The 57671-nt window shown below is 62.7% G+C and carries 44 protein-coding genes (2 of these 44 running past the window's edge); 32 read left to right on the forward strand and 12 right to left on the reverse strand.

Annotated elements, in window-relative coordinates; all coding sequences use genetic code 11:
- On the reverse strand, positions 1–568 hold the 5' end (the start) of the coding sequence (locus AC1RRC_RS17895) for a diguanylate cyclase (RefSeq protein WP_493056867.1). 2495 nt of this gene lie to the left of the window's left edge; only the first 568 of its 3063 coding nucleotides appear in the window; the start codon lies at positions 566–568; its stop codon lies off the left edge, out of view.
- 127 nt (positions 569–695) lie between these two features.
- Here AC1RRC_RS17895 and AC1RRC_RS17900 point away from each other — a divergent pair, with 127 nt between their 5' ends.
- The 8 genes from AC1RRC_RS17900 (at position 696) to AC1RRC_RS17935 (ending at position 12240) form a co-directional block, all read left to right on the forward strand.
- Positions 696–4607 carry a response regulator gene (locus AC1RRC_RS17900; RefSeq protein ID WP_493056868.1) on the forward strand — a complete coding sequence of 1304 codons (3912 nt, stop codon included), beginning with the start codon at positions 696–698 and terminating at the stop codon, positions 4605–4607.
- Positions 4607–5743 (forward strand): response regulator, encoded by a 1137-nt coding sequence (locus AC1RRC_RS17905; protein ID WP_493056869.1) that lies wholly within the window; start codon positions 4607–4609, stop codon positions 5741–5743. The genes AC1RRC_RS17900 and AC1RRC_RS17905 overlap by 1 nt, the downstream gene beginning before the upstream one ends.
- 12 nt (positions 5744–5755) lie before the next feature.
- Positions 5756–7279 carry an ATP-binding response regulator gene (locus AC1RRC_RS17910; protein WP_493056870.1) on the forward strand — a complete coding sequence of 508 codons (1524 nt, stop codon included), beginning with the start codon at positions 5756–5758 and terminating at the stop codon, positions 7277–7279.
- Between the two features lie 124 nt (positions 7280–7403).
- Positions 7404–8519, forward strand: coding sequence for a hypothetical protein (locus tag AC1RRC_RS17915; RefSeq protein ID WP_493056871.1), 1116 nt, complete (start codon positions 7404–7406; stop codon positions 8517–8519).
- Positions 8520–8690: 171 nt separating this feature from the next.
- Positions 8691–10091, forward strand: coding sequence for an L-cystine transporter (locus AC1RRC_RS17920; RefSeq protein ID WP_493056872.1), 1401 nt, complete (start codon positions 8691–8693; stop codon positions 10089–10091).
- A 69-nt stretch (positions 10092–10160) separates the two neighbouring features.
- Complete coding sequence (locus tag AC1RRC_RS17925; protein WP_493056873.1) at positions 10161–10925, forward strand: histidine phosphatase family protein; 765 nt, start codon at positions 10161–10163, stop codon at positions 10923–10925.
- A gap of 8 nt (positions 10926–10933) precedes the next feature.
- The gene (locus AC1RRC_RS17930) at positions 10934–11851 is read left to right on the forward strand and encodes an NAD(P)H-hydrate dehydratase (protein ID WP_493056874.1); all 918 of its coding nucleotides are present in this window, start codon (positions 10934–10936) and stop codon (positions 11849–11851) included.
- A gap of 23 nt (positions 11852–11874) precedes the next feature.
- Complete coding sequence (locus AC1RRC_RS17935; protein WP_493056875.1) at positions 11875–12240, forward strand: hypothetical protein; 366 nt, start codon at positions 11875–11877, stop codon at positions 12238–12240.
- A gap of 89 nt (positions 12241–12329) precedes the next feature.
- On the opposite strand, the gene AC1RRC_RS17940 is transcribed toward AC1RRC_RS17935, so the two are convergent.
- The 3 genes from AC1RRC_RS17940 to AC1RRC_RS17950 all read right to left on the reverse strand — a co-directional run bounded on the left by AC1RRC_RS17940 (position 12330) and on the right by AC1RRC_RS17950 (position 17359).
- Positions 12330–15572 (reverse strand): efflux RND transporter permease subunit, encoded by a 3243-nt coding sequence (locus AC1RRC_RS17940; RefSeq protein ID WP_493056876.1) that lies wholly within the window; start codon positions 15570–15572, stop codon positions 12330–12332.
- Between the two features lie 3 nt (positions 15573–15575).
- Positions 15576–16757: an efflux RND transporter periplasmic adaptor subunit gene (locus AC1RRC_RS17945; RefSeq protein ID WP_493056877.1), complete on the reverse strand. Its 1182-nt coding sequence runs from the start codon at positions 16755–16757 to the stop codon at positions 15576–15578.
- A 185-nt stretch (positions 16758–16942) separates the two neighbouring features.
- Positions 16943–17359 carry a divergent PAP2 family protein gene (locus tag AC1RRC_RS17950; protein ID WP_493056878.1) on the reverse strand — a complete coding sequence of 139 codons (417 nt, stop codon included), beginning with the start codon at positions 17357–17359 and terminating at the stop codon, positions 16943–16945.
- Between the two features lie 120 nt (positions 17360–17479).
- Here AC1RRC_RS17950 and AC1RRC_RS17955 point away from each other — a divergent pair, with 120 nt between their 5' ends.
- The gene (locus AC1RRC_RS17955; protein ID WP_493056879.1) at positions 17480–18508 is read left to right on the forward strand and encodes a DUF475 domain-containing protein; all 1029 of its coding nucleotides are present in this window, start codon (positions 17480–17482) and stop codon (positions 18506–18508) included.
- Between the two features lie 34 nt (positions 18509–18542).
- On the forward strand, positions 18543–18905 hold the full coding sequence (locus AC1RRC_RS17960) for a DUF8785 domain-containing protein (protein ID WP_493056880.1): 363 nt from the start codon (positions 18543–18545) through the stop codon (positions 18903–18905).
- Positions 18906–19208: 303 nt separating this feature from the next.
- Here the strand turns inward: AC1RRC_RS17960 and AC1RRC_RS17965 are convergent, their stop codons facing one another.
- The 3 genes from AC1RRC_RS17965 to AC1RRC_RS17975 all read right to left on the reverse strand — a co-directional run bounded on the left by AC1RRC_RS17965 (position 19209) and on the right by AC1RRC_RS17975 (position 22772).
- The gene (locus tag AC1RRC_RS17965) at positions 19209–21068 is read right to left on the reverse strand and encodes a DUF3857 domain-containing transglutaminase family protein (protein ID WP_493056881.1); all 1860 of its coding nucleotides are present in this window, start codon (positions 21066–21068) and stop codon (positions 19209–19211) included.
- Between the two features lie 93 nt (positions 21069–21161).
- On the reverse strand, positions 21162–21335 hold the full coding sequence (locus AC1RRC_RS17970) for a hypothetical protein (protein ID WP_493056882.1): 174 nt from the start codon (positions 21333–21335) through the stop codon (positions 21162–21164).
- Between the two features lie 522 nt (positions 21336–21857).
- Entirely contained in the window at positions 21858–22772 is a 915-nt protein-coding gene (locus AC1RRC_RS17975) for a LysR family transcriptional regulator (protein ID WP_493056883.1), read from the reverse strand.
- Positions 22773–22892: 120 nt separating this feature from the next.
- Between AC1RRC_RS17975 and lysA the strand changes: the two genes are divergently transcribed.
- Positions 22893–24203, forward strand: a complete 1311-nt coding sequence (gene lysA / locus AC1RRC_RS17980) for a diaminopimelate decarboxylase (RefSeq protein WP_493056884.1) — start codon at positions 22893–22895, stop codon at positions 24201–24203.
- Positions 24204–24532: 329 nt separating this feature from the next.
- On the opposite strand, the gene AC1RRC_RS17985 is transcribed toward lysA, so the two are convergent.
- Positions 24533–26872 (reverse strand): coiled-coil domain-containing protein, encoded by a 2340-nt coding sequence (locus tag AC1RRC_RS17985; RefSeq protein ID WP_493056885.1) that lies wholly within the window; start codon positions 26870–26872, stop codon positions 24533–24535.
- Positions 26873–27185: 313 nt separating this feature from the next.
- Positions 27186–28172 (reverse strand): serine/threonine protein kinase, encoded by a 987-nt coding sequence (locus AC1RRC_RS17990; RefSeq protein ID WP_493056886.1) that lies wholly within the window; start codon positions 28170–28172, stop codon positions 27186–27188.
- Between the two features lie 94 nt (positions 28173–28266).
- On the opposite strand from AC1RRC_RS17990, the gene AC1RRC_RS17995 reads away from it, so the two are divergent.
- The 3 genes from AC1RRC_RS17995 (at position 28267) to AC1RRC_RS18005 (ending at position 32364) form a co-directional block, all read left to right on the forward strand.
- Positions 28267–28956: a UPF0149 family protein gene (locus AC1RRC_RS17995; RefSeq protein WP_493056887.1), complete on the forward strand. Its 690-nt coding sequence runs from the start codon at positions 28267–28269 to the stop codon at positions 28954–28956.
- Between the two features lie 164 nt (positions 28957–29120).
- On the forward strand, positions 29121–30989 hold the full coding sequence (locus AC1RRC_RS18000; RefSeq protein WP_493056888.1) for a DUF1800 domain-containing protein: 1869 nt from the start codon (positions 29121–29123) through the stop codon (positions 30987–30989).
- A gap of 10 nt (positions 30990–30999) precedes the next feature.
- Positions 31000–32364, forward strand: a complete 1365-nt coding sequence (locus AC1RRC_RS18005) for a DUF1501 domain-containing protein (RefSeq protein ID WP_493056889.1) — start codon at positions 31000–31002, stop codon at positions 32362–32364.
- A 66-nt stretch (positions 32365–32430) separates the two neighbouring features.
- Here the strand turns inward: AC1RRC_RS18005 and AC1RRC_RS18010 are convergent, their stop codons facing one another.
- Both AC1RRC_RS18010 and orn read right to left on the reverse strand, forming a co-directional pair.
- Positions 32431–34758, reverse strand: coding sequence for a hypothetical protein (locus tag AC1RRC_RS18010; RefSeq protein WP_493056890.1), 2328 nt, complete (start codon positions 34756–34758; stop codon positions 32431–32433).
- 210 nt (positions 34759–34968) lie between these two features.
- Complete coding sequence (gene orn / locus AC1RRC_RS18015) at positions 34969–35556, reverse strand: oligoribonuclease (protein WP_493056891.1); 588 nt, start codon at positions 35554–35556, stop codon at positions 34969–34971.
- 47 nt (positions 35557–35603) lie between these two features.
- Between orn and AC1RRC_RS18020 the strand changes: the two genes are divergently transcribed.
- The 16 genes from AC1RRC_RS18020 to AC1RRC_RS18095 all read left to right on the forward strand — a co-directional run bounded on the left by AC1RRC_RS18020 (position 35604) and on the right by AC1RRC_RS18095 (position 55578).
- On the forward strand, positions 35604–36869 hold the full coding sequence (locus AC1RRC_RS18020; RefSeq protein WP_493056892.1) for a M48 family metallopeptidase: 1266 nt from the start codon (positions 35604–35606) through the stop codon (positions 36867–36869).
- Positions 36870–36871: 2 nt separating this feature from the next.
- The gene (locus AC1RRC_RS18025) at positions 36872–37225 is read left to right on the forward strand and encodes a 4a-hydroxytetrahydrobiopterin dehydratase (protein WP_493056893.1); all 354 of its coding nucleotides are present in this window, start codon (positions 36872–36874) and stop codon (positions 37223–37225) included.
- Positions 37222–38151 (forward strand): ribosome small subunit-dependent GTPase A, encoded by a 930-nt coding sequence (gene rsgA / locus AC1RRC_RS18030; protein WP_493056894.1) that lies wholly within the window; start codon positions 37222–37224, stop codon positions 38149–38151. The genes AC1RRC_RS18025 and rsgA overlap by 4 nt, the downstream gene beginning before the upstream one ends.
- A gap of 144 nt (positions 38152–38295) precedes the next feature.
- Positions 38296–41148 (forward strand): ATP-binding protein, encoded by a 2853-nt coding sequence (locus tag AC1RRC_RS18035; protein WP_493056895.1) that lies wholly within the window; start codon positions 38296–38298, stop codon positions 41146–41148.
- A 133-nt stretch (positions 41149–41281) separates the two neighbouring features.
- On the forward strand, positions 41282–42205 hold the full coding sequence (gene argF / locus AC1RRC_RS18040) for an ornithine carbamoyltransferase (protein ID WP_493056896.1): 924 nt from the start codon (positions 41282–41284) through the stop codon (positions 42203–42205).
- A gap of 19 nt (positions 42206–42224) precedes the next feature.
- On the forward strand, positions 42225–43457 hold the full coding sequence (locus tag AC1RRC_RS18045) for an argininosuccinate synthase (RefSeq protein ID WP_493056897.1): 1233 nt from the start codon (positions 42225–42227) through the stop codon (positions 43455–43457).
- A gap of 195 nt (positions 43458–43652) precedes the next feature.
- Entirely contained in the window at positions 43653–44120 is a 468-nt protein-coding gene (locus AC1RRC_RS18050) for a hypothetical protein (RefSeq protein ID WP_493056898.1), read from the forward strand.
- 87 nt (positions 44121–44207) lie between these two features.
- Positions 44208–44693 carry a nuclear transport factor 2 family protein gene (locus AC1RRC_RS18055; RefSeq protein ID WP_493056899.1) on the forward strand — a complete coding sequence of 162 codons (486 nt, stop codon included), beginning with the start codon at positions 44208–44210 and terminating at the stop codon, positions 44691–44693.
- Positions 44694–44810: 117 nt separating this feature from the next.
- Positions 44811–46622, forward strand: a complete 1812-nt coding sequence (locus AC1RRC_RS18060; protein ID WP_493056900.1) for a methyl-accepting chemotaxis protein — start codon at positions 44811–44813, stop codon at positions 46620–46622.
- Positions 46623–46654: 32 nt separating this feature from the next.
- On the forward strand, positions 46655–48469 hold the full coding sequence (locus AC1RRC_RS18065) for a methyl-accepting chemotaxis protein (protein WP_493056901.1): 1815 nt from the start codon (positions 46655–46657) through the stop codon (positions 48467–48469).
- The gene (locus AC1RRC_RS18070) at positions 48466–48936 is read left to right on the forward strand and encodes a chemotaxis protein CheW (protein ID WP_493056902.1); all 471 of its coding nucleotides are present in this window, start codon (positions 48466–48468) and stop codon (positions 48934–48936) included. Before AC1RRC_RS18065 ends, AC1RRC_RS18070 begins: the two co-directional genes overlap by 4 nt.
- Positions 48933–50378 carry a CheR family methyltransferase gene (locus AC1RRC_RS18075; RefSeq protein WP_493056903.1) on the forward strand — a complete coding sequence of 482 codons (1446 nt, stop codon included), beginning with the start codon at positions 48933–48935 and terminating at the stop codon, positions 50376–50378. The genes AC1RRC_RS18070 and AC1RRC_RS18075 overlap by 4 nt, the downstream gene beginning before the upstream one ends.
- On the forward strand, positions 50375–51043 hold the full coding sequence (locus tag AC1RRC_RS18080) for a chemotaxis protein CheW (RefSeq protein ID WP_493056904.1): 669 nt from the start codon (positions 50375–50377) through the stop codon (positions 51041–51043). Before AC1RRC_RS18075 ends, AC1RRC_RS18080 begins: the two co-directional genes overlap by 4 nt.
- Positions 51040–53469 carry a hybrid sensor histidine kinase/response regulator gene (locus AC1RRC_RS18085; RefSeq protein WP_493056905.1) on the forward strand — a complete coding sequence of 810 codons (2430 nt, stop codon included), beginning with the start codon at positions 51040–51042 and terminating at the stop codon, positions 53467–53469. The genes AC1RRC_RS18080 and AC1RRC_RS18085 overlap by 4 nt, the downstream gene beginning before the upstream one ends.
- Positions 53466–54491 (forward strand): chemotaxis-specific protein-glutamate methyltransferase CheB, encoded by a 1026-nt coding sequence (gene cheB / locus AC1RRC_RS18090; RefSeq protein WP_493056906.1) that lies wholly within the window; start codon positions 53466–53468, stop codon positions 54489–54491. Before AC1RRC_RS18085 ends, cheB begins: the two co-directional genes overlap by 4 nt.
- A gap of 49 nt (positions 54492–54540) precedes the next feature.
- Positions 54541–55578, forward strand: a complete 1038-nt coding sequence (locus AC1RRC_RS18095) for a diguanylate cyclase (RefSeq protein WP_493056907.1) — start codon at positions 54541–54543, stop codon at positions 55576–55578.
- An 87-nt stretch (positions 55579–55665) separates the two neighbouring features.
- Here the strand turns inward: AC1RRC_RS18095 and murB are convergent, their stop codons facing one another.
- Entirely contained in the window at positions 55666–56694 is a 1029-nt protein-coding gene (murB, locus tag AC1RRC_RS18100; RefSeq protein ID WP_493056908.1) for a UDP-N-acetylmuramate dehydrogenase, read from the reverse strand.
- A gap of 133 nt (positions 56695–56827) precedes the next feature.
- Between murB and AC1RRC_RS18105 the strand changes: the two genes are divergently transcribed.
- Positions 56828–57313, forward strand: a complete 486-nt coding sequence (locus AC1RRC_RS18105; protein WP_493056909.1) for a YajQ family cyclic di-GMP-binding protein — start codon at positions 56828–56830, stop codon at positions 57311–57313.
- A gap of 86 nt (positions 57314–57399) precedes the next feature.
- A protein-coding gene (locus AC1RRC_RS18110) for a nitronate monooxygenase (protein WP_493056910.1) crosses the window boundary here: on the forward strand, positions 57400–57671 show its beginning. The gene runs 988 nt beyond the window's last position; 272 of the gene's 1260 nt are visible here — the first part of the coding sequence; its start codon is at positions 57400–57402; the stop codon falls past the right edge of the window.

Consider the following 57671-nt stretch of genomic DNA (forward strand, 5'->3'; position numbering starts at 1 on the left):
CATCGAGCGCCACCGCGCCGATGTCGTTGTGTTTCAGGCTGTCCGGTTTGTCCGCGTCATGCTGGTAGACGGTGAACTTGCCGCTCTTCGGTTCGAAGTGCTGCAAGCCGCCCCACGTGCCCAGCCACATGCCGCCTTTGCCGTCGGCCACGATGCGCCGCACGATGCGGTGGTTGCGGGGGCCCGATTCCGGCACATGGCGGGTGAAACTGTTGGATTCCGGTTCATAGCGCGCCAGCCCCTCATCGGTGCCGGCCCAGATGCGGCCCTGTTCGTCATTGAACAGCGAGGCGACGCGCCCGCCCGGCACGCTGCGGGGATTGCCGGGGTCGTTCTGGTAGCGCACCGCGCGCCGCCCGTCAAAGCGGAACAAGCCGCCTTCGATGGTGCCGATCCAGATAAATCCCTGGCGGTCTTGCAACAGGGAAATGATGGACTGGCTGTCCGATCCCAGCGTCTCGATGGCCTTGAACGACAGCGCCTGCTGGCCGGCCAGCGCCGGCAAGGCCAGGCAGCCCGCCAGCGCCAGCAGGGCGCACAGGTGGCGCGGCAACAACGTCAAGCGCATCAACATCTCCCGGGAAGACGACAGGGAATCAGTATACGCATGTCTCTTGCAAGGCAGCAACAGCAAGTCAGCCTGCGCTGACAGTTTGTCGTTATAATTTCCTTAGAAGAATCTACGTCAAGGCGCCATGGACGATCTCGCCCCGCATCAGCCCTCCACAGCCGCGCCAATCCCCCCATCGGCCCTTCCCCGCCGGCGCGACCGCTTGCGCCTGCAGTTGCGCACCCTGTTGCGCGGCCCCCTGCGAGCCCGGGGGCCGATTGTGCGCTGGGGCGTGCTGGCGCTGGCGGTCGCGCTGGCGGCCGTGCTGGCGCAGCGCCAGGTGGTGCACCAGCAACAGCGGCGCGACCTGCATGCGGCCACCGTCGATGTCGCCAACCGCGTGCAGGCGGAAAGCAGCGACAATAAAGTCATCGGCGGCGCCATCCTGATGGGGCTGGTGGAAGACAGTATCAAGCACCTGCTGGCCGGAAAAATCGCCGCAGATTCCAATGAAGTCCATGCCGACTTTGCCGCCATCATCGACCAGTACGGCGCCGACAATGTGTTTGTGCTGGCCGGCGACGGCACCACGCTCGCTTACCTGAACAAGGAAGGCAAGGCCACCGGCATCGGCCGCAACCTGGCCTTCCGGCCCTATTGCCGCCGCGCGCTGGCGGGTGAAGCCAATGTCTATCCGGCGATCGGCGGCACGTCGCGCGAACGGGGCCTGTATTTCGCCGCCCCGGTCCATGGCGGCAACAGCCGCGATACCCCGATCACCGGCGCCTACGCCATCAAAATGCCGGTGGCCGACATCGACCGGCAATTGCAAAAGATCAGCGACCCGGTGCTGCTGCTGTCGCCGGACGGCGTGGTATTTGCGTCCAACCACGCCGACTGGCTGTTAAAGCTGGCGGCGCCGGTCAGCGTCGACCGGCGTGAGGAACTGGCGCGCAGCAAGCAGTTCGGCGCCATGTTCGATGACGATGGCCCGGAACACCTGCCCTTCACGCTGGACGGCGACAAAGCCAGCGGCGACAACATCTGGTACGACGGCGGTTTTTATGCCGTGTCGTCCGTGCCGCTGAACTGGCCTGACGACAGCAACCGCCGCTGGCGCGTGGTGCGCCTGCAAGACCGCGCCGTCTGGCTGCCGCTGTGGCGCGAACTGGCGGTGGCGGCCGGCTGCCTGCTGGCGGTCTGGCTGCTGGCGCTGGTGGTCACGGGCCGCCAGCGCACGGCCGAAGCGACCCGCCGCCTGCGCCTGAACAATGAACGGCGCATGCGGGAAATCACCAACAACCTGCCGGTGGCGGTGTACCAGTTCCGCCTCGATGCAGAGGGCAAACCATCGTTCCAGTTCATGAGCCCGGCCATTACCGCGATTACCGGTTTGCAGGCCAGCGATGTGCTGTCGGCCGGCGGCGTCCTGTTTGAATTGCTGGACCCGGATCATGACGCCGGCTTGCTGGGCCGGCTGGCGCAGGCGGCGCGCCTGGGCCGTCCGTTCCATGAACGGATGGAATTCGGCCGTGGCGCCACCTCGGAGACGCGCTGGGTCGAGCTGCATTGCGCGGCGGCGCGCCAGCAGGATGGCACGGAAGCGTGGAATGGCTATCTGGCCGACGTCACGGCGGAGCATACGGCGGCGCAGGCGCTGTCCACCGCCAAGCTGGCGGCGGAAGACGCCACCCGCAGCAAGTCGATGTTCCTGGCCAATATGAGCCATGAAATCCGCACCCCGATGAACGCCATCATCGGCATGAGCCACCTGGCGCTGAAAACGGGACTGACGCCGCGCCAGCACGATTACATCCAGAAGATCCAGCGCGCCGGTCAGCATTTGCTGGGCATCATCAACGACATCCTGGACTTTTCCAAGATCGAAGCCGACAAGCTGCGGGTGGAAGAGACCGCGTTCGACCTGGCGCAAGTGCTGGACAATGTCGCCACGGTGATTGCCGACAAGGTGCAGGCCAAGGGGCTGGAACTGGTGTTTGATGTGGCCAGCGACGTTCCGGACAGCCTGGTCGGCGACCCGCTGCGGCTGGGCCAGATCCTCATCAATTACGCCAACAACGCCGTGAAATTCACGGAAAAAGGTGAAGTGGCGATGCGGGTCCGCGTCAAAAGCAGCGGCGAAGGCCGGGTGCTGCTGCATTTCGCCGTGCACGACACGGGCATCGGACTGACCGAGGAACAGATCGGCAAACTGTTCCAGAGTTTCCAGCAAGCCGACGCCTCGACCACGCGCAAATATGGCGGCACGGGCCTGGGGCTGGTGATTTCCAGGAAACTGGCGGAACTGATGGGTGGCATGGTCGGCGTGGAAAGCGTGCACGGCGAAGGATCGACCTTCTGGTTCACCGCCAACCTCGGTATCGGCAGCGAAGGCAAGCGCGCCCTGCTGCCTTCTCCCGACCTGCGCGGCCGCAAGGTGCTGGTGGTGGACGACAATGACAGCGCCCGCGCCGTGCTGCTCGACTTGCTGCACACCATGCGCTTCGACGCCAGCGCCGCCGCCACCGGCCAGCAAGCGGTGGAACTGGTGCGCAGCCAGGCTGGCACGCCGCAAGCGTTTGACGTGGTCTTGCTGGACTGGCAAATGCCCGGCATGAACGGCCCGGAAACCGCGATGGCGCTGCGTGCGCTGGGGTTGCAACAGACGCCGCGCATGGCCATGGTGACCGCGTTCGGCCGCGAAGAAGTGCTGGCGCAGGCGCGCGCGGCCGGGATCGACGATGTGCTGATCAAACCGGTCAACCCGTCCGTGCTGCTGAACACGCTGGTACGCCTGCTGGGAGGTGAACTGGACGACAGCGCAATGCCGAGGTATGCGACCACAGCGCCGGTCAATCTGATGGCGGGCATGGCGGCGATTGCCGGCGCGCGGGTGCTGCTGGCCGAAGACAATGCGCTGAACCAGCAGGTGGCGACGGAATTGCTGATCGACGCGGGCTTGCAGGTCGACGTCGCCAACAATGGCGTGGAAGTGCTGGCGCTGCTGGAGGCCCATGCGGCGGGCCACTACGCGATCATCCTGATGGATATGCAAATGCCGGAAATGGATGGCCTGGAAGCCACGCGCCGCGTGCGCGCCCTGCCCGCGCATGACGGCTTGCCGGTGGTGGCGATGACCGCCAACGCGATGCAGGGCGACCGCGACCAGTGCCTGCAGGCGGGCATGCTGGACTTTGTCAGCAAGCCGGTCGAACCAGACGATTTGTGGCGCGCGCTGCTGCGCTGGGTGCCACCGCAGGCGGGCGCCGATGGCGCCGCCGTCACCGGCAATGGCAATGGCAGCGCCCATGACCGCGTCCACGATAGCGTCCTTGGCGGCGGCATTGATGGCACTGACGGCGCCGGCATGCCGGATGGCGCACCCGGCGCCACCGCGGCTGGCCGGCCGGTCACCATACCGGGCGGTATGACCGAAGCGGCAACGCCAGCCTCCAGCACGGCGCCAGCCAACGGCGGCCTGCCCGCCCACATTGCCGGCCTCGATATGGCGGGCGGCCTGCGCCGCGTGCTGCATAAACCCGACCGCTATATCGCCATGCTGCGCGGCTTCGTGGCCGGCCAGGCCCATGCGGACAACGAGATTGCCAGCGCGCTGGCCGATGGCCGGCGCGCCGATGCGGAACGGGCCGCCCATACCTTGAAGGGTTTGTCCGGCAATATCGGCGCCGACGCGCTGCTGGCGGCGGCCGCCACCCTGGAACAGGCCATCAAGGAAGACGCCGCCACCGATGAAGCGCTGGCGCTGGTGGCGTCGCTGCTGGGCACGCAGGTGGCGGCGATTGTCCAGGCGCTGCCATCGGACGCGGCACCGGCGGCGCCGGTGACGGTCGACCCGGCGCAGCGCGACGCCGTGGTGGAACAATTGCGCGCGCTGCTGGCGGACGACGATGCCCAGGCCGAGAAAGTCATGATCGATAACCAGCCGCTGCTGGCGGCAGCTTACCCCAACCATATCCGGCGGCTGCAGCAAGCCATCGGCCAATTCGATTTCGAAACGGCGCTGGCCGTGCTCGATGAAACGCGGAACCCAGTCTGATGAACCCTGCCCGAAAACCCATCGTCCTGGTGGTGGACGATACCCCGGACAACCTGTCGCTGATGAGCGGCCTGCTGTCGAACCGCTACACGGTCAAAGTCGCCCCGAACGGCGACAAGGCGTTGAAAATTGCGCACAGCGACAACCGCCCCGACTTGATCCTGCTCGACATCATGATGCCGGACATGGATGGCCATGAAGTGTGCCGCCGCCTCAAGCAGGATCCCGCCACGGCGGACATCCCCGTGATTTTCCTCACCGCGAAATCCCAGGTGGAAGATGAGCAGACCGGCTTCAGCCTGGGCGCGGTCGATTACATCACCAAGCCGGTCAGCCCGCCGATCCTGATGGCGCGCGTGCGGACGCATTTGCAGCTGAAAGCGTCCGCCGACTTCCTCAAGGACAAGGCTGCCTTCCTGGAGCAGGAAGTGGCGCGCCGCACCGATGAAGTGCGCGCCGTGCAAGACGTGACGATTTTAACCATGGCGTCGCTGGCGGAAACCCGCGACAACGATACCGGCAACCACATCCTGCGCACCCAGTGGTATGTGAAGGCGCTGGCGGAACATTTGCGCGGCCATCCCCGCTTCGCGGCTCGGTTGACGCCGCAGTACATCGAGGTGCTGTTCAAGTCGGCGCCGCTGCACGATATCGGCAAGGTCGGCATACCCGACCGCATCCTGCTGAAGCCTGGCCGCTTCACACCGGAGGAAATGGACATCATGAAAACCCACACGACCCTGGGACGCGACGCCATCGTGCATGCGGAACAGCGCCTGGGCGTCAATGTGCCATTCCTGCACTGCGCCAAGGAAATTGCGTATTCCCACCAGGAAAAATGGGATGGCAGCGGCTATCCCGAAGGCCTGTCGGGCGACGCGATTCCCCTGTCGGCGCGCCTGATGGCGGTGGCCGATGTGTACGATGCGCTGATCTGCAAGCGCGTCTACAAGGCCGCCATGCCGCACGAGCAGGCGGTGGCCATCATGCGTGAAGGGCGCGGCAGCCATTTCGATCCGGATATGCTGGACGCCTTCCTCGCGCTGCAGGAAGAATTCCGCGCGATCGCGGCGCGCTTTGCCGACTCGGACGAAGAAATACATGACCACCAGGCCCGCCTCGACCGCCTGGCCTGAAGGAAGTACGCCATGAACCTTGCCAAGCTGACCTTTTTGGTGGTGGACGACGTGCCCGCCATGTGCCAGATCACCGCCAACCAGTTGCGCGCGCTGGGCGCGGAAAATATCCTCACGGCCGGCAATGGCGCCGACGCCTTGCGCCTGTTGCAGACCCGCCAAGTGGACCTGGTGCTGTCGGACTGGAACATGCCGCTGATGGATGGCCTGGAATTGCTGCGCCAGATCCGCGCCAGTGCGGACCTGGCCGATATCCCGATGGTGATGGTGACGGCGGAAGCGGACCGCGAGCGCATCGCCCAAGCCATCAACAGCGGCGTGTCGGATTTGCTGGTCAAGCCTTACACCCGCCAGCGCCTGGAAGACAAGGTCGCCAATGCCCTGAGCCGCCGCGCCCGGCCGGCCGGCGACGTGCCGTCCGCCCCCGCCATCCCTGCCGCGCCGCTGCCGCGCCCGACCATCCTGGTGGTCGACGACACGCCGGACAACCTGCGCCTGATCGCCGACCTGTTTGACGGCCAATACCGCGTCAAGGTCGCACACAACGGTCCCAAGGCGCTCGCCATGTGCACGTCCGACAGCCCGCCCGACCTGGTGCTGCTGGACGTCATGATGCCGGGCATGGATGGCTTCGAAGTGGCGCAGCGCATGCGCGAACATCCGGCCAGCGCCCACATCCCCATCGTGTTCGTCACCGCCCTGACCGACGACGCGGCGCGCCGCAAAGGATTGACCTTGGGCGCGGTGGATTTCGTCAGCAAACCGCTGGACCCGGACTTGCTGCAATTGCGGGTCCAGAATTTCATGCGCCATATCGCGCTGCACATGCAGCGCCAGGCCGAATACGACGTGCTGCTGGAAAACGCACGGCTGCGCGAAGACGTGGAACGCATGCTGCGGCATGACATCAAAGGCCCGTTGGCAGGCGTGCTGGGCCTGGCGCAACAGTTGACTTCCGCCGCCGGACTGGCGCCGGAACACGCGGCACAGGCCAACCTGATTGCCGCCAGCGCCAGGCAGGCGCTCGATACCGTGCAACTGTCGTCCGACCTGTTCATGATTGAAACCGGCAATTACCGGCTGGAGCCCGTGCCGGTCGATGTGGCGGCCGTGCTGCACCAGGTGGCCGGCAGCGCCCGCGCGGCCTATGGCGCCGCCGGCAATGTGCACATTGCCGTGGATGCCCCGCCAGCCGGGGCAATGGCGGCCGGCGATCCCACCCTGGTGCAGGCGGTCTTGCACAACCTGGTCAAGAATGCGTGCGAGGCGGCCGCGCCGGGCGGCCAGGTCTCGCTGTCGCTGCTCGACAGCCAGCCAATGCTGGTCACCATCGCCAATACCGGGGTGGTGCCGGTGGCCATGCGCGAACGCTTTTTCGACCGCTACGCGTCGTCCGGCAAGCGCCAGGGTACCGGCCTGGGCACCTATTCCGCCCGGCTGCTGACGGAAGCCATGCAGGGCACCGTCACGATGGCGACCGACGATGTGCAAAACCGCACGGTACTGACGTTGACGTTGCCGGGCTGCGGCATATAACGGAAACTGAATACTCCTTAGCCACACTTTTTACACTTTTTTTAACGGTTGGTGACAATTCGCGCATTTTTCAGGCGGCTGGTTGACGTATCCTAAATGCAAGATCGTTAATCGCTTTACAAGAATGCAGAACACCACCGAACTGCGCCTGCGTGGCGCCACCCTCAGCTACCGCGTCATTATCGATGGCGTACAAGATGGCCACACCATGGAACACGTGGCGGCCCGGCTGGCGGAACTGTTCCGGCGCACCGTCGACCAGATGCACGCGCTGCTGGCGGCGCCCCGCGCCATCGTCAAGAAACAGCTCGATTGCAGCCACGCGCTGCGCTTCCAGGCGGCGCTGCAGCGCGCCGGCTGCGTCGCCGTGATCGAGCCGGACCATACCGATTTTTCCACCCTGGTGCTGGCGCATCATGTCAGTCCCGGACCAGGTATTGCCATTAATGCACCGGAAGCGTGGCACGCCAGCATGGATGGCGATACCTTCCAGCTGCTCGACATCGCCAGCGGCGCTTCCTTGCGCGCCGTCGGTATGACGTCGTCCGCGCTGTCGGTGCGCGAATGGGCCGGCCAGCGCTTCCGCTGGGTGGCCGAAGACATGCCTTACCTGCGCCAGGTGCGTGCGCCGTACCAGATGGAAGGCGACGGCTGGGATGAGCGGGTCCAGGGCGTGGCGTCGGAATTCCGTGGCACCTTCCCGGGCACGGGCGTGTACAGCCATTACCTGGTGCTGTGCCTGCGCTCGTCCCGCTCGCTGATTTGCCTGACCGTGCATGCGCCGGCGGCCGTGTTTGACGCCAACGAATCGCTGTACCGCTGGCTGCTGCGGCAGCAGCTCGACGTGTGCGATGCGGCGCCAGCCCCGGTGCCGGCGCCCTTGCCGCTGGCGGCGGCCATCGCGGATTTTCCTGCGGTGATGCCTGCGGCTGCGGCTGCGGCAGCGGTTGATGCTGCTGCTGTTGCTGCTGTTGATACTGCAGTTGAGACAGCGACAGGTGCAGCGGTTGCGACTGCGGCTGTCCCGGCGGCCGCGCCTGGCGCAGCGCAGCCTGAACCGGCGACGGCCACGGCGGAAGTGGCCGCCGCGGAGCCGCCGCCGGTGCCGCAACCGGTGGCGCTGTCGCCGCACGATGAAGCGCTGCAGCGCTGGCTGCGCTACAACGAAGCGCGCCCGTCGCGCCGCCAGCTGGCGCAGAAAAGCAGCAAGCTGCAACGCCTGTCGCTGCGGATTTCGTGATCGCCCGCGTGGCGCGCTGCGGACTTGCCGCCTGATTCCACGACGAATTCCGCAGCGCATTTCCATATACGGAAATATTCCGTCCCGCCCGCTCCGGCCCGGTGTGCGGCGTGCGCCGATTGACTATACAATTGCGCACGTTTCCCGTCACACTCTTTGAAAGGCCGCGCCATGGCGATCACTGTCTTCCTCAACCTGGCCCTTGCCGCCGCGCTGCTGGCATTCATGTACCGCCAGCAAGCTCGCCACGCCACGTTCACCGTGCGCGTGTTCACCGGCCTGGGACTGGGTGTGGCGCTGGGAGCGGGATTGCAGACGGCGTATGGCATTACCGCGCCGGAATTGAAAACCACGGCGGAATACCTCGACATCGTCGGCAGCGGCTATGTCAAGCTGTTGCAAATGATCATCATGCCGCTGATTATGGTGTCCATCGTCGGCGCGATCCTGAAATTGAAAAACGCCACGTCGCTGGGCAAAATCAGCGCGCTGACCATCGGCACCCTGATGGCCACCACCATCGTGGCGGCCGCGATCGGCATCCTGATGGCCAAGGTATACGGTCTCACCGCAGTCGGCATGGCGTCCAATGCGGCCGAGCTGGCGCGCGGCGCTTACCTGCAGGGCAAGCTGGGTGATGCGCAGGCGATTTCCCTGCCCTCGATGCTGCTCAGTTTCCTTCCCGCCAACCCGTTCCTGGACCTGACGGGTGCGCGCAAGACGTCCACCATCGCGGTGGTGATTTTCTCCATCTTTATTGGCATTGCCGCCACCGGCATCCATGACAAGAAGCCGGACCTGTTCGCCTCGTTCGAGCACGCGGTGCAAGTGGCGCACGCCATCGTGATGCGGCTGGTGACGATGGTGCTGCGCCTGACGCCGTATGGCGTGTTCGCCCTGATGGCGCAAATGGTCGCCACCTCCAGCCTGGCCGACATCGTCAACCTGATCAATTTCGTCCTGGCGTCATACAGCGCGCTGGCATTGATGTTCGTGGTGCACCTGGCGCTGGTGGCGGCCATGGGCTTAAATCCGCTGCGCCATGCGCGCAAGATTTTCCCGGTCCTGGCGTTTGCCTTCACGTCGCGCACCAGCGCCGGGTCGATCCCGATGAATGTGCAAACGCAGACGCAACGCCTGGGCATTCCTGAAGGCATCGCCAACTTTGCCGCCTCGTTTGGCGCCACCATCGGCCAGAACGGCTGCGCCGGCATTTATCCGGCCATGCTGGCGGTCATGATCGCACCAACGGTCGGCATCGATCCATTTACCGCCTCGTTCATTGTGCCGCTGCTGGCCATTGTCGCGATCGGTTCGGTCGGCGTGGCCGGGGTCGGCGGCGGCGCCACGTTTGCCGCGCTGATCGTGCTGTCGTCGCTGAACTTGCCGGTCGCGCTGGCGGGTTTGCTGATTTCCATCGAACCGCTGATCGACATGGGCCGCACCGCCCTCAACGTCAGCGGCGCCATCACGGCCGGCGCCGTCACCAGCCGCGTGCTGGGAGAGACTGATATGGCCGTGTTCAATGGCGACGCGGAACTCAGCGAAGAACCGGACAGCAAAGCCGCCTGAAAACGCGGTGCGCCGTCTGTCCGGCGATTCGTCTACCATGGTTTCCATCGTCACCCGGGAGGGACACCGATGGAACAAAAGTGGCCAACGCAACTGTGGATCGTGCGGCATGGACAGAGCGCGGGGAACGTCGCGCGTGACGCCGCCGAGGCTGCCGCCGAACACCTGATCAATATCGCCGAGCGCGACGTCGACGTGCCCCTGTCCGACCTGGGCGCGCGCCAGGCCAATGCGCTGGCGATGTGGTTTGCGGAGTTGCCGCCAGGCCAGCGCCCGACCGCCATCCTGCACTCCCCTTATTTGCGCGCCAAAGGCACCGCCATGGTGGTCATTGAACACCTGGGCCGCGAGTCGCTGATGGCGGTGGTGGCCGACGAACGTTTGCGGGAAAAGGAGTTCGGCATCCTCGACCGCCTGACGCCGCTCGGCATCGCCGACCGCTATCCCGATCTGTACGAACAGCGCAAACACGTCGGCAAGTTTTATTTCCGCCCACCGGGCGGGGAAAGCTGGTGCGACGTGATCTTGCGGCTGCGCAGCGTGATCGACACCATCACCCGCGATTACCGGGGGGAGCGGGTCCTGATCGTGGCGCACCAGGTCATCGTCAATTGCTTCCGCTACCTGCTGGAACGCCTCGACGAGGACGCCATCCTTGCCATCGACAAGGCCGCCGATGTGCCGAACTGCGGCGTCACGTCGTATGCCTTCGATGCCGCCATCGGCAAAAATGGCAAGCTGGTGCTGCAAATGGCGAACTTTGTCGCGCCGCTGGTCAATACCGGCACGCCGGTCACCGCCAAAGCCGACGTGCCGGCCGCGCCGAAATCGTGAGGCCGGCGATGGACATCACCGACATCAACCTGCAAACCCTGCGCAACTGGCCCTTGCCGATGCCGCGTTTCGACGACGACAAGGAAGTGCGGGGCCATGCGGTGGTGGTGGCCGGGTCGCGCGAAATGCCCGGGGCGGCGCTGCTGGCGGCCAACGCGGTATTGCGCGCTGGCGCCGGCAAGGTGACGATCGCCACCGCCGCCCATACGGCGGCGCACATTGCCACGGCGCTGCCGGAAGCCCGCGTCATCGCGCTGGCGGAAACGCATGGCGGCGGTTTCGCGGCGGACAGCGTGCACCGCCTGGGCGAACTGGCCGACAAGGCCGATGCACTGCTGATCGGCCCCGGCATGCAGGACGAACAAGCCACGGCGGAGCTGGTGCGCGCCCTGCTGCCGCGCTACGCGGGCCGTAAAGTCATCCTCGATGCGGCGGCGCTGGCGCTGCTGCATCCGCCGGAAGACACCTCGCTGCTGGCCGATCCGGTGGATTGGGAACACTGGCGCTTTACGGAACCGGTGCTGCTGACGCCGCACGCGGGCGAAATGGCCCATGCCACCGGCATGAGCAGAAAAGACATCGAAGCCGGTCCGCAGGGTGCGGCACAGCGCGCCGCCAGGCGCTGGAATGCGGTGGTGGCGCTGAAAGGCGCGCTGACCGTGATTGCCGCGCCGGACGGGATGCTGTGGCAACAACATGGCGGCAATGTCGGCCTGGCCATTTCCGGTTCCGGCGATGCGCTGGCCGGCATCATCGCGGGACTGGCGGCGCGCGGGGCGCCGCTGGAACAAGCCGCGATCTGGGGCGTTGCCCTGCATGCGGCGGCCGGCGACCAGTTGGCCATGCGCTTCGGCACCCTGGGCTACCTGGCTCGGGAAATTCCTGCGGAAATACCGGCACTGCTGCGGACGCTGGCGCAAGCCTGAATCTTGAATCTGAAAGGAATCAAATGAAACCCACCTCTTCATCGCTCTTGCTGGCGGCCTTGCTGGCCGCCGCTACACTAAGCGGGTGCAAAGACCGCACCGCCGACACCACGACCACCACCACTCCGACCAGCGAAACCGCGCCGGTCCCGGTTCCTGCGCCGGAGCCGGCGCCCGCCACGCCATCGGCCATGCCACCGGATAATGGCACCACCACCGCCCCACCCGTCTCGCCGGCGCCGGCCACCACGCCACCGTCCAGCGGGACTTCCGGCACCAGCGGCACAACGGGCAGCGGTACCGACGCCTATGGCAACCCCGTCACGCCGGGCACGCGCAACGACAACCCGGACCATATGCCGCGACGGGATGCCCCGCCGCAGCGTTAGCGCCGCAATCCGGCCCGCATCGCCACGCCTGCGGGCCATCAATGACAAAGGGGCCATCCGGCCCCTTTGTCATGACTGCTTCAGCGTGATCACACCACTTTCGGCGCCACCGGTTCCAGCTTGCGGCCGCCGGCCCCGTCGCTGCCCCCCTTGCCGGTGGCTTTCCGCACCAGCCACATGATGCTGCGGAAGATCAGGCGGATGAACGTCAGCGCCAGCAACGCTTCGATGAACGTCAGCGTGAACGCCACCAGTCCATTCCAGCGTTCGGCACGGCGGTTGAACTTGGCCACCATGCTGTCGCGGGTGATTTCAATGCTGTCGTAGAAGGTCGGCACCACCAGCAAGGTCAGCAGGGTCGACGTGATGGTGCCACCGATGATGGCGACTGCCATCGGGCGATAGAATTCCGCGCCTTCGCCGATGCCGATCGCCACCGGCATCATGCCGGCGATCAGGGCAAAGGTCGTCATCAGGATCGGGCGCAAACGCATGCGGCCGGCATACATCAGCGCTTCTTCGCGGCCATAACCCTCCTCCTCGCGCTTGCGTGCCGCGTCGAGCAGCAGGATGGCGTTTTTCGCCACCAGGCCCATCAGCATGATGACGCCGATAAAGCTCATCAGGTTCAAGGTATCCCTGGTCAGCAGCAAGCCCAGCACCACCCCGATCAGCGACAGCGGCAGCGACAGCATCACCGCCCCTGGCGCCGTGAACGAGCCGAACTGCATCACCAGCACCAGGTACATCAGGCCGATGCCCGCCACCAGCGAAATGCCCATTTGCGTGAACACGTCCTTCTGGTCCTTGCCGGCGCCGCCCACGTCCAGCCCGAAACCGGGCGGGTAATCCATGGCCTTGGCGATCTTCATGGCGTCGGCAGTGACTTCACCAGGGGAACGGCCTTCCACGTTGGCCGACACGGAAATCGTGCGCTTGCCATCCTTGTGGCGGATGGTGGACGGGCCCTTGCCCATCGTGATGCGGGCGATCTGGTCCAGCGGCACCATCTGGTTGGTGCCGGTGACGGCGATCGGCAAGCGTTCGATGTTTTCCGGGCTGACACGGTCTTCCGGATGCAGGCGCACCGCCACGTCGCGGGTTTCACCGGTCGGGTCGACCCAGTCGCCCACTTCGATACCGGCAAACGCCACGCGCAGCGCTTGCGCCGTATCGCCGGCGGAAATACCCATCGAGTTGGCCAAACCGCGGTTCAGCTCGATCTGCATTTCGTCTTTCGGATCCTGTTCCGACAGGCCGACGTCCACGGCGCCCGGCACACGGCGCAGCTTATCCATGAACTCGTTCGTGAGTTCCATCAGCTTGCGCGAATCGGGGCCGACGAAGTCGATCTGCACCGGTTTGCGGGCATTGTTGGATAAGTCGTCCAGCACCACGAATTCGCCGCCCGGCAGGCTGGCCAGTTTCTGGCGCAACTCGATGCCGATTTCCGTGGCATTGCGCTTGCGCTTGGTGCGGTCGCCAATGTCCACCCAGATCCGGCCGCCGGAAAGGTTGACATACGTGCTGGTGGCCTTTACTTCGGAAATCGAGTGGGCGATTTGCGCGGCCTTGTCCATCTTCAGCTTGGTGTAATCCAGGCTGGACGACGACGGCGTGCGCACTTCGATGGCCAGCGTGCCGAAGTCGGATTTCGGCAGGAAGCTGGAACCGCCGAACGTCGCCTGCAGCGCGATGGCGCCGGCGAACGAAACGAACGCGATCACGGCCATCCAGCGGCGGTGGTGCAGCGCCCAGGCAATGACTTTGCCATAGCCGTCGGCCTGATGGTCGAACCAGTGGTTGAACTTGTCAAGTACCTTGCTGATCCCTTTCTTCGGCGCCGTGTGGTGATCCGCCGGATCGCCCCAGTAGGCCGACAGCATCGGGTCCAGGGTGAACGAAATGAACAGCGATACCGCCACGGAACAGGTCACGGTCAGTGCGAACGGACGGAACCATTCGCCCGGCATGCCCGGCATGAAGGCGACCGGAATGAACACCGCCATGATGGAGAACGTGGTGGCGGCCACCGCCAAGCCGATTTCCGCCGTGCCATCCAGCGCGGCCTTGCGGCGGTCGGAACCGGCTTGCATGTGGCGCACGATGTTTTCCCGCACCACGATGGCATCGTCGATCAGCACACCGATCGCCAGCGACAGGCCCAGCAGGGTCATGAAGTTCAGGGTAAATCCGCACAGCCACACCGCAATGAAGGCGGCAATCACGGACGTCGGCAGCGACAGCGCGGTGATCAGGGTCGAGCGCCACGAATTGAGGAAGGCATACACCACAAAGATGGTCAGGCCGGCGCCGAACACCAGCGATTCAATCACGTTGTTCAGGCTGTTCTGGGCGTCTTCGCCGCCATCTTGCGTGACTTCCAGGGCGGTACCTTCCGGAAATTCCTTGTTGATTTCCTCGACCATTGCGCGGATCGCCTTGGCGACGCTGACGGTGGACGCGTCGCGGGCGCGGATGATGGCCAGGCCGACGTTGGGTTTGCCGCTGCGCAGGCTGACGTTGTTGATTTCCGCAAAGCCGTCTTCCACCGTGGCCAACTGGCCCAGGCGTATCAGTTCGTCACCGCGGCGCTTCACCACCACGTCCTGGAACTCTTCCGGACGTTCGATGCGGCCGACCAGGCGGATGCTCTTTTCGTCCAGCGTGCTACGCACCTTGCCGACCGGGGCATTGGTGTTTTGCATGCGCAGCGCATTGGCCACTTCGGAGACCGACACATTGTATTCACGCAGTTTTTCCGAACGCAGCAGCACCGACAGTTCACGCCGCAGCGCGCCGTTGACGTTCACCACGGCCACGCCGTCGATGCCGCGGAAGCGGTCGGCCAGCTTGTCTTCCGCCAGGCGCGAAATGCCCGCGTGCGACAGGGTCTTGGACGACAGCGACAACTGCATGATCGGTTCGGCAGCGGTATCGATGCGGCGGATGACCGGTTCGCGCATTTCGGTCGGCAGCTTGTAGCGTACCGAACCGATCGCATTGCGCACCTCGTCGGACGCTTCGATCAGGTTCTTGCCAAAGGCAAAACGCATTTGCAGGGTGGCGCTGCCTTCACTGGAGGTACTGAACGTATCGGTCACGCCGGAAATGCTTTGCAGCGATTTTTCCAGGCGGTTGACAATTTCCCGTTCCACCGTTTCCGGCGAGGCGCCCGGATACGGAATGTTCACGATCAGCATGGGCACATCGACGTCCGGGTTCTGGTTGACCCGCAACTTGCTTAACGCTAGCAATCCCATGCACATCATCGCCACGATCAGCACGATCATGGCGACGGGGCGCTTGATACTGAAATCGGATAAGAACATGGTTTAATTTCCTTTGCTGGCGTCTGCGCCCGGGGTGGATGCCGACGCCACGGTTTTTTGTGCGGCCATCTGCACTTGCTGGCCATCGCGGAAGCCGGACGATGGCGCGCGCATCACCTTGTCGCCTTCGGACAGGCCGGCCAGCACTTGCCACTGGCCGGTGCGCGCATCGCGCGCGCCCAGGTTCACGGTGGTTTTCGCCAGCGCCTTGTTATCCTTGACCTTCCAGGCATACGTGCTGTCGCCCTGGCGCACCAGGGCCATGTCCGGCACCATCAGCGCCGACGTGGTTTCCGCTTCGATGCGGCCTTCCGCGAACAGGCCCGCCACACGCGGCACCTTGTCCGTGAAATCGACCAGCACTTCCACCTGGCGCGTGACCGGGTTGGCGGCCGGGTCGACACGGCGCACCTTGCCGCCAAAGCTTTGGCCCGGGTAGCCATTGATCGCGAATTGCACCGGTTGGCCAACCTTGATCACGCCCACCTTGTCGGCTGAGATGCTGCCTTCGAAGCGCATGCTGGTCGGATCGATCACCTTGATCAACTCCTTGCCGATTTGCGCGGTGTCGCCGTTGGACGCCTTCCGCTCGGACACAATGCCGTCGAACGGGGCGCGCACCTCGGTGCGGTGCAATTGCTGGCGGGCGCCGACGGCGCGCGCCTTGGCCGCGGCCAAATCGCTTTGCGCATTGTTGCGGCGGATTTCCGCATCTTCCATCGCTTGCGCCGACGTCATGCCGGACGCGCGCAGGGTTTTTTGGCGTTCCAGCATGCGGGCCGCCTGTTCCAGCGACTGGGTCGATGCACGCACGGCTTCTTCGGCGGAATTGACGCTGTCGCGCAGCGAGGTGTCATCAAGGCGCACCAGCAAGTCGCCCTTCTTCACCGCTTCGCCATTTTCCTTTAATACTTGCAGAACGATAGCGCTCACTTCGGCGCGCAAATCCGCCTTGCGTTCCGGCTGGATTGAGCCGGTGACAACAGGGCCGGACGCCAGCGCATTGCTGGACACGGTCACCAAATCTTCCGGCGCGACGGACAGGGCCGGCGCTTTCTTGTCATCGGCTTTGGCGGCGGGCGTGCTGGCCGCTTTATCCGCCTTGTCCGTCCCTTTGGCAGGCTCCTTGCCGCAGGCGGCCAGGGCGGAAGCGATGGCGAAGGCTAGAAGGGTTTTGCGCAACATAGATATCTCCGAGATAGGGGAATAGTGCTGGTTTTACACATGCTATAAGCGCTTGAGTATCCGGCAGCGGCTTGATGTGTGTCAATGCGGTCAAGACGGACTGCGCAAATGCACGACCGAAATGCGGATTACGGGGATGAACGGCAAAAAAAATGGGGCAACGCCCCATTTCTTAGTTTATTGGATCAACCAAAAATGGCATGCACCAGGTGGCCGATGCCGATGCCGGTGGCCAGGCCGCCGGCGATTTCCACCAGTGTGTGCCCCATGCGTTCGCGCAGCCACGTGTGCTGGTTGTCGCCATCGGCCAGGCGGTTAATCGCGGCGGCCTGGCGGCCGACGTGCTGGCGCAGGCTGTTGGCGTCGATGATGACGATAAAACACAGGGTGACCGCCACGCCAAAGGCCGGATGCCCGATGCCTTCGCGCAGCGCGATCAGGGTCGCCATGCTCGACACCACCGCACTGTGATTGCTGGGGAAGCCGCCGTTACCGACCAGGTTGAACGCCCAGCGGCGCGCTTTCGCGCTATTAATCAGGAATTTGATCGGGCCGACCGCGGTCCAGGTAATGAGAGGCGTAACAAGGTATGCAAGGTCCATCTGTCTTCCTTCTGAATTGATTACTTCTGTGCAATCGGCCATTATCGCATTCTGTATTGGGGACGGCGAGGGCAAGTGGGCTAAAATCGGCGTGACTGACATAAAAAGGACAACAATCTCATGAAACATTTCCGCATTTCTTTCCTGGTGACCGCCATCTTGCTGTGCGTGGCGGGCTGGTGGGGCTTTGACCGCGGCGGCATGAGCGGTTTGCTGACGGCGCTGTGGATCACCGCCGTGCTGGGCGTGATGGAGGTGTCGCTGTCGTTCGACAACGCCGTGGTGAATGCCGCCGTGCTGAAGAACTGGAACGATTTCTGGCAAAAGCTGTTCCTGACTGTCGGTATCCTGGTGGCGGTGTTCGGCATGCGCCTGCTGTTCCCGCTGCTGATCGTCTCGTTCGCCACCGGCCTGGGGCTGATCGATGTCTGGAACATGGCCTTGACCACGCCCGATGAATATTCACGCTACCTGACCGGCGTTCACGCGGAAGTGGCGGCGTTTGGCGGCGCCTTCCTGCTGCTGGTGTTCCTGAACTTCCTGTTCGATGAAGAAAAAGAATTGCACTGGCTGGGCCTGATCGAGGAAAAGCTGGGCAGTTGGGGCAGCGAAGGCTTGTCGACCCTGCTGGCCTTGCTGGCCGTGCTGGCGTGCGTGGGCCTGGTGCCGGAATTTAAAAAGCTCAGCGTGCTGATGTCGGGCGTGATCGGTATCGCCGTGTATGTGGCGGTGGACTGGATCAGCGGCCTGCTGGAAGATGAAGAACACGACCCGGACACGGGCGTGGCGCTGGCCAAGGGCGGCATTGGCGGCTTCATGTACTTGGAAGTGCTCGATGCCTCGTTCAGTTTTGACGGCGTGATCGGCGCCTTTGCCATCACCACCGATGTCGTCATCATCATGCTGGGCCTGGCGATCGGCGCCATGTTCGTGCGGTCGCTGACGGTGTTCCTGGTCCACAAGGGCACGCTGGACGAGTTCGTGTTCCTGGAACACGGCGCGCACTATGCCATCGGCATCCTGGCGCTGATCATGCTGGCCAGCGTGAAGTACCACATCCCGGAATGGTTCACCGGTTTGTCGGGGGTGGCGTTCATTCTTGTGTCGCTGTGGTCGTCGGTAAGGCACCGCAATGCCACCGCGCAGTGATACGATGGCAACTTTGTCACTCTAAACAAACCCTATGTCCCGACTGAAGCTGATTATTCCCGGCGTTTTGCTGGGCGCCGCCCTGATTTTTGCCGCCTACGCGTGGATTGCCTTGTCCGTTTCCTATTCGGAAGGCGAGCGCGCGGGCTACCTGCAAAAGTTTTCAAAGCGGGGCTGGATTTGCAAGACGTGGGAGGGTGAATTGCTGCTGACGTCGATGCCGGGCGCGATTCCCGAGAAATTCGAGTTCAGCGTGCGCGACCCGCAAGTGGCCGAGCAAATGATGGCAGCCACCGGCAAGCGCGTGCGGATCACCTACGAGCAGCATAAAGGGGTCCCGACCTCGTGCTTTGGCGAAACCGAGTACTACGCGGCCAGGGTGCAAGTCCAGCCTTAAACCGCCCCTCCCGACAGCCGGGCCGCCATGGCCCGGCACGTTTCCCGCGACACGTCCGCACAGCAAACACGAACACGAACACTGGCCGTAGCCCTTTTTACGGCAGTCTCCTGTCATTCAGACAAGAAGTGATCAATGCTGCCAACGACATGGCGAAAACCTTCAACTTGACGGGGCACCTGCAAAGCGTCGCCGATCGCAACGGCCGTAGCACCACCTATACCTACAGCGACGCCGCAACCCTGACTACTGCATTGGCCCGCCTCGGTGGATGACTTACCGAGGCGGTATTTCAGCAGCCTGCTAGCGTGCCGTGCTTTGCAAAATGACCTGACTCCTCAAGTCACGGATAATCCGCGTCAGGATGCCAAACATAGAATGGTATTCGCTGGCTGTGCACACGGCGCCAGGATGCTTGAACCCGAGAATACGCTTTACGACAATCTTGCCCGATTCCATCGAATATTCGGACCGATACTCAAAATGATCGTCTTGCAGAGAGACGGATTTCGGTAAAGCCAGCGCGCTCAGAGTCGCAGGCAACGTATAACTTGCGCGCTCTTCCACCGCCAGGTTCAGGCAAATGAAATCCTGGCTCCTGTTCCCTGCTATCGTCAACGGCGTCAAGCTATTGCGCAAATCATTGGTCAGACTGCTATCCAAGGTAATAGCAACCGGCCCAGGCAAGTCCACAAACTCGTTTTCATGCCCGCTGAGTTCGACCGTCACGCTATCCCGGGCGGCGCTGGCCTCAACTTTTTTTATACTTCCCGCGCCGTCCTTTCCCTTGGATGAGACCAATTTCTTTACCACATAGTCCAGGTCCGACTGCATGGCATTATCGACAAAATAAATCACTTCGCCCGCCGCCTTGCCCCGGGTGGTCTGGCGCTGCACGAAATTTGCCGTACCATTGCCCAGCACCTTGATTTCTGATTCATTTTTAATCAGATGTAACTGTTGCCGAGGTGTATGTGCGATGGTACCTGTATGCGTAAGTAATACCGCTTTGTCGATGTCGCCGTCGGGCAAATAATTTTCACTCGTGGCAGCGGAAGTGGAGTCCAGGTATAAGTCCAGGCTCGGCACGTAGGTAATGACGTGATTGAATGTGATCGGGACCGAAGACAGTTTGTAGGAAGGGCCCTGGTTGATCAGCGCCGGTGTGCTCTCGATGCCTGCTGCCTGGAGCAGGGCTTCCATAAGGGTAACGTGATCTTTGCAATCGCCATAGCGATTGTCGAGGATCGTGAGCGATGAATGGGGGACCACGCCTCCCGGCCCCACATAAACCGCAACGTAGCGAATATTTTGCCGTACCCAATTATAAATTGCCCTGGCCTTTGCACCTGGATCGGCCAGATTGCCGACTATCTGTTTAGCAAGCGCAGTTATCCTGGCATCGACAATGACCTTGCTGCTGGCCCGCAGGTCATAGGCTCGCGCCAGGGCAGCGTAATCTGCAAATGTAGAAACAAACAATCTGCGGCCATAATCGGTGTAGGCCACCGCACCGGCCTCCATAGCCTGGTTCTCACCCGGCACGTAATCCCAGCGATAGATTTTCCGGCCCGCTCCGGCTACCGGCTGCGCAGCCCGGAAGCCCATGCTATCCGCATACAAGGGCAATTCTTCAGGCATGTCATAAGTCATGCTCATCCGACCGACCGCATTAAATTCACCCAAGGTGACGTCTTCGAACTGGCCGGGATATAAAGGCTGGGTACATATCACCCTATAGGTGTAGACCAGCCGGTCTCCTACGGCCACCTCCGGAAATATCAGCACCTTCACTCGGCTGTCCTGGAACATCGGTGCTTCGGTCGAGATGCGTTCCTGCTGATCCTTTATCTGGTCTGGCTTGACCAAGACGCGGCGCCCGTCCGGTTTTTGCGTATAGGCTTGCACTACCTCGATTTTTTGCAGGGAGCTGTTATAAGTGATCGGCTGCTGCGCCAACGCCTTGACCGCCCGCTCTTCCTTAATAAACAAGACATGCTCCGTGGTTTGCACATAGCTGCCATCCTTATTTACTACATAATGCGCAACAAAGCGCTCATGGGTGAAAGATGTATCTGTGCCATCATCGCCAGCGTAGGCAATGTTGATGCAACCGAGCAAACCAATTGAGATAGCCGTTAATATATGTTTAAAAAACATCATTACCTTACTTTCCAACCCAGCAGAAATTGATCGTGCAAGAAATGCCTGTTCCGAAATTTTTTACCAGAGCACCACATGCCGAAAGCAGTCCCATCAGCCCAGATGGGCGCTAGTATTTTTTACGGGTGGATCGGATATTTTCCCCCACAAGTTCCTGAAGAATATTTTCAACAACAGCGCGACCAGCACAGAATAAATTTCAACAATTCCGCCGACAAGAGCTCCCTTGAGCAACCACGCTGCAATTAAGCAGCCTGTCGTTTGCATAAGGCACCCTCCGCACACGCTGCGAATTATATATTTAAAAAAAATATCAATGCAATAATAAAATAAGAATTAATACAAGGAATTTAAAACAAATATTTTTAGCCGTTTGTATAGTCGAAAAGTCGTTTCTGGACGACGAAATCCGCATAGAAAGGCAGAACAGGGCACCGCTGACCTGTGCGCTTAACCCTGGCGCATTTCACTGCGCGTCATCCGCGAAATGGCCAATGGCGCGCTGGAAAAGATGGATGGCCTGTTCGCCGGCAAGGAGGTGAACTTTTTTTCTATGCACAATGGAAAAGCTGATTTTCCTCGTGACATATGTTAGGCGCATACTGGAGAACTTAAGATTGCGTGGTCAATCTGCAGGCAAAGCGGGGCGAAGTTGTGAGCACCTGTATGGTGTGTAGATGGGCATGTATTCTCAATAGAATATAAGACTCCCTTCACAGTTTTTTGAGCAAGAGGCGCAAGGTGAATGGAACGTAAATTGTCATATTGAAAACCAGCCTGCGTGAATATTTACATGCACGACAGCCGGGCCGCCATGGCCCGGCAAGTCTCCCGCAACACTTCCGCACAGCGCAGCACCCCGGCCGACGCCGGCCGGTGGCTGGGCGTCACCAAACTCACCGTATAGGGAATCGAAAACGCCAGCGGGCGCAGTTGCACGCCGCGCGCCGCGTATTCCAGCGCCGTCAGCGGATTGACAATGGCAATGCCGGCGCCCAGCGCCACCGTGGCGCACACCGCGCCGGCGCTGTGGGTTTCCACCGCCATGCGGCGCGTGACGCCGGCGTCGCGCAGCAAATTGTCGGCCTTCAGCCGGTACGGATCTTCCGGCGCCAGGCAGATAAAATCCACGCCCTGGAAATCCGCCGGCGCCAGCACGGTGCGGCGGCACAGTGCATGCCCTTCAGGCAGCACGCCCACCAGGTCCGCCTGCAGCAAGGTTTCCGCCGCCGTACCGGGCGGAGCTTCGCTGTCTTCCGTCAGGCCCAGGTGATAGCGCTGGGCCGACAGCGCATCCTGCAGCCCCGGCGCTTCCAGCGGCGTGATGCTGACCTGGATCCCGGGATGGCGCAACTGCAGCTGGCGGCACGCCTGCGGCAACACGTTATGCGAAAACGCGGGCAGGCAGGCCACTGACAATTGCCACTGGCGGTGATGGCGGATCGCATCGGCCGTGCTGGCAATGCGCTGCAGGCCGACGTAGCTGCGCTGCACTTCGTCATACAGCATCAGGGCCTGCTCGGTCGGCGCCAGCTTGCCGCCGCTGCGTTCAAACAAGGCCAGTCCCGTCAATTTTTCAAAGCGGCTCAGTTCACGGCTGATGGTCGGCTGCGACGTATGCAGCAGCGCGGCGGCAGCCGTGGCGCTGCCGGTCGACATCACGGCGCTGAAGATTTCCACATGGCGGAAGTTGAAATTCATCATTCACTGGTGTATGGATTTATAACCAGCATATCAGTAATGCATAGAGCATGAACAAATGGATATTTTTTTAATTTCCTGCCGCGCCGCATAATTTTCTCCATCGTATTGATGGGGAAAGAGATGGAGCACTTCAGTTATATCGACGGCAACCTGCAGGTGGAAGGCATCCCCGCGCAAGACCTCGTGGACAGCTTTGGCAGCCCGGTGTATGTGTATTCAGCTAACGCCTTGCGCGATCATGTGACCGCCTTGCGGCACGCGTTTGCGCCGGTGGCGCCGCTGATGTGCTATTCAGTGAAAAGCTGCAGCAACCTCAGCGTGCTGCAATTGCTGGTGCGGCAAGGCTGTGGCATGGATGTTGTCAGCGGCGGTGAATTACAGCGCGCGCTGGCGGCGGGCGCGCTACCGGCCACCATCGTGTTTGCCGGGGTCGGCAAGTCGGCCGATGAAATCCGCCTGGCGCTGGAGACCGGCATTTTCATGTTCAACGCGGAATCCGAAGCGGAACTGGAACGCATCGATGCCATAGCCGGCGAACTGGACAAGCGCGCCAGGGTGGCGCTGCGCATCAATCCCGATGTCGCCGATGCCGCCACGCCGGACAAGACCGCCACTGGCGGCCGCCACACCAAGTTCGGCATCCCGCTGACGCGCGCGCTGCCGCTGTACCGCCCGGGCCGCTACCGCCACGCCGACGTGTGCGGCGTGCATATCCACCTGGGGTCGCCGATTCCCGATGCGGGCACGTACGTGGCGGGCATCGACCGCGTGGAGCGGTTGATCGGGCAGGTGGAGGCGCTGGGCGGACGGATTGATACGGTCAATATTGGCGGCGGATTCCCGGTCTCGTATGGGACAGCGGACACCACGCCGCCCCTGGCAGAGATCGGCCGCATCCTGTGCGAACAGCTGGCGCGCCTGCATGCGCAGGGCAAGCGCATCGTCATCGAACCGGGCCGCTCCATCAGCGCCAACGCGGGACTGTTGCTGGCCACGGTCGAATACATGAAACAAGGCTGGGACCGGGGTATTGCCATCCTCGACGCGGGGATGAATACCTTGCTGCGGCCCGCCATGTATGGCGCGCGGCACGTGATCTGGCCGGTGGCCGATGGCGGGGCGGCCGGTCCATGGCGCACGGTGGCCGAACGCGGCGGCGTGGCGGTGGTGGCGGTCGACGTGGCCGGGCCGATTTGCGAAACCGGCGACTTGTTTGCCCGGGCGCGCCCGTTGCCGCCGCTGGCCCCAGGCCAGGTGTTGGCGGTGTTTTCCAGCGGCGCTTATGGCATGAGCATGGCCAGCCAGTACAACTCGCGGCCACGGCCGGCGGAAGTCATGGTTGATGGCGGGCGTGCCCGGGAAATCCGGGCGCGGGAAAACGTGGAGCAATTGCTGGGGCCGGAATTGGCGGGGTTACTCGGCACGGAGTGAGCTGTTGGCTGTTGGCTGTGGGCTGTGGGCTGTGGGCTGTGGGCTGTGGGCTGTGGGCTGTGGGCTGTGGGCTGTTGGCTGTCGGCTGAGGCTGAAGCTGAAGCAGAGGGCTGAGGGCTGAGGGCTGAGGCTGAGGGCTGGAGCTGGGCCCGGGGCGGCGCTGGTGCTGGCGCCTTGCGGCTGGGTGGCGGCTTGGTGCGGGCACGGCGGCTTCCGCCAAGGCGGAAACCGCACTACGGAAGTTCGTCATTAGTGTTGGTGATGGGCGGGTATGGCTACCACATAGGGCGGCTCTTACGGGGACGCCGAGTCAAAGCCGCCGGCCTGGTTCAACGGCCGCGCCACACGGCGCCCACCGACTCCGCGGTTTCCTTCAAGCGCACAATGACGTCACGCGCCAGCGATTCCGACTGTTCCTGCTCCGCACGGGCGCGGGCGGCGGCCAGTGCGCCGGAAAAGCTGCCTTCTTCGACAGCGAGGCGGTTTTGTTCACGGGCTTGCGCCAGTTTTTCCTCGATCGCCGACAGGGCGTTTTGCGCCGCGTGCTGGCGGCGGGATTCCAGGTCCAGCAATTCCTGCTTGGCGGCCGTCATGGCTTGCGTGGTGTCGGCCACCTTGCGCTGCATGGCGGCGTGGGCTTGGGCGGTTTCCAGCAGTTTTTTCTGTTCGGCAGCCTTGTCCAGCGCGGCTTGCGCGGCGGCTTGCGCGGCCAGTTCGCACTGGCGCGCCAGCTCCAGCTGGTCGTGTTCGGCTGCGGCGCGCACACGGGCCGCTTCCGCAGTGGCCTGTTCGGAGACAAGGCGCGCTTCCACGGCTTTGGCGGCGCGCAATTCCGACGCTTCCGCCTGGCGCTGCGCCGCCAGTTTGTCATCGATGGCGGCCAGGGTGGCGCGCTCGGCGGCAACAAACGCTTGCTCCGCTTCCAGCAGTGCTTGCGTGCGCGCCAGTTTTTCTTCCTCGGCACGGAATTTTTGCTGCGTGACGTCGCCCAGCTCGATCGCCAGGCGCGCCTGGGCCGATGCGGCTTGCGCGGCGGCGGCCTTGGCATCGGCTTCCAGCACCACTTGCTCCGTCATCTGGCGCAGCGCGGCGGCTTCCTGGGTCGCGACATCGGCCAGACGCTGTTCTTCCTCGCATTGGCGGCGCAAGGCGTCGGCCTGCTCCGCTTCGGCGGCGGCGCGCACATCGGCCGCTTCCTGCGCCAGTTGTTCCGCCGCCAGGCGTTCCTTCAGTGCGGCAATGGCTTGCTGTTCGGCCGCCACGCGCGACTGCTCGGCCTGCGCCAGTTGCGCGGCCAGTGCGGCTTTTTCCTCGGCCAGCACAGCGGCTTGCTGCCGGGCTTCAGCCTGCACCGCCAGCGCGGCCAGTTCCGCCTGTTCCGCATCGTTATGGATTGCCGCCAGGCTGGCGGTGGCGCGCGCCAACGTCGCGCGTTCGTCCGCCAGTTGGGCGGCGCGCTGCTGTTCCACCACTTCCATGCGGGCCGCTTCGGCAGCGGCTTGCTCTGCGGCCTGGCGCTGCTGGATTTGTTCGACGGCGTGCGCTTCCGCTTCGACCTTGGCCAGGGTATCGATTTCGGCCTGCTGTTCCGCTTCCACGCGGGCCATGGCGGCGGCGCGCAGCTGGCGGTCGGCTTCGATGCGGGCTTCGGTGGCGGCCATGATGCGGGCATCGGCGTCGCGGCGCGCTTCGGCGCTGGCGACCGCCATGGCTTCCAGGCGCTCGCGGTGAATCGCGGCGTCACGGATTTCTTTTTCCGTTTGCAGGCGCAGGCGCAGCGATTGCGCGGCGCTGCGTTCGGATTCCATTTTGGCCAGCGCGATCTGTTCGTGTTCCTGTTCCAGGTGGGCACGGGCGCGCGCTTCTTCCAGCGCGCGGGCTTCGGCGGCGGCGCGGCTGAAGGCGGCTTCCATCGCAACCTGGTCGGCGCGCTCGCGCTGCACCGTCAATTCCAGCGCATCGGCTTCCGTTGCCGCCAGGGTTTGCGCGGTCTGGCGCGCGGCGGCGGCCTGCCGTTCATGCTCACGGGCCAGGGTGGCGAGACGGGCGTCGGCCGAGGCGATGCCCACGACTTCTTCACGGGCGGCCTGCACGGCAGCCAGGCGTTCGGCCGCGTGCAGGCGCGCTTGGCCGGTTTGCACCGCCAGGTCGTCGGCCGCGCGGGACGCCTGTTCCGCCAGTTCGGCTTCGGCGGCAATCTGTTCGGCCGCACGGCGGCGGCTGACTTCTTCGGCGCGGGTGCGCAGCTCCGCGGCCTGGCGCACATCGTTATCGGCCTGGGCGCGGGCGCGCAATTCGACGGTCTCCTGCTTGACGGCTTCCAGCCGCGCGACGCTGGCTTCGGCGGCGGCGCGCAAGCTTTCCAGGCGCTCGCGGTCGGCGTGGATTGCAGCTTCCGCCGCCTGCGCATTTTTCAACGCCACGGCGGCCGCTTCCGCATCCATCGCGGCGCGGTCATCGGCCAGCGCGCGGGCGCGGGCTTCGGCGTGGGCGCGGCTTTCCGCGGAACAGGCGGCGCGGGCTTCGGCTTCCACCCGGGCAATTGCTTCCGAGATCGACTTCATGTCCATGTGCTGGCGCGGCGCGGCAGCCTCAGCAGGCGCCCCCGCGGACACGCTCACCGATGCATCTTCTGGCAGGGACAGGTCGTGGAAGGAATGCGCTGGCATGGAAGACTCGCGATGGTTGGAAGCACGGCGGAATTACCGTACCACCATTATCAACGCCGCCCCGCCAGCCCCAACGCCCGATCAGGCGGGAAAACACCCGCCAATTCGCCGCTTTCCAAAAAAGTTACGCACGAATGCACGCCTGGCCCCACCGGTGGGGTCAGGCGTGCGTTCGTGTATTCCTTGGCAATCCGGCCAACGACCGCCCGCAACGGCGCGGCGCCATGAGGTGGTGTCAGGCGTGCAATCGTGCGATTCTACTACACAGTCTGGCAGCGAATGCATCAATGCACGCCTGACCCCACTGGGGGGGTTAAACAGGGAGCGGGGGTTCGTCCATCAGCGCGATTTGTTCGCGCAGTTCGAGGATGCGGTCTTGCCAGTAGCGCTGGGTGTTGAACCAGGGGAAGGCTGTGGGGAAGGCAGGGTCGTCCCAACGGCGCGCCAGCCAGGCCGAGTAATGTAATAAGCGCAAGGTGCGCAGGGCTTCCACCAGGTGCATTTCGCGGCTGTCGAAGTCGCAGAAATCTTCATAGCCGGCCAGGATGTCCGCCATTTGCCGCACCATGTCGCCGCGCTCGCCGGACAGCATCATCCATAAATCCTGGATGGCCGGCCCGGTGCGGCTGTCGTCGAAATCGACAAAATGCGGGCCGGCGTCGGTCCACAGCACATTGCCACCATGACAATCCCCGTGCAGCCGCAACACCGCCACGTCCCCTGCCCGCTCATAACAGCGCGCCACGCCATCGAGTGCGCAATCGACGGTGGTGGTCCACGCCGCCCGCAGGTCCGGTGGTATAAATTCGTGTGCCAGCAAGAAGTCGCGCGATTCGCGTCCAAACGAATCCGGCGTCAATGCCGGACGCTCCACGAACAGCCGGACCCGGCCCATCGCATGGATGCGGCCGATAAACCGCCCGGTCCACTCCAGCACGGCCGGATCGCCCAGTTCCGGCGCCCGTCCGCCCTTGCGGGGAAACACGGCAAAACGGTAATCCTGGTACGTGTGCAAGGTGCGGCCGTCCAGCGCCAGCGCCGCCACCACGGGAATTTCCTGCTCCGCCAGTTCCGCCACAAACGCATGTTCTTCCAGGATGGCGGCATCGCTCCAGCGCCCCGGCCGGTAAAACTTCGCCACCAGCGGCTGGCCATCTTCGATGCCCACCTGGTACACGCGGTTTTCATAGCTGTTCAGCGCCAGCAGGCGGCCATCGCCGCGCAAGCCCACACTGTCAAGCGCATCGAGCACGCAGTCGGGACTGAGCGCGGCATAAGGGTGTTGGGTGTCGGTCGTCATGGTCACCATTGTACGCGGCGGGGACAATCTCCCGCCACCAACGCGACGGCACGGCGTATACTGGCGGATTAATTATTTCACGCAGGACAAGAACATGAACCTCGAACAGCCATTGAGCGAAAAAGAATTCGACGAACTCGATAACTTCCTGCTGGGAGAACGCAGCCCCGAAGATTCGATGACGATGGACCACTTGCACGGCTATCTGACCGCCATCGCGATCGGCCCGGAACCGATCATGCCGGCGGAATGGCTGCCGAAAGTCTGGGGCCCGGACGGCAAGGATGCCCCCAAGTTCAAGCACGCCAAGGAAGAAGAACGCATCCTCCACCTGATCATGCGCTTCATGAACGAAGTGCTGGTGACGTTTGAAGTCGCGCCGAAGGAATTCGAACCGCTGTTCGTCGAGCACGAAGTCGAAGGCCAGACCCTGATCGATGCGGAAGCCTGGTGCTGGGGCTTCTGGGAAGGCATGGAATTGCGCGAAGGTTCGTGGAATGAAATCTGGGAATCCGACGCGGCCCCGCTGATGCGTCCGATCTACCTGCTGGGCGCCGATGAAATCGAGGAAGACGAGCTGCCGCTGGTGGAAGATCCGCTCAAAGCCCACAAGCTGGCGCAGGAACTGGAAGCGAACTTGCCGGCCATCGCGAAATTCTGGGTGCCGCGCCGCAAAGCGCCCGTCACCACCCAGGTACGCGAAGAACCGAAAGTCGGCCGCAATGACGATTGCCCATGCGGCAGCGGCAAGAAGTACAAAAAGTGCCACGGCGCGGACGCTTAATCGCCCCACTCCACAGCCGGTGTGACAAAAACTGTCACACCGGTTGACAATTTCAGTCACCCGCCCCGCCCCATCCCCCTCCCCTAGTACCAATTCCTGTCACTTTGAGCATGGCATAGAACTTGCCACATGGAAACTCGCTTGCTGATAACAAGGAGAATTCCATGCAACGAAACGCATTCCAACGCTGGGCCGCAGCGTGCCTGCTGAGTTTTGCCACGGCCGCCGGCGCGGCCACCGTCACCATTGAACACACGGCCAAAGGCGAAGTCGCCCTGGGCAGCAAAGTCTGGTTCCTCGGCAAAATCGACGGCAAAGGCGCCTTCATGTATTTTGCCGTCAACGGCATCCCTGGCGGCAATGCCACGGTCGGCACCTTGAATTCGCAAAATGGCGAATATGTCGCCCCGGCCGTCATGCCCGCCAACCGCATCATCACCGTGACCGCCACCACGGCCACCGTGGACAAGTCCACCGGCAGCACCACGCTGACCTTGAAAATGGCGTCCACCACGCCGCCGGCCACCACCCCGACATCCCCCACGTCGCCAGCAACGCCGACGACACCCTCCACGCCCACCACGCCGCCCCCGCTGGGCCAGCAACCAGCGCTTGACCCCGCCACGGTGGCGGCAGCGCGCCTGCTGGAACAGGCCACCTTCGGCCCCACGGCGGCCGACATCGCCCAAGTCAAAACCCTGGGCGCTTCCGCCTGGCTGAACCAGCAATTCGCACTGGCGCCCAGCGCCCTGCCCGTCACCACGGACATGAATACGCTGCGCTCGACCTGGTACAAAAACATGGCCGGCGGCCAGGACCAGCTGCGCCAGCGCATGGTGTTCGCGCTGTCGCAATTGTTTGTCGTGTCGTCCGACAAGAACCCCTATGCCAATGAGCTGCAACCCTGGCTTACCACCCTGAACACGCACGCGTTTGGCAATTTCAAAGCCCTGTTGCGCGAAATGTCGCTCAATCCCTCGATGGCGAAATATCTCGACCTCGGCAACAGCATCATCCCCGCCCCGAATGAAAACTATGCGCGCGAAGTCATGCAACTGTTTACCATCGGCCCGGTCATGCTGAACCAGGATGGCAGCGTGCAGACCGACCGCAACGGCGATCCGATTCCCAGCTACGACCAGGCCCGCATCACCGACATGTCGCGCGCCCTGTCCGGCTGGACCTATGCCGGCGCCAGCGCCACCGGCATCAACTGGGAAAACTTCACCGGCCCGCTGCAGCCGCGCGACCGCTATCACGATAAAAACGCCAAGACCCTGCTCATGGGCGTGACGTTACCGGCCGGCCAGACCACGCAGCAGGATTTCGATGCGGTGATGGACAACCTGTTCAACCACCCGAACCTGCCGCCGTTTATCGCCACGCGCCTGATCCGCGCCTTCACCACCAGCAACCCCAGCCCGGCCTACATCAGCCGTGTGGCCGACGTGTTTGCCAGCAGCGCCGGCGGCCGTGGCGATTTGCAGGAAACGTTGCGCGCGGTCTTGCTGGACCCGGAAGCGCGCCAGCCCGATTCCGCCGCAATGCCGGGCAAATTAAAAGACCCGATGCTGCATTCGCTGAGTTTGTTCCGCGCGCTGGGCGCGAAAGTCAATGATCCCAACAACCTGTTCTGGGATTACTTCCTGCTCGGCCAGCGCTTGCTGAACGCACCCAGCGTCTTCAATTTCTATTCGCCATTGACCCGGCTGCCCGGCTCGCCGGACCGCTTCGGCCCGGAATTCCAGGTGTATGCCCCGGCGCTGGCTGTGGCGCGCGCCAATTTCCTGTACCAGTTCCTCAACGGGAATGCCAACGGCATGGTCAGCATCGACATCACGCCCTATGTCAGCGTGGCGGGCGACGTGACCGCCCTGATGAACCTGGTGGATACGACCTTGCTGCAAGGCCGCATGACGCCGGCGGCGCGCAGCGCGATTGCCGCTTCCGTCAGCGCCACCACCGACCGCAAGCAGCGCGCCCTGACCGCGCTCTACCTGACCGCCATCACGGAATTCACCGTACAACAATAAGGAGACGACCATGACATCCACCAACCGCCGCCGCTTCCTCGGCATGGGTGTACAAGCCGGCATGCTGGGCGCGCTGTCGTCGCTGGGCTTGCTGACTGCAAAGCCCGCCCACGCCGCCGTTACCGATTACAAGGCCCTGGTGTGCCTGTACATGTTTGGCGGCAATGACGGCAACAACATGATCGTGCCGCTCGATACCGCCCACTACGGCAAATACAGCGCCATCCGTGGCAACCTGGCCCTGTCGGTCAATGCCAGGACGTTGCTGGGCCAGCGCAGCGCCCCCCTGCAAGGGGTGGCCAATCCCGTCAGCCAGCCATTTGCCTTCCACTACGGCATGCCGGAAATCGACACCCTGTTCGGCCAGGGCCAGGTCGCCGCGCTGCTCAATGTCGGCAGCCTGCGCCAGCCGCTGACCAAGGCGCAATACCAGGCGGGCACGGCACTGCCGCCACAGCTGTTTTCCCATCCCGACCAGCAATTGCAGGCGCAGGCCGGCACGCCTTCCGTGGCCGGCACGGGATGGGGCGGCCGCCTGGTGGATTTGCTGGGCACTGGCGGCGACCTCGACGCGGTGGCGCTCAGTGCCGGCGGCTTGTTTATCGAAGGTGCGAAAACCCACGGCAACCTGATTCCCGGCAATGGCCAGCTGAACCTGGCCGGCATGAATTTCTGGCCCCAGGCCGAAGCCGACAAACGCCGCGCCGCGCTGGTGCAGGTATTGCAGGCCAATCAGCCCAACGCCGTCATGGCGGGCGCCCGGCGCGCGCTGTTGAACGGGATCGAACTGGTCGATGATTTAAAGGCGGCCGCCGGCGGCGCCGCATTGACGACGCCCTTCCCCGGCTACGGCCTGGCGCAGCAACTGAAAACCGTGGCGCAACTGATCCGCCTGCGGGCGCAGCAGGGGCCGGGACGGCAAGTGTATTTCGTGTCGCAGGGCGGCTTCGACACCCACGGCGGCCAGGCCTATCAACAGTTCGACATGCTGCGCCAGGTGTCGCAATCAGTCGCGGCATTCCAGCAGGCGCTGGCGGAAATCGGCGCGCAGCACAACGTGACGACCTTTACCATGTCGGACTTCGGCCGCACCCTGCAGCCCAATACCGGCGGCACCGACCACGCGTGGGGCAATCATCACCTGATCATCGGCGGCGCCGTCAAGGGCGGCCTGTATGGCGAATTCCCCGACTTCACACTGGGCGGCAAGGATGACGCCACCGGGCGCGGTGTGTGGATTCCGCAAATCTCCAACCAGCAATATGGCGCCACCCTGGGCCGCTGGTTTGGCGCGGATGCGGATATGCTGGAGACGCAGGTGTTCAAGAATGAACTGGGGAAATTTGCTGTCAAGGACCTGGGATTCATGAACTAACCGCTGGAACCGGCCGGCGTAAAAAAGGCCAGCGCGCAGCTGGCCTTTTTGCTGACGGAAGCCGGCTTACCTGCCGCCGCGCCCGCCCATGCGCAGCGCCGGCGACAGCGTGGCCGGCACCGGCACCACCAGCAGGTTGCGGTCGCCGATGATAAAGAGCGTATTGTCGTCATCGGCGATCACCATCTGCGCCACGTTATTGATGCAGCTAGGCAGCGACAGGGCGCCGGTGCAATCCGCGCGGTCCGCCACCGGAATTTGTCCCAGTATCGGATACGCCCCCCCGTTCGCGACCGGCGCACGGGTATTCAACACATAAATGCGCGGTGCGCCGGTGCCGTTCGTCGCATAGACATAGGCGGTGGCGCCATCACTGCTGAGCACAGCGGCCACCGGCGCCCATCCCGCAGGCGGCTTGATGGCGCCCTGCGCCACTTGCAGCTGGTTATACCCATTCATCACCAGCGTCGAGCCGATCATCCGGCCCAGCAGCCGCAACGAACCGTCGCGGCTGGCGGAGCTGTGCGTAAACGCATTGACCGACGTGGCCTGCGGCATCGGCACGAAGACGCCATTGTCCACACTGTAGAAAGTCAGTGGGCCCGGTACCGTCCCGGCGCCGGAAATCAGCATGTCCTTGCCATTGGCTGTCACCGCGCCATACGGCGCCAGGCCGCTCAGCGTTACGCTGGTGTACGGCGCCAGCACGCCGGTATCGAGATCGAGCATGCCATAGTTGGAAATCATGGCGCGGTTATCCCCCAGCACCGGCAATGGATTGCGCATGTAATCCGGCTGCGCGGTCCAGCTGCCGACCGGTATCGTTTGCAGCAACCCCAGGTCCGCCATACCCAGCTTCAGGAAGGAATTCGCACCGGACGAGGCGATCACCGCGCTGTGATCGCGCGTCAGGCCGATCGCTTCCACGCCGCTGGCAAAGGTGTTGGTGCCGGTTTGCTTGAAGGTGCCCGTGGTATCCGGCGCATAGCGTTCGATGGTCTTGTACGCATTGACCACGTACAGGGCTTTGCTGTCGTGGTCCCAGAGCAGCGAAGCCTTGTCGCCCGTGGTCGGTACCGCATGGTACGCATACGTTTGCGCCTCCAGCACTTTCAGCTTGACGGTGGAGACCGGCATGCCGGACGCATTGCTCAGCGTAACGTCATAGGTGCCGGCATCGAGCGGCGGCGCGAAAATCGTCAGCACCGCATCCCTGGCCGAGAACGCGATCGGGGAGAAATTACCGATGCGGACGGCAACGCTCTGGCCATTGACCGCCGACAGCCCCGTACCATACAGCAGCACCGTACCGCTGCGTCCCGGGCGCAGCGCATAGGTATCGGCCATGCGCAACTGGGCCATGTGCTTGTTGAGTTTAAACGCGATGGTCTTGGCGGGAATGCCCGTGATGGTCAGTGTCACGTTGGCCGTGTGCACGGTGGTGTTGGCCAGCGCGCCAGCCAGCGCCGTGTCCACGTGCCAGGTCATCTTGCCCCCCACCGCGCCGGTCGCGGTATCGAGCTTGAGCCACGGCTGGCTGCTGACCGCGGTCCAGGTGCCGGTAGTCACGCCGGTCACCGTCAGTTCGCCCTTCAGCGCATCCGGCGTGGCGGCACTGGACAGGTCGATATTGACGGTCTCGGCGATGACGACGCCGGAACCAACGGTAAACGTCACCGGCACTTTGGTCGACAATTCAGGCTGCGCCGCCACCAGTTCCAGATCCGCCTTGTAGGTGCCGGTGGCCAGGCCAGTCGCCGCGCCCTGCAAATCGAGGCCGCCGGTGGTATTGCGCGTGACTTTCAGCCACTGCACGGTCTGGCCGGTCGGATAGGTGACTTTATAACTGACATCGCCAGAGCCGGCCGGCTGCACCACGCCCAGTGCCAGGGTGGTGCTGGCGCCGCCTTCTGCCGCGGACAGCGTTACTTCCGCTTGCGACGGCTTGATCGCCGCACGCACTGTGATCGTGTAATTCACCGTGTGCGGCGAGCCTGGGTGCGCTTCGGTGCAGGCGGTGGTGGTGCACGCCTGCAGTTTGATGGTGCCGGAATACGTGCCCGCCTTCAGTGCCGGATCGGCGGAAATTACGATATTGCTGGCCAGCGCCCCGGCGTTTTCCACCGCGATCGGCATCAGGATGCCCTGCCCCGACGGTTCCGCCGTGAAGACCACGGTTTTCGTGGTGGTGGTGTTGGCGGTGGCGGTCACCGTACGCGTGACGGGGGTGGTTTTGCCTTCCACCACATCGAAATTCAGCGTCGCCGTGCTGAAGGAGAGCCGGAACGTTTCCGTGGGGGTGCCGGTATTGGTGCCGGTAGAGCTGCTGCCACCGCCTCCGCCGCCGCAGGCGGCCAGGGTGGCCAGCATGCAGGCCGTGATGATTTTCTTCATGTGTGTGTATGTGCCTGTACAGCGCTGTTAAGTATCAGACAAGTGTACCATGAGCAACATTTCCTGAGGAACATGCCGACATGGTTCCTCACTATGCCATCAGGCTGGAAGGAAAGGCCAGAAAATGCGAAACGGTGCGGGAAACCGGGGGCGGTTTGTGGCGAGTCTGCCGCGCCAGGACGGCGCGACATGGCGGAAATGACAACTAATTTACAGCTTGATGAAATGCTCGCGGTAGTAGCGCAGCTCTTCAATCGATTCCGTGATATCGGCCAGCGCGGTGTGTTTCTGGTGTTTCTTGAAACCGCCGACGATTTCCGGCTTCCAGCGCTTGCACAGTTCTTTCAAGGTCGACACGTCGATATTGCGGTAATGGAAGAATGCTTCCAGCGCCGGCATGTACTTGACCATGAAGCGGCGGTCCTGGCCGATGGTGTTGCCGCACATCGGCGCTTTACCCTTCGGCACCCACTGCTTCATGAAGGCGATCAATTCCGCTTCCGCCTGCGCTTCCGTCACGGTGGACGCCTTGACGCGGTCGGTCAGGCCGGAGCGGCCGTGCGTGCCTTTATTCCACGCATCCATCTTGTCCAGGGTTTCATCGGATTGATGAATTGCAAACACCGGGCCTTCCGCCAGGATATTCAAATGCATATCGGTGACGATGATCGCCACCTCGATAATGCGGTCCGTTTCCGGCTCCAGGCCGGTCATTTCCATATCGACCCAGACCAGGTTCATCTCGTTGGGACGTTGTTGTGCAGGAGCGGTGGTTGGGATTCCGGTCGCTTGTGACATAATTCTCTCTTGGCCAAAACAATCCGCCATTTTCTCACAGGCACAGAATGTATATCCACGCGTTTTCGATTTTGTTCGTATCTTTCCTCATCCTGACCCTGGCCGTCCGCTTCTGGCTGGCCTCGCGTCACATCCGCCATGTGCTGTCGCACCGCAGCGCCGTCCCGGCGGAATTTGCGGAAAAAATAGCATTGCAGGCCCACCAAAAAGCGGCGGATTACACGATTGCGCGCACCAAATTCGGCATGCTGTCGATGCTGGTCCACGCCGCGGTGCTGGTGGGTTTTACCCTGCTGGGCGGGCTGCAGTGGCTGTCGGTTGAAGTCTATCAACTGGCCGGTCCCGGCATGGCTTACCAGATCGGCTTGCTGGTGGCGTATGCCGCGATTTCCGGGCTGATCGATTTGCCGTTCGACTATTACCGCCAGTTCAGCCTGGAAGAGAGCTTTGGCTTCAACAAGATGACCCCTGGCTTGTTCTTCATGGACATCGTCAAAGGCGTCGGCGTCGGCGCCCTGATCGGCCTGCCGCTGGTATGGGTGGTGCTGACGCTGATGGAGAAAAGCGGCGCGCTGTGGTGGCTGTATGCGTGGCTGGTGTGGAGCGGCTTCCAGGTCTTGATCATGCTGCTGTATCCGACCGTGATTGCCCCGCTGTTCAACAAATTCACGCCGCTGGCCGATGAATCGCTGAAAGCGCGCATTGAAGGCTTGATGACCCGGGTCGGCTTTGCCTCCAAGGGGCTGTTCATCATGGATGGCTCGAAGCGCAGCGCGCATGGCAATGCGTATTTTTCCGGCTTTGGCGCCGCCAAGCGCATCGTGTTTTTCGATACGCTGATCGAACGCCTGGCGCCACAGGAAATCGAAGCGGTGCTGGCGCACGAACTGGGCCACTTCAAGCTCAAACACATCATCAAGCGCATCAGCGTGATGTTTGCGCTGTCGCTGGGCTTTTTGGCGCTGCTGGGCTGGCTGAAGACCCAGCCGTGGTTTTACATGGGGCTGGGCGTGAATCCGCTGGCGCTGCCTGGCGCCAGCAATGACGCCATGGCGCTGCTGCTGTTCATGCTGGTGCTGCCGGTGTTTACGTTCCTGCTGGGCCCGTTGACCTCGCTGTCGTCGCGCAAGCATGAATTCGAAGCCGACGCCTTTGCCGCGCAACACACGGATGCGCGCGACCTGGTGTCGGCCCTGGTGAAAATGTACGAAGACAATGCGTCGACCCTGACACCCGATCCGCTGCATTCGGCCTTTTATGATTCGCACCCGCCGGCCAGCATCCGTATCCGGCACTTGAACGTGGGAGTTTGATCATGAAAATCGATTCCGCCAACAGCTTGCTGGCGCTGCACTGCGCGCCGGCCAAGGAAGCCTTGTCCGAGCAGGAAGCCGCGCGCCTGGCCGCGCTGTTGCCATCCTGGAAGCTGGAAAACAGCAAACTGGTGCGCACTTACGCCTTTGCCGATTATTACAAGACACTGGCCTTTGTGAATGCCCTGGCCTACGTCACGCACCAGCAAGACCACCACCCCGAACTGACCGTCACCTACAACCGCTGCGTGGTGCGTTACGACACGCATTCCGTCAACCACGGCAAAGGCGGCTTATCCATCAACGATTTCATTTGCGCCGCCAAGGCTGATGCCCTGGTGGCGGAGGGTAAATGAGCAAACAACCTATTATCGGCACGGTGATCGCGGCGCATGGCCGCCATTACCTGGCCACCGCCACCATCGAGGGTGAACAGCACCGCCTGCAATGCGTCACGCGCGGCAAGAAAACCAATGTCGCCGTGGGCGACCTGGTCAAGCTGACCCTGACTTCGGCCGACCAGGCCGTCATCGATGCGATAGTCGAACGCAAGACCCTGCTGTACCGCTCGGACCAGTACAAATCCAAGCTGCTGGCGGCCAACGTCACGCAACTGTTCATCGTGGTGGCGACGGAACCCGGCTTTGCCGATGACCTGATCTCGCGCGCCCTGGTGGCGGCGGAAGCGGCCGGCATCGAAGTACGCCTGATCCTCAACAAGACCGACGTGGAAGCGGCCCTGCCGCGCGCGCGCGAACGCTTGCAGGTGTACGCCAAATTGGGCTACCCGGTGCATGAAGTTTCGGCCAAGGCGCAGCCGGAACAGACGGTCGCCATGCTGCAGCCGCTGCTGGCGGGCCACCACTCGATCCTGATCGGCCAGTCCGGCATGGGCAAGTCGTCGCTGATCAACCTGATCGTGCCGGACGCCGATATCGCCACCCGTGAAATTTCCGAAGCGCTCGACACTGGCAAGCACACGACGACGTTTACCCGCCTGTACCAGATCCCCGGCCTGGACGACAAAAATGGACAAAACAGCGCCATCATCGACTCGCCCGGCTTCCAGGAATTCGGCCTGTACCATTTAAGCGAAGGCATGCTGGAACGGGCCTTCCGCGACTTCACGCCCTACCTTGGTGGTTGCAAATTTTACAACTGCCGCCATTTGAGCGAACCGCAGTGCGCCGTGCTGGACGCGGTGGCCCGTGGCGACATCGCGAAAATGCGACACGAACTGTATGGACAACTGTTGCATGAGTCGGCGCAGACGCTCTATTGATGCGCCGCTTACCCGTTGACTATTCAACAAGTCTCTTGTCAGCCATTTAAAAAGTCAATTGCAGCTTTCAATGCTGTAGAGCATTATTGTGACAAGACGTATCTGACACTAATACCAGGGAGCATCAGCGCACAGGGGTAGTCGATGGACATGTTCGCGGTGGACGACGAAGTCGCACAGTGGGAAGTGGCCCTGCTCCCGCTGCGCGGCGCCGCGCGTTTGCCGCTGCTGTTGCCGCTGGCCTGGCATATGCGCCAGCGCGACAGTGCCCGCGCCGACCAGCTGGCGGCCGAGGCGCAATCCCTGCTCGATCCCGACGGCACGGCCGATGACACCGAGAACCACGCCCGGAGCTATGCCCGCATGCTGCTGGTGCGGGCCGAAGTGCAATGGCTCAATGGCGCGCTCGACGCGGCCGAAGCCCAGGCGCGGCAAGCCTTTTCCACCTTGTGCGCCCGCGGCGACCATGCCGGCTGCGCCGATGCGCACTGGCTGCAGGCATGGATCGCGATAGACCGGGGCGACCATGGCCGGCGCGATACGGAACTGGCGCTGGCGCTCGATGCCGCCGAAGCGGCCGGCGACACCCGGCGCCACCGCATCATCGAAGCGGTGACGGGACGCTGGGAAATCCTGCGCAATCCCACCTGCGCGACCTACTGGACGCCACGCCTGATCCGCAGCAATGGCGCCGACTTCCACGCCCTGACGCCGGACATTGCCACCTGGGTCAATGATTACTTCGGTATCGCCTGCAGCCAGTCCAGCAATTTCGGCACGGCGGCCGGCCATTACATCCAGTGCTACGAAAAGGCGCTCGATACCGGCCAGTTGCGGACCGCGATTACCGCCGCCACCAACATCGGCGAAGACTATACCAACCTGAACAACCACCAGGCGTCGCTGGAATGGATGCAGTGCGCACTGGACCTGTCGCGCCCGACCGGCTGGCCACGCAGCGTTGGCGCCAGCCTGATGCATACGGCCGACACCATGCGCCGCCTGGGCCGCATCGAAGCGGCCGAGGAATTGCTGCGCGAAGCGCTCGAGATCCTGGCGCCCGTATCCGGCGCGCGCAGCTATGCGATTGCGTTGCAATACCTGGGCGACCTGTCGCTGGACAAGGATGATTACACTGGTGCGCTGGATGCCTTTACGCGGCTGGGCGCGCGGGCGTCGGCCCTGCAACAGGCTGATTTTTTCACTGTCGCCAAGCGCGGCCAGGCCCATGCGCTGTCGTGCCTGGACCGGCCGCACGAAGCGCTGGCCGCGGCCCATGAAGCGGTGCGCCTGGCCGACGAACAACACAATGTGTACCACCACATCCTGGCGCTGCGCGTCCTGGCCATCATCCACCGCCGCCATCCGCTACCGGCGCCGGAAGGGATGACGGAACTGAACGCCAGCCTGCATTACCTGCACCAGGCCATGGCGGTGGGCGACACCATCGATGGCTATACCCTGCCCGGCGACTTGCTGGACGCGGTGGCGATTGAATATGCGCAGGCCGGCAGTTACCAGCAAGCATATGAAACCTCGCTGGCGGCGCGCGCCGCGTGGGACAAGACCCACAGTGAAGAAGCCACCAACCGCGCCATCGCCATGCAGGTGCACCACGAAACCGAACATGCGCGCGCCGAGGGCTTGCATCACCTGGAGCTGGCGGCAGCCGAAGCGCGCCGCGCGGAATTGCTGCAGCAAACCAGCGAAACATTGGAACGCCTGTCCGCCATCGGCCAGGAAATCACGGCGCACCTCGATGCCAGCGCCGTGTTCGATGTATTGAACCGCCATGTGCAGGCGCTGCTGTCGGCCCATACCTTTGCCATTTACCTGCACGATGCGGCCGCCGCCGCGCTGGTGCGCGCCTTCGGCCTGGAAGGCGGTGTCAAACTGCCCACCAATGTGATCCCGCTCGATTCGCCGGCGTCGTACTCGGTGCGCGCGCTGCATGAACAGCGCGAAGTGTACGTGGAGGATTTATCCCGGGGGACGTATTACGCGGTCACGCCGGGCACCTGCCCCAACCTGTCGGGCTTGTATGTGCCGCTGCTGGCGGGCGAACGGTCGCTGGGCGTGATGACCGTGCAATCGCTGGCGGCCTGCGCCTATGGCGAACGGGAGCGGCTGATTTTCCGGACCCTGTGCGCCTATGGCGCCATCGCACTGGATAACGCGGAAACCTACCGCCAGTTGCAAAATGCGCAGACCCAGCTGGTGTCCCAGGAAAAACTGGCCGCGCTGGGCTCGCTGATGGCCGGCGTCGCCCACGAACTGAATACGCCGATCGGCAACAGCCTGCTGATCGCCAGCACGCTGCAGCAAAAAACCACGGAAATCGAAGCGCAAATGAATGGCGCCGGCTTGCGCCGCTCCGACCTGGCCAATTACATCGCGGATTCCAGGAAGGCATCGGAACTGGTGATGCGGGGCCTGACCAGCGCCGCCGACCTGGTCAACAGCTTTAAACAGGTGGCGGTGGACCGCACCACGGAACAGCGCCGCATGTTCAACTTGCAGCAAGTCACGCATGAAGTCGTGGCCACCATGATGAACCGCATCCGCAACGCCAACCACGCGATTGAATACGACGTGCCGGACGGCCTGGCGATGGACAGCTATCCCGGCCCGTTCGGCCAGGTGATTGCCAATTTTATTAATAATGCCTTGCTGCACGCATTTGAACACAAGCCCCACGGCTACATGAAGCTGACGGCGTCCGCCAGCGGCGACAGCCGGGTCATCGTCACATTCAGCGACAATGGCAGCGGCATCGCGCCCGAGCATTTGAAGCGGATTTTCGATCCCTTCTTCACGACCAAGCTGGGCCAGGGTGGCAGTGGGCTCGGGTTGTCGATCAGCTATAACATCGTGACGTCGCTGCTGGGCGGGCAAATTGCCGTGGTCAGCGGCGCCGATGGCACAACTTTCACGCTGGAATTACCCCTTACCGCACCGGCGCATGAGGATTCCGGACCTGCCGCTATTTATCATTAATTCAATCTTTTAAGCCGCTAAATAACCGCTATAGCAGCATTCCCACCACCGTTACAATTTCGCCGTATAATGTTTTGCTAAGCTGGCGATACAGGCACCCCCGCCTCTGTCGGCGCCAACCTACGTTGTCATTATGTCTACCGCAAAACCGATCCGGCATTACCTCCAGTTTTCCGACCTGTCGTTGGAAGAATATGAGTACGTAATCGAGCGCGCAAACATCATCAAGCGCAAGTTCAAGAACTATGAGCCCTACCACCCGCTGGTGGACCGCACGCTGGTCATGGTGTTCGACAAGAACTCCACCCGTACCCGCCTGTCGTTCGAAGCCGGCATGCACCAGCTGGGCGGCGCGGCGATTTACCTGAACACGCGCGACAGCCAGCTGGGCCGTGGCGAACCGGTGGAAGACGCGGGCCAGGTGATGTCCCGCATGTGCGACATCATCATGGTGCGTACCTTTGGCCAGGAAATCATCGAACGTTTCGCGGCGTTTTCGCGCGTGCCGGTGATTAACGGCCTGACCAACGAACACCATCCGTGCCAGGTCTTTGCCGACATCTTCACGTTCTATGAACACCGCGGCTCGATCAAGGGCAAGACGGTGGCGTGGGTGGGCGATGCCAACAACATGCTGTATTCGTGGCTGCAAGCGGCGGAAATCTTTGGTTTCCACGTCAATGTGTCGACGCCAAAGGGCTACGACATGGACATGAAACTGGTCAATACCAAGCACTACACGTTCTTTGAAAACCCGGCCGATGCCTGCGAAGGCGCCGACCTGGTCAACACCGACGTGTGGACCAGCATGGGCTATGAAGCGGAAAACGCGGCGCGCCTGAAAGCGTTCGACGGCTGGATCGTCGACAGTGCGAAAATGGCCCGTGCCAAGCCCGATGCGCTGTTCATGCACTGCCTGCCCGCCCACCGCGGCGAAGAAGTGGCGGCCGACGTGATCGACGGCCCGCAATCGGTGGTGTGGGATGAAGCGGAAAACCGCCTCCACATTCAGAAAGCATTGATCGAATTCCTGCTTTTGGGCCGGTTAGACAAATAATCTTTTAAGAGGAAAAGCAATGAGCGATGTAAAAAAAGTCGTCCTCGCCTACTCGGGCGGCCTGGACACCTCCGTGATCCTGAAATGGCTGCAGGATAACTACCAGTGCGAAATCGTCACCTTCACCGCTGACCTGGGCCAGGGCGAAGAACTGGAACCAGCCCGCGCCAAGGCGCTGAAGTTCGGCATCAAGCCTGAAAACATCTACATCGACGATGTGCGCGAAGAATTCGTGCGCGACTTCGTGTTCCCGATGTTCCGCGCCAACACCGTGTACGAAGGCGAATACCTGCTGGGCACGTCGATTGCCCGTCCGCTGATCGCCAAGCGCCTGATCGAAATCGCCAACGAGACCGGCGCCGACGCCATCTCGCACGGTGCGACCGGCAAGGGCAATGACCAGGTGCGTTTCGAACTGGGCGCCTATGCGCTGAAACCAGGCGTGCGCGTGATTGCTCCGTGGCGCGAATGGGATCTGCTGTCGCGCGAAAAACTGTTGAAGTACGCGGAAGACGCGGGCATCGACATCGACATGAAGCACAAGAACGGCGGCGCGCCGTACTCGATGGACGCCAACCTGCTGCACATCTCGTTCGAAGGCCGCCACCTGGAAAACCCAAGTGCGGAAGCCGAAGAATCGATGTGGCGCTGGACCGTGTCGCCGGAAGCGGCGCCGGACCAAGCGGAATACCTGGATGTCGAATTTGAAAAAGGCGACATCGTTGCCCTGAACGGCGTGCGCATGTCGCCGGCCACGGTGTTGACCGAGCTGAACCGCCTGGGCGGCAAGCACGGCATCGGCCGCCTGGACCTGGTGGAAAACCGCTACGTCGGCATGAAGTCGCGCGGCTGCTACGAAACCCCTGGCGGCACCATCATGCTGCGCGCGCACCGCGCCATCGAATCGATCACGCTGGACCGCGAAGTGGCCCACCTGAAAGACGACCTGATGCCGCGTTACGCCTCGCTGATCTACAACGGCTACTGGTGGGCGCCGGAACGCGTTGCTCTGCAAACGCTGATCGACCACACGCAACAGACCGTGAACGGCTGGGTGCGCATCAAGCTGTACAAAGGCAATGTCATCGTCGTTTCGCGCGATTCGAAAACCGATTCGCTGTTCGACCAGACCATCGCCACCTTCGACGAAGACGGCGGCGCCTACAACCAGGCCGATGCCGGTGGCTTCATCAAGCTGAACGCACTGCGTATGCGCATTGCGGCGAACGCACGCCAGAAGCGCGGGCAGTAATCGCTGTACCGCCGCTGTGATGCTGGGGCCACCTTCGGGTGGCCTTTTTGTTTGGTGCTGCCGGGCCGCCAAGGTGGGTTTGCCGGGCGGGATAGGGGTGTGTTACAGTTTGGTAATTTTTTGATAATAAACGAAGATGCTGCTGTTCGGTAATGCGCCGATCAGGATGCCTGCATAACGCCCCGCGTTGACCTTATGAATCGCACCCTCGCGTTCGCACTTATCGCAATCGTCATCCTGTCGCCGAGCCGAGCGTTCAGCAAGGAGTGTACGCGTGATGAGGGCTACGCAGCCGAAGTCGTCACGGACTACTTAAACTCCTGGGAAAATGTGTATCTGTTCTATACGCAGTTTGGCCACTGCTACGATGGTGCAATTGCCGAGGGTGCTGAAGACAAGATGCAACTCCTCTGGGGCAACCATTGGAAGGGCCTTCCGCAAATGATCGCGCTGACGAAGAAGAACCCTGAATTCAGAGCATTCGTTTGGCGCGCCCTTCAGTCAGAAGCTTTTCCTCGAGACATCTTCGCAAGAGTCTTGCAGAACGCCACTCGCAGGTGTCCGCCAGCAGCAAGCGAGTTCTGCAAGGAAGTCAAGAATGCCGCCAAGCGGCATGGCAGCTCTGCCCCCTCTGTCGAACGGACGTCTTCCAGTCACCATTGACGTGAATGAGGAAGCGGCAGCAGTTAGAGAAGCGGTGAAGAAAACACTTGAGGCGTCCGCACGAGCCCTTACTCGGAGATCACAGAAATGCGCAGGATTCTTTTAACTATCTCGGCGTGCCTCGCGATTACAGCCAATCCGGCGCACGCCCAAGTTGCCGTTCAAGCCAGCCTGGATCATGAAAAGCTGGTTGCCAGCGCCGATCCCCGTCTGGCCGCAAACAAGCGCCTTGTTTACGACTTCTGGCGGGAGGTATTTGAAGGCGGCCATATGGAGCTTGCCGAGAAGTACATGGCCGAGTCGTACATCCAGCACAACCCAACGGTTCCGACAGGTCGTGCGGCATTCGTCGACTTTTTTTCCAAGTTCGCCAAGCCCAGGCCGATTGAACCCAAGGTCAAAGCACCGTTGGTTTCCATCGTCGCGGAAGGCGACTACGTCGTACTGAGCTTCGTCCGCGAAATCGCCGAACCGTCAGATCCCGCCAAGAAGTACACGACCACGTGGTTCGACATGTTCCGCATCGAGAATGGCAAGATTGCGGAGCACTGGGACGGTGCCCAGAAGAAATGAGTATCTGTGCGTAGCAGCATGACGCCCGGCTTAATTCAAGCAGCGGCGTAACAGACCTATTCTTTCCCCCTTTTGTTGTCGGCAGCGCTACACTTTGATTTCTATCAAGGAGCGCCAATGAAAGACTTGCGAATTAAAACCAAGCTGGCCGGTGGACTGGGAGCGATTGTCTTGTTGCTGCTGGTCCTCCTCGCCATCGCCTACAACAATTTCAATCGCCTGTCCGACGCCAATGACTGGGACCGCCACACGCGCGAAGTCCTGCAAGAGACCAATCTGATTGCCGTGTCGGTGCTGCAGATCCAGAATTCCACCCGGGGTTTCATGTTGACGGGCAATGAAGCGCTGGTGGAAGTCATTCCCCGCGAGGAAGAAGCCATGCGTGTCCACCACGCCGCGCTGCTGCGGTTAACTGTCGACAATCCGGCACAACAACAGCGCCTGCAAAAGATGGGGCCGCTGATGGTGGACTGGGTGCAAAACATCATCAAACCGCTGTTGGAAAAGCGGCGCGAACTGAATAAAAAAGTCGGCGTTTCGCAACAGGTGGCCACCTCCGCCGACGTGCTGAACGGCGCGCAAATCATTGCGGAAGTGCGCAAGCTGATTGCCGAGATGAATGCGGAAGAACAGCGCTTGCTGACGGCCCGCGCGGCGGCGACGCAGGAACTGCAACAGGCGCAGAAATGGCTGCTGGGCGGCGGCGGGATGGTGGTGGCGGTGCTGGCCAGTGTGATCGGCTGGCTGCTGGGCCGCGCGCTGCTGGAACCGTTGACCATCCTGCTGCAAGCGGTGGGCCGCCTGGCGTCCGGTGAACAAGGCGCCCGCGTGCACGTGGTGTCCAATGATGAAATGGGCCAGGTCGGCCACGCCTTCAATAATATGGCGCAAGCGATCCAGGACAACCTGCACCGTGAAATCTCGGCGGCCAACGAATTGCGCACCAAGGTTGATGCCCTGCTCGCGACGGTATCGCAAGCGGCATCGGGCGACCTGACCGGCAAGATCACTGTCACCGGCGACGACGCCATCGGCCGCCTGGGCCATGGCCTGGCGACCATGCTGGGCAACTTGCGCGCCCTGATCAACAACGTGCAACGGGCCGGCATCCAGGTCACCACCTCCGCCACGGAAATCGCCGCGTCGGCCAAGCAGCAGGAAGCCACCGGCATGGAACAGGCGCAAACCAGCGTGGAAATCCTGTCCACCACCAAGGAGATTTCATCGAATACCCAGCAATTGCTGAAGACCATGGAAGACGCCACCGCCGTGGCCGATTACACCACCAGCGCCACCGCCGAGGCGCAGGATAATTTGCAGCGCATGGACCAGACCATGCAGCACATGGTGTCCGCCACCGATTCGATCAACGCCAAGCTGGCCGCGCTGTCGGAAAAAGCGTCCAACATCAACAGCGTGCTGGCCACCATCACCAAGGTGGCCGACCAGACCAACATCCTGTCGCTGAACGCCGCCATCGAAGCGGAGAAAGCCGGCGAAGCGGGCCGGGGCTTCTCGGTGGTGGCGACGGAAATCCGCCGCCTGGCGGACCAGACCTCGGTCTCGACCTGGGATATCGAGCAAATGCTGAAGGAAATGCAGTCCGCCGTATCGGCCAGTGTGATGGGCATGGACAAGTTTTCCGAGGAAATCCGGCGCAGCGTGACGGAAGTGCGGCGCGTGGTGGAACAATTGTCCGGCGTGATGGGCCAGGTGCAAAAGCTGGCGCCGCAATTTGACGCGGTATTGCAGGGCATGCAGTCGCAAGCGGTCGGTGCCCAGCAAATCACGGAAACCATGATGCAGTTGAACGACGCCACCCAGCAAACCGTGGATTCGCTGAAATCCACCAGTGAAGCGGTACGGCAGCTGCAATTTGCGGCGGGCGATTTGCAAACCAGTGTCGCCACCTTTGCCGTCAATACCTGACAGGAAGAACCCGCATCAGCGCCGGAGAAAACATGTTCAACAACCTGAGTATCAAGAAGAAATTGTATGCAGGCTTCGGCGCAATCCTGGTGATCCTGCTGGTGCTGCTGGCCTCGGCCTATGACAACTTCATCCGCCTGTCCGATGCAAACCGGCTCGACAAGCACACCATGGAAGTCATGCTGGAAGCGGACCGGATTGAAAATGTGGCGCTGGAAATCCAGGCCGTTGGGCGCGCCTATTTCCTGAATGGGAACGAAGCGGGCATCGCCCGTATGCCCGACCTGGAGCGGCGGCTGCAAAACCATGTCGCCAAGGCGATTACGCTGACCGCCGACAACCCGTTGCAAAACAGCCGCTTCCGCCAGCTGGACAACATGACGCGGGATTGGATCACCAATTACGTGCGCAAGCTGATCGAGTATCGCCGATCCCTCTCGGACACGCCTTACCCGGCGGATCAGATGGGGCGTTCGACGTTGCTGAAGGAAGGCTTTCAGGCCATTGCCGGCATGACCCAGGTCATTGAAGCGGCGGCGGCGGAAGAAAACCGGCTGTCCGGCGTCCGGGCCAAAAACACCGAACAATTACGCGACACCATGCTGCTGGTGCTGGCCGGCGGCGGCGCATTGTGCGTCGTGCTGGCGGCCGGCATCGCTTACCTGCTGGTCAACGCGCTGACGGCTCCACTGAACGGCTTGACGCAAACCGTCAGCCGCATTGCATCGGGCGACCAGTCGGCACGGGTCCAGGTGACGTCCAACGATGAACTGGGCCAGGTCGGCTATGCCTTCAACGACATGGCGCAAGCGATCCAGGACAATATGCACCGTGAAATCTCGGCGGCCAACGAATTGCGCACCAAGGTCGATGCCCTGCTCGATACCGTATCGAAGGCCGCATCGGGCGACTTGACGGGCAAGGTGACTGTCTCCGGTGACGACGCCATCGGCCGCCTGGGCCATGGCTTGGCCACCATGTTCGATAACCTGCGCACCCTGATCAACAATGTGCAAAAGGCCGGCATCCAGGTCACCACCTCCGCCACGGAAATCGCCGCATCGGCCAAGCAGCAGGAAGCCACCGGTGTGGAACAGGCGCAAACCAGCGTGGAAGTGCTGTCCACCACCAAGGAAATTTCATCGAATACCCAGCAATTGCTGAAGACCATGGAAGACGCCACCGCCGTGGCCGATTACACCACCAGCGCCACCGCCGAGGCGCAAGATAATTTGCAGCGCATGGACCAAACCATGCAGCACATGGTGTCCGCCACCGATTCGATCAACGCCAAGCTGGCCGCGCTGTCGGAAAAAGCCAGCAACATCAACAGCGTGCTGGCGACGATTACCAAGGTGGCCGACCAGACCAACATCCTGTCGCTGAACGCCGCCATCGAAGCGGAGAAAGCCGGTGAAGCGGGCCGTGGCTTCTCGGTGGTGGCGACGGAAATCCGCCGCCTGGCGGACCAGACCTCGGTCTCGACCTGGGACATCGAGCAAATGCTGAAGGAAATGCAGTCCGCGGTATCGGCCAGCGTGATGGGCATGGACAAGTTTTCCGAGGAAATCCGGCGCAGCGTGACGGAAGTGCGGCGGGTGGTGGAACAATTGTCCGGCGTGATGGGCCAGGTGCAAAAGCTGGCGCCGCAATTTGACGCGGTGTTGCAGGGCATGCAGTCGCAAGCGGTCGGCGCCCAGCAAATCACGGAAACCATGATGCAGTTGAACGACGCCACCCAGCAAACCGTGGATTCGCTGAAATCCACCAGTGAAGCGGTACGGCAGCTGCAATTTGCGGCGGGCGACTTGCAGTCCAGCGTCACGACCTTTGCGGTGAATGCATGAAGCTCCTGGTCTTCCATATCGGGCCTGACCGCTACGGCTTGCCGCTGCGGCAGATCCAGCGCGTGTTGCCGCTGATGGAATTAAAGCGCGTGCCGCTGGCGCCGCACGCGGTGGCCGGACTGATGAACCTGCACGGCCAGCCCGTGCCCGTGATCGACCTGGCGCGGCTGGCCGGTTACGAAGCCAGCGCCGGCCACTTCGATACCCGGATCGTGCTGGCCGATTACACCTTGCCCGGCGGCGCGGTCCGGGCGCTGGGCTTGCTGGCGGAACGGGTGCTGGGGGTGCAGGAAATCAATCCGGCGGATTTGAGCGATCCCGGGGTGCGGGCCGCGCCGTTCCTGGGCCAGGTCAGCGGATGCGCGCAAGAAGGCAGCACCGGCGCCGGCATGGTGCAGCTGGTGGTGCTGGACCGGCTGTTGCCGGCCGAGGTGCGCGACGCGCTATTCCCCGAGGTGGCGGCGTGAGCGCGCAAGCGATGATCCGCAGCGCGACCGGCCTGAACGTGTCGCGCGCGCAGGCCGAGCGCGCCATCCGCCAGCGCATGGAGCGCACCGGTGAAGTCAACCGCGACCATTACCTGGCCGCGCTGTCGTCCCACGAATTGACGGAACTGGTGGAGTTGCTGGTGGTGCCGGAATCCTGGATGTTCCGCGATCCACAGGCATTCCAGACCGCGGTCGACTATGTCCAGGGGTGGCTGCCGGGCCGCACGCAGCCGGTGCGCATCCTGTCGGTGCCGTGCGCGGGCGGCGAAGAACCGTATTCCATGGCGATGGCGCTGTTCGATGCGGGCATCGCCCCCGCCGGCTTTACCATCGACGCCATCGACCTCAGCCCCGTCTGCGTGGCGCGGGCGCGGGCCGGCATGTATGGCCGCAATGCGTTCCGCAGCAAGGACCTGGCATTCCGCGACAAATACTTCGACGCGGCGGACAACGACACTTACCGCATCAACGATGCCGTGCGGACGCAAGTGCGGATCACCCAGGGCAACTTGCTGGACATGGACGCGTCGGTCTACGCCCGCTATTACAACGTGATTTTTTGCCGCAATCTGCTGATTTATTTCGACAAGCCCACCACGGCCAACGCCATCGCGCGCCTGTCGTCCATGCTGGACGACGATGGCGTGCTGTTTGCGGGCTACGCGGAAGTGCCGTCGTTTACGCAGCATGGTTTTACGCCGCTGCCGCACCGCTACGCCTTTGCGCTGAAAAAAGACCCGGATCCCGCGCCGCGCTACGCCACGCTGCCACGGCCCGGCGATACGGTACCGGAACGGCGGACGGCGCCCCGCCCTGCCGGCGTCCCCTGGACTGGCGCCGCCAGTGCCGCCGCCGCTGCCGCCATCGGGGCGGCATCGGCTGGCCGTGGCGCCCTGCCATCATCCGCTGCGCCGCGCCAGGCGCAGCCAGCACCATCCGCCCTGTCGTCAACGGCACGGCGCGCCGCGTCATCGCCCGCCGCCCCGCCCTCCCTGCCTGCCGCCGCGTTCTTGCCCGCCGGCAGGCGCTCCGCCGCAGGCGCGGCGCAGCCGTCACCCGCTGCCATACCGGCGCACGACGGCGCCGGCAAAGCAGGCGCCGCCATCGCCACCGCGCGCGCCCTGGCCGACCGTGGCCAGCACGCGCAAGCGGCCGACGCCTGCCAGGCGGTGCTGGCTGCCGATCCGCATTCCGCCGAAGCCTACTTCATCCTGGGCATGCTGCGCGAACAGGCGCAGGACGCCAGGGAGGCGGAACAGTATTGGCGCCGCTGCATCTACCTGCAGCCCGACCACTATGAAGCACTGTGCCACCTGGCGCTGTTGGCCGAGCAGCAAGGCAACGCGGATGGCGCGGCGGCGTTGAAAGCACGGGCGCGCCGCATTTACCAGCGCAGCAACGCAACGAGAACTGAACCATGACGGTGGAACAAACCATAACTGATTGCTGGAACCGCATCGGCATCCGCGGCGACCACAGTTGCGAACTGTTGCAACAGCATATCCATTGCCGCAATTGCAGCGTGTATGGCCAGGCGGCGCAATTGAACCTGCAGCGCGCCGTGGGCGACGGCTACCAGCGGGAATGGGCGGAACACTTCCGCCAGCCGCCCGACAGCGACGCCAAGCACGACAGTTCCAGCCTGGTGTTCCGCATCGGCGACGAATGGCTGGCGCTGCCCACCTCGATGTTCGTGCTGGTGGCGCCCCAGGCCTTGCCGCACAAGCTGCCGCACCGCAGCGCGCGCGGACTGGCCGGCGTCGTCAACGTGGGCGGCAAGCTGTATCCCTGTATCGCGCTGGCGGAATTGCTGGGCGTGTCCTCCGCCTTGACCACACCTCGCACCGGCCGCCACACGTTTGCGCGGCTGTTGCTGGTGCAATGGGAGCAGCAAGCGTATGCCCTGCCCGTGGCGGACTTGCACGGCATCGTGCGTTATGCGTCGGCCGCCGTGCAGGCGCCGGCCGCCACCATCAACAAGGGACTGCAGCGCTACCTGACCGGCGTGGTCGAACATGACGGCATGATGATCGGCTGCCTGGATGCCGGCTTGCTGGGCCACCAATTTGCAAGGAGCCTGCGTTGAGCAACGAACAAAATGGCGACTTGAGCCAGTTTTCCATGCAAGAGCTGTTCCGCATGGAAGCGGACGCGCAAACCATGATCCTCACGGACGGCTTGCTGGCGGTCGAACGCTCGGGCGCCGACGCCTCGGCGGTGGAGCCGATGATGCGCGCCGCCCATTCCATCAAAGGGGCGGCCGCTATCGTCGGGCTCGATTCCATCGTGCAGCTGGCGCATGCGATGGAAGACGCCTTCATCGCGGCACAGCACGGCAAGCTGAAACTGACGCCGAACCGGGTCGACGTGCTGCTGGCCGGCGTGGACCTGGTGCTGCAAGTGTCGCGGCTCGATGACGCCGGCGTCGCGCCTTGGCTGGCCGCCAATGGCGCCCTGTTCCAAAACACGCTGACCGCGATCCACGGCATCGCCTTCCTGCCGGAACCGCTGGATTTGCCGCCGGTATTTGCCGCGCCATCCGCGCCATCCGCGTCATCGGCACCATTCGCATCATCGGCACCATCGGCACCATCGGCATCATCAGCGCCGTCCACACCATCAGCACTGTCCGCAAGCGCCGTCGCCTCGGCAGCTCCGGCAGCCTCGGCACCGGCGGAAATCCCTGCCTTGGACGACGGCAGCGGCGCCGTGCCCGGCACAGTCCCGCCATCCGCGGCCGACGGTGACGGACCAGCGCCGGCCGCAGGCAGCCGTCCGGCGCCCGGCAAGGCGAACCAGGCCTTTGACCGCCTGCTGTCGCTGGCCAGCGAAGCGCGCATCCACGCGCACCAGATGCACCCGCTGCTGCAAGCGATGCAGCGCTTCAAGCGCAGCCAGGCCAGCCTGTTTGCCGTGGTCGAACAATTGCATGAAGCGATATCCGTCAGCCACGACCCGGCGCTGAAAGAAAAATCGCTGCTGGCGCTGCAAAAAACGCAGCCGCTGAAGCAATTCGTGCTGGAGCACATCGCCGACTTTGAAAACTGGGAACGCAAGCTGCTCAACGTGTCGCAAAACATGGTCGATGAAGTGCTGGCCATGCGCATGCGCCCCTTCCGTGACGGCGTCCAGCATTTTCCACGCATGGTGCGCGACCTGGCGCGCAGCCTGGGCAAGGATGTGCAACTGCGTATCGTCGGTGAAGACACGCTGGTGGACCGCGATATCCTGGCCCGCATTGAAAGCCCGCTGAACCACATCTTGCGCAACGCGGTGGACCACGGCATGGAAGACCCGGCCGGCCGCGCCGCCGCAGGCAAGCCGCCATGTGGCACCGTGGTGATGGAAGCGCGGCACCGGGCCGGCATGCTGTCGATTGAGATCAGCGACGACGGGCGTGGCGTCGATCTGGAGAAAATCCGCCGCACCGTGGTGGAACGCAAGATGGCCAGCGCCAGCATGGCGCAAGCGATGTCGCAGGCGGAATTGATGGAATTTTTATTCCTGCCCGCGTTCAGCCTGAAGGAAAACACCACGGAAATTTCCGGCCGGGGCGTCGGCCTCGATATCGTGCACGACACCATACGCGACCAGAATGGCACGGTGCGCATCGAGTCCGAGCTGGGCAAGGGTTTTACCACCCACATTACCTTGCCGCTGACGCAATCGATCGTGCGCGCACTGGTGGTGGACATCAAGGGCGAAGCCTATGCGGTGCCGATCGTCAAGGTCGAGCGCATCGTCAAGGTCCCGCCGGGCGCCATCCACACGCTGGAAAACAAACAGTTCTTCGACCACGAAGGCGAACACCTGGGATTGGTCTCGGCCTCGCAAGTGCTGGAACTGGGCGACAGCACGCCGGCCGACGACGAATTACCGGTGGTGGTGATCGGCACCGGCGCGCGCCGTTATGCGATGGTGGTCGACGCCATCCGGGGCGAAGAAAGCCTGGCGGTGCAGGCGATCGACCCGATCTTCGGCAAGATGCGCGACATTTCCGCCGCCGCCCTGCTTGATAACGGCGAACCCGTGCTGATCCTCGACGTGCCGGACTTGCTGGTGTCGATCGACAAACTGCTGCATGAAGGCGCGCTGCACCAGCTGGCGCGCACCGGCCACCTGGAGCGGCGCAAACTGAAACGCATCCTGGTGGTGGACGACTCGCTGACAGTACGCGAAATGGAGCGTAAGCTGCTGGTAAGCCGTGGTTTCGAAGTCGATATCGCGATCGATGGCATCGATGGCTGGAACGTGGTGCGCAGCGGCGAATACGACCTCGTGATCACCGACGTCGACATGCCGCGCATGGATGGCATCGAACTGGTGTCGCTGATCAAAAAGGACATCCACTTGCACAAGTTGCCTGTCATGATCGTGTCGTACAAGGACCGGCCGGAAGACCGCGCGCGCGGCATGGCGGCCGGCGCCGATTATTATTTGACCAAGGGCAGTTTTCACGACGAGACGTTGCTCGATGCGGTTGCAGACTTGATCGGAGACGCCCACAAATGAAAATCGGTATCGCCAACGATGTCGCCATGGCGGCGGAAGCGCTGCGCCGCGTGGTGGCCAGCACGGCCGAACACCAGGTGGTGTGGATTGCCCGCACCGGCGTGGAAGCCGTGCGCAAGTGTGCGGAAAACCGCCCCGACCTGGTGCTGATGGATTTGAACATGCCGGAACTCGATGGCGTGGAAGCCACCCGGCAAATCATGGAGCAAAGCCCGTGCGCCATCCTCGTGGTCACGGGACGGCCACAGGATTCGGTCAATCAGGTGTTCCGCGCGCTGGGCGCCGGTGCGCTCGATGTCACCGCCACGCCGATGTTGCAGGGCAAAGCCGATGGCGCCACCGAATTGCTGGCCAAGATCCGCACCATGGATAAGTTGATCCGCCACAGCGGCGGCAATCAATCGATGCAACCGCGCTGCCCGACCTCCGCGCCGGAGCAGCGCAATACTGGCGTCACGCGGCTGGTGGCGATCGGCGCGTCGACCGGCGGTCCGGTCGCGGTCTCGAAAATGCTGGCCGGATGGGCGCCGGCGCCCGGCTGTGCGATTGTTGTGGTGCAGCATATCGATGAACACTTTGCCGACCATTTCGCCCGCTGGCTGGGCGAGCAATTGACGATCCCGGTGCGCACCGTCGACGATGGCGACAGCCTGTGTCCCGGTGTGGTCTTAGTGGCAAAAAGTAACGACCACCTGGTGCTGGATAAAGACTACCGCTTGGGTTACGATGCAGCACCAAGGGATTACGCCTATCGTCCGTCGGTTGACGTGTTTTTCCGGTGCGTTGCACGCCATTTCCAAGGAGATGCCGTAGGGGTTTTACTTACCGGGATGGGCCGCGACGGTGCGGAAGGATTGCTGGCCATGCGCCAGGCCGGCCACACCACCATTGCGCAAGACCAGGCGACCAGCGCGGTATATGGCATGCCGCGCGCGGCGGTCGAACTGGATGCGGCGCAGATGGTTCTGCCGCTGGACAAGATTGGGCCGATGATACGCAGTACGACCGGCAGCCGCAGCTGACAGCAATGTGTCAGCTGACGAGGTGCCGGCGCATAACCATGAGAATTACATGTCTGACACCACGTTGCCCCGGTCCATCCAGCAAGCGGATGCGGAACCCGGCCTGACCATATTCAAGGTCCGCGTCTTGCTGGTAGATGACCAGTTGATCATTGTCGAAGCCGTGCGCCGCATGCTGAGCGAACAGGCCGACATTGAATTCCATTACGTCACCGATGCCACGCTGGCGGCACAGGCGGCAGTGCAGTTGCAACCCACCGTCATCCTGCAAGACCTGGTGATGCCGAACATCGACGGCTTCGGCCTGATCAAGCAATACCGCGACGACGAAGCGCTGCGCCATGTGCCCGTGATCGTGTTGTCGGCCAAGGAAGATCCGAAACTCAAAGCGCACAGCTTTGCCGTGGGCGCCAACGATTACATCGTCAAGCTGCCCGATAAGCTGGAATTGCTGGCCCGCGTACGCTACCACTCGAATGCCCACATCAGCCGTTTGCAGCGCGACCAGGCTTTCCGCTTCCTGCGCGAAAGCCAGAAGCAACTGGCCGACGCCAACATCGAACTGCAAAAGCTCGCCGCGCTCGATGGTTTGACCGGCATCGCCAACCGCCGCCGCTTCGATGACGCGATGCGCGTGGAGTGGCAGCGCGCCCAGCGCGACCGCCAGCCGCTGTCGCTGCTGATGTGCGATATCGACTGCTTCAAGCTGTACAACGATACCTATGGCCACCTCAGCGGCGACCTGTGCCTGAAAAAGGCCGCCGCCGTGCTGACCGAACACTTGAAACGCCCGGCCGACCTGACGGCCCGTTACGGTGGTGAAGAATTTGCCATCGTCTTGCCCGATACGCCACTGGCCGGCGCCCTGAGCGTGGCGGAAGATTGCGTGCGCCACCTGGAAAACCTGCACATCACGCACAGCGGTTCGCCGTCGGGCGTGGTGACCATGTCGGTCGGTGTCGCCAGCATCATTCCGACCCCGGAATCAAGTGTGGAAGCCTTGATTGCCATGGCGGACAAGGCGCTGTATGCGGCCAAGCATGGCGGCCGCAATCAGGTCGCGTCAGCGGCCAATCCCGCAACCTGAGACAGGCCACAAAGCCTCAGATAACCAGGCTGGTATTCCGTAGGTCGGTTTTGCCGGAGGCAAAGCCGACATCGCAGACCTGCGGCTTCAAACAAACACCGGCTCAACCTCCAGCATTACCCCAAACCGTTGCTGCACATCGGCCTGGATCGCACGCGCCAGCGCCAGCACGTCCGCCCCGGTCGCCCCGCCCCGGTTCACCAGCACCAGCGCCTGCTTTTCATAGACCCCGGCATTGCCCAGCGAGCGCCCTTTCCACCCGCACTGGTCGATCAGCCACCCCGCCGCCAGCTTCTCGGTTCCATCCGGCTGACGGTGATGCACCAGCGTGGGAAATTGCGTCAGCAAATGCGCGCAAGCCTCGGCCGGCACCACCGGGTTCTTGAAGAAACTCCCCGCATTGCCGATCTCGGCCGGGTCCGGCAACTTGCGGCGGCGCACGGCAATCACGGTATCGGCCACGTCGCGCGCGGTTGGCGCGGTAATGCCTTGCGCCGCGACGGCCTGCGCCAGTTCCGCATAGCGCAGGTTCGGCGTCCACGCCTTCGGCAGGGCAAACGTCACGTCGACAATGATCAGCCCGCGCCCGGCGTCCTGCTTGAAGATGCTGTCGCGGTAGGCAAAGCGACACGCATCGCGCGCCATCGTCACGAATTGCCCGGTGGCGGGATCATAAGCGGTCAGGCTGAGGAAATAATCCTTGGTTTCCGCGCCATACGCGCCAATATTCTGGATCGGCGCGGCGCCCACGGTGCCGGGAATCAGCGACAGGTTTTCCAGACCCGGCATGCCCTGCTCCAAGGTCCACTGGACAAACGCATGCCAGTTTTCACCGGCGGCGGCGCGCACGTGGTGGTGGGTGGCCGTGCCGGCCAGCGTTTCCCGCCCTTGCAGCGCCATGTGCAGCACCAGGCCGTTGACATCCCCGGTCAGCAGCACATTACTGCCGCCGCCCAGCACCAGCCGCGGCAAGGCGGCCAGCGCCGGATCGGCCAGCGCGGCCTGCAATTGGGCCCCGGATTCCACCCGCAAATACGTTGCGGCGCGGGCGGCAATGCCAAAAGTGTTGAGTGACGTGAGAGGGAATTCGTGGACGATGGGGAGATTTACTTGCATGGCTGACCGAGTATTTTGGTCAATTATAGTGCCAACCCGCCAAAAACGACCGAGCGTTCGGGCCGTTGTCCGTTAAAATGGCACATCTTTGCGGCAGCTTTCTTGTCGCAGCATTAATATTAAAGGAAATATCATGCCGTCGTTTGATGTAGTCTCCGAAGCCGACATGATCGAAGTGCGTAACGCCGTCGATCAATCCAACAAGGAAATCACCACCCGTTTCGACTTCAAGGGCAGCGATGCCCGCGTCGAGCAAAAAGAAAATGACTTGACCGCATTTGCGGATTCCGACTTCCAGCTGAGCCAAGTACGCGACGTGCTGACCAACAAGCTGGCCAAGCGCAAGGTCGACGTGCGCTTCCTGGACGAAGGCAAGGTCGAGAAAATCGGCGGCGACAAGGTCAAGCAAGTCATCAAGGTCAAGAATGGCCTGGACAGCGACACCGCGAAGAAAATCACCAAGGTCATCAAGGAAAGCAAGATGAAGGTGCAAGCCAGCATCCAGGGTGAAACCGTGCGTGTCACCGGCGCCAAGCGCGACGACCTGCAGGCAGCCATGCAACTGCTGCGCAAAGATGTACCGGATACCCCGCTGGAATTCAACAATTTCCGCGACTAAGCCCTCACAGCTTCTCCCCATGTACCGTTAAGCGGGGCGCAGGCATTGTGCCCGGCCCTGCTGCTTCACGTAGTTTAAGGACAGTAATGAAACGAGTTGACGACTTCCGCCTGCGTTTGGGCGACAAGGAATATGTGCCCATCATGATCGGCGGCATGGGCGTGGACATTTCCACGGCCGGACTGGCGCTGGAAGCTGCCCGCCTGGGCGGCATCGGGCATATCTCGGACGCCATGGTGGAAGACGTGTCGGACCGCCGCTTCGACACGACCTTCGTCAAGGATAAAACCAAGCTCTACAAGCACAACATCCTGAACATGGACAAGTCCAGCGTGCAGTTCGACCTGGAACGCCTGGC

The organism is Pseudoduganella sp. GW821-FHT12E03 (assembly GCF_058807115.1).

Coding starts and splice junctions, on each gene's coding strand:
- AC1RRC_RS17900 (WP_493056868.1), top strand. CDS start 696: ATGGACGATCTCGCCCCGCATCAGCCCTCCACAGCCGCGCCAATCCCC.
- AC1RRC_RS17905 (WP_493056869.1), top strand. CDS start 4,607: ATGAACCCTGCCCGAAAACCCATCGTCCTGGTGGTGGACGATACCCCG.
- AC1RRC_RS17910 (WP_493056870.1), top strand. CDS start 5,756: ATGAACCTTGCCAAGCTGACCTTTTTGGTGGTGGACGACGTGCCCGCC.
- AC1RRC_RS17915 (WP_493056871.1), top strand. CDS start 7,404: ATGCAGAACACCACCGAACTGCGCCTGCGTGGCGCCACCCTCAGCTAC.
- AC1RRC_RS17920 (WP_493056872.1), top strand. CDS start 8,691: ATGGCGATCACTGTCTTCCTCAACCTGGCCCTTGCCGCCGCGCTGCTG.
- AC1RRC_RS17925 (WP_493056873.1), top strand. CDS start 10,161: ATGGAACAAAAGTGGCCAACGCAACTGTGGATCGTGCGGCATGGACAG.
- AC1RRC_RS17930 (WP_493056874.1), top strand. CDS start 10,934: ATGGACATCACCGACATCAACCTGCAAACCCTGCGCAACTGGCCCTTG.
- AC1RRC_RS17935 (WP_493056875.1), top strand. CDS start 11,875: ATGAAACCCACCTCTTCATCGCTCTTGCTGGCGGCCTTGCTGGCCGCC.
- AC1RRC_RS17940 (WP_493056876.1), bottom strand. CDS start 15,572: ATGTTCTTATCCGATTTCAGTATCAAGCGCCCCGTCGCCATGATCGTG.
- AC1RRC_RS17945 (WP_493056877.1), bottom strand. CDS start 16,757: ATGTTGCGCAAAACCCTTCTAGCCTTCGCCATCGCTTCCGCCCTGGCC.
- AC1RRC_RS17950 (WP_493056878.1), bottom strand. CDS start 17,359: ATGGACCTTGCATACCTTGTTACGCCTCTCATTACCTGGACCGCGGTC.
- AC1RRC_RS17955 (WP_493056879.1), top strand. CDS start 17,480: ATGAAACATTTCCGCATTTCTTTCCTGGTGACCGCCATCTTGCTGTGC.
- AC1RRC_RS17960 (WP_493056880.1), top strand. CDS start 18,543: ATGTCCCGACTGAAGCTGATTATTCCCGGCGTTTTGCTGGGCGCCGCC.
- AC1RRC_RS17965 (WP_493056881.1), bottom strand. CDS start 21,068: ATGATGTTTTTTAAACATATATTAACGGCTATCTCAATTGGTTTGCTC.
- AC1RRC_RS17970 (WP_493056882.1), bottom strand. CDS start 21,335: ATGCAAACGACAGGCTGCTTAATTGCAGCGTGGTTGCTCAAGGGAGCT.
- AC1RRC_RS17975 (WP_493056883.1), bottom strand. CDS start 22,772: ATGATGAATTTCAACTTCCGCCATGTGGAAATCTTCAGCGCCGTGATG.
- lysA (WP_493056884.1), top strand. CDS start 22,893: ATGGAGCACTTCAGTTATATCGACGGCAACCTGCAGGTGGAAGGCATC.
- AC1RRC_RS17985 (WP_493056885.1), bottom strand. CDS start 26,872: ATGCCAGCGCATTCCTTCCACGACCTGTCCCTGCCAGAAGATGCATCG.
- AC1RRC_RS17990 (WP_493056886.1), bottom strand. CDS start 28,172: ATGACGACCGACACCCAACACCCTTATGCCGCGCTCAGTCCCGACTGC.
- AC1RRC_RS17995 (WP_493056887.1), top strand. CDS start 28,267: ATGAACCTCGAACAGCCATTGAGCGAAAAAGAATTCGACGAACTCGAT.
- AC1RRC_RS18000 (WP_493056888.1), top strand. CDS start 29,121: ATGCAACGAAACGCATTCCAACGCTGGGCCGCAGCGTGCCTGCTGAGT.
- AC1RRC_RS18005 (WP_493056889.1), top strand. CDS start 31,000: ATGACATCCACCAACCGCCGCCGCTTCCTCGGCATGGGTGTACAAGCC.
- AC1RRC_RS18010 (WP_493056890.1), bottom strand. CDS start 34,758: ATGAAGAAAATCATCACGGCCTGCATGCTGGCCACCCTGGCCGCCTGC.
- orn (WP_493056891.1), bottom strand. CDS start 35,556: ATGTCACAAGCGACCGGAATCCCAACCACCGCTCCTGCACAACAACGT.
- AC1RRC_RS18020 (WP_493056892.1), top strand. CDS start 35,604: ATGTATATCCACGCGTTTTCGATTTTGTTCGTATCTTTCCTCATCCTG.
- AC1RRC_RS18025 (WP_493056893.1), top strand. CDS start 36,872: ATGAAAATCGATTCCGCCAACAGCTTGCTGGCGCTGCACTGCGCGCCG.
- rsgA (WP_493056894.1), top strand. CDS start 37,222: ATGAGCAAACAACCTATTATCGGCACGGTGATCGCGGCGCATGGCCGC.
- AC1RRC_RS18035 (WP_493056895.1), top strand. CDS start 38,296: ATGGACATGTTCGCGGTGGACGACGAAGTCGCACAGTGGGAAGTGGCC.
- argF (WP_493056896.1), top strand. CDS start 41,282: ATGTCTACCGCAAAACCGATCCGGCATTACCTCCAGTTTTCCGACCTG.
- AC1RRC_RS18045 (WP_493056897.1), top strand. CDS start 42,225: ATGAGCGATGTAAAAAAAGTCGTCCTCGCCTACTCGGGCGGCCTGGAC.
- AC1RRC_RS18050 (WP_493056898.1), top strand. CDS start 43,653: ATGAATCGCACCCTCGCGTTCGCACTTATCGCAATCGTCATCCTGTCG.
- AC1RRC_RS18055 (WP_493056899.1), top strand. CDS start 44,208: ATGCGCAGGATTCTTTTAACTATCTCGGCGTGCCTCGCGATTACAGCC.
- AC1RRC_RS18060 (WP_493056900.1), top strand. CDS start 44,811: ATGAAAGACTTGCGAATTAAAACCAAGCTGGCCGGTGGACTGGGAGCG.
- AC1RRC_RS18065 (WP_493056901.1), top strand. CDS start 46,655: ATGTTCAACAACCTGAGTATCAAGAAGAAATTGTATGCAGGCTTCGGC.
- AC1RRC_RS18070 (WP_493056902.1), top strand. CDS start 48,466: ATGAAGCTCCTGGTCTTCCATATCGGGCCTGACCGCTACGGCTTGCCG.
- AC1RRC_RS18080 (WP_493056904.1), top strand. CDS start 50,375: ATGACGGTGGAACAAACCATAACTGATTGCTGGAACCGCATCGGCATC.
- cheB (WP_493056906.1), top strand. CDS start 53,466: ATGAAAATCGGTATCGCCAACGATGTCGCCATGGCGGCGGAAGCGCTG.
- AC1RRC_RS18095 (WP_493056907.1), top strand. CDS start 54,541: ATGTCTGACACCACGTTGCCCCGGTCCATCCAGCAAGCGGATGCGGAA.
- murB (WP_493056908.1), bottom strand. CDS start 56,694: ATGCAAGTAAATCTCCCCATCGTCCACGAATTCCCTCTCACGTCACTC.
- AC1RRC_RS18105 (WP_493056909.1), top strand. CDS start 56,828: ATGCCGTCGTTTGATGTAGTCTCCGAAGCCGACATGATCGAAGTGCGT.